This is a genomic window from Shewanella sp. VB17 (genome assembly GCF_013248905.1).
GTDB lineage: Bacteria > Pseudomonadota > Gammaproteobacteria > Enterobacterales > Shewanellaceae > Shewanella.
The window spans coordinates 4,841,866-4,899,536 of sequence record NZ_JABRVS010000001.1; the positions used below are offsets into that span (position 1 = coordinate 4,841,866).

Annotated in this window: 55 protein-coding genes, 1 other RNA gene and 2 pseudogenes (1 of these 58 running past the window's edge); 20 read left to right on the top strand and 38 right to left on the bottom strand. The window is 40.2% G+C overall.

The genetic code is table 11. From position 1 onward, the window contains the following. Positions 1–55 precede the first annotated feature (55 nt). On the top strand, positions 56–259 hold the full coding sequence (locus HQQ94_RS20870) for a cell division protein ZapB (protein ID WP_173296225.1): 204 nt from the start codon (positions 56–58) through the stop codon (positions 257–259). A gap of 27 nt (positions 260–286) precedes the next feature. Here HQQ94_RS20870 and HQQ94_RS20875 read toward each other — a convergent pair whose 3' ends face one another. From HQQ94_RS20875 to HQQ94_RS20895, 5 genes are all read right to left on the bottom strand, one after another. After that, positions 287–499, bottom strand: coding sequence for a DUF1107 domain-containing protein (locus HQQ94_RS20875; protein ID WP_173296226.1), 213 nt, complete (start codon positions 497–499; stop codon positions 287–289). Between the two features lie 237 nt (positions 500–736). Then, the gene (locus HQQ94_RS20880) at positions 737–1,348 is read right to left on the bottom strand and encodes a thiol:disulfide interchange protein DsbA/DsbL (RefSeq protein WP_173296227.1); all 612 of its coding nucleotides are present in this window, start codon (positions 1,346–1,348) and stop codon (positions 737–739) included. Between the two features lie 131 nt (positions 1,349–1,479). Next, positions 1,480–2,475: a serine/threonine protein kinase gene (locus HQQ94_RS20885; RefSeq protein WP_173296228.1), complete on the bottom strand. Its 996-nt coding sequence runs from the start codon at positions 2,473–2,475 to the stop codon at positions 1,480–1,482. Then, positions 2,472–2,765 carry a DUF3630 family protein gene (locus HQQ94_RS20890; protein ID WP_173296229.1) on the bottom strand — a complete coding sequence of 98 codons (294 nt, stop codon included), beginning with the start codon at positions 2,763–2,765 and terminating at the stop codon, positions 2,472–2,474. Before HQQ94_RS20890 ends, HQQ94_RS20885 begins: the two co-directional genes overlap by 4 nt. A 457-nt stretch (positions 2,766–3,222) precedes the next feature. Beyond that, on the bottom strand, positions 3,223–4,023 hold the full coding sequence (locus HQQ94_RS20895) for a hypothetical protein (protein ID WP_173296230.1): 801 nt from the start codon (positions 4,021–4,023) through the stop codon (positions 3,223–3,225). A gap of 505 nt (positions 4,024–4,528) precedes the next feature. Between HQQ94_RS20895 and HQQ94_RS20900 the strand changes: the two genes are divergently transcribed. Continuing rightward, positions 4,529–6,598: a S9 family peptidase gene (locus tag HQQ94_RS20900; protein WP_173296231.1), complete on the top strand. Its 2,070-nt coding sequence runs from the start codon at positions 4,529–4,531 to the stop codon at positions 6,596–6,598. Between the two features lie 107 nt (positions 6,599–6,705). Further along, the gene (locus HQQ94_RS20905) at positions 6,706–7,260 is read left to right on the top strand and encodes a YSC84-related protein (RefSeq protein WP_173296232.1); all 555 of its coding nucleotides are present in this window, start codon (positions 6,706–6,708) and stop codon (positions 7,258–7,260) included. A gap of 93 nt (positions 7,261–7,353) precedes the next feature. Here the strand turns inward: HQQ94_RS20905 and HQQ94_RS20910 are convergent, their stop codons facing one another. After that, a complete protein-coding gene (locus HQQ94_RS20910; RefSeq protein WP_254304117.1) occupies positions 7,354–8,280 on the bottom strand; it encodes a LysR family transcriptional regulator in 927 nt (308 codons plus the stop codon). A 90-nt stretch (positions 8,281–8,370) separates the two neighbouring features. Between HQQ94_RS20910 and HQQ94_RS20915 the strand changes: the two genes are divergently transcribed. Then, positions 8,371–9,312, top strand: coding sequence for an isochorismatase family protein (locus tag HQQ94_RS20915; RefSeq protein ID WP_173296233.1), 942 nt, complete (start codon positions 8,371–8,373; stop codon positions 9,310–9,312). 108 nt (positions 9,313–9,420) lie between these two features. Here HQQ94_RS20915 and HQQ94_RS20920 read toward each other — a convergent pair whose 3' ends face one another. Continuing rightward, positions 9,421–11,733: a YgiQ family radical SAM protein gene (locus HQQ94_RS20920; protein WP_173296234.1), complete on the bottom strand. Its 2,313-nt coding sequence runs from the start codon at positions 11,731–11,733 to the stop codon at positions 9,421–9,423. Positions 11,734–11,978: 245 nt separating this feature from the next. On the opposite strand from HQQ94_RS20920, the gene HQQ94_RS20925 reads away from it, so the two are divergent. Further along, entirely contained in the window at positions 11,979–13,199 is a 1,221-nt protein-coding gene (locus tag HQQ94_RS20925) for a threonine/serine exporter ThrE family protein (protein WP_173296235.1), read from the top strand. 329 nt (positions 13,200–13,528) lie between these two features. On the opposite strand, the gene HQQ94_RS23165 is transcribed toward HQQ94_RS20925, so the two are convergent. Beyond that, the gene (locus HQQ94_RS23165) at positions 13,529–13,621 is read right to left on the bottom strand and encodes a hypothetical protein (RefSeq protein ID WP_173296236.1); all 93 of its coding nucleotides are present in this window, start codon (positions 13,619–13,621) and stop codon (positions 13,529–13,531) included. Between HQQ94_RS23165 and HQQ94_RS20935 the strand changes: the two genes are divergently transcribed. Both HQQ94_RS20935 and HQQ94_RS20940 read left to right on the top strand, forming a co-directional pair. Continuing rightward, positions 13,620–15,110, top strand: a complete 1,491-nt coding sequence (locus HQQ94_RS20935) for a hypothetical protein (protein ID WP_375335726.1) — start codon at positions 13,620–13,622, stop codon at positions 15,108–15,110. The two genes, HQQ94_RS23165 and HQQ94_RS20935, sit on opposite strands and share 2 nt — an antisense overlap. 80 nt (positions 15,111–15,190) lie before the next feature. Further along, positions 15,191–15,904: an SDR family NAD(P)-dependent oxidoreductase gene (locus tag HQQ94_RS20940; protein ID WP_173296238.1), complete on the top strand. Its 714-nt coding sequence runs from the start codon at positions 15,191–15,193 to the stop codon at positions 15,902–15,904. 118 nt (positions 15,905–16,022) lie between these two features. Here HQQ94_RS20940 and fghA read toward each other — a convergent pair whose 3' ends face one another. Together fghA and HQQ94_RS20950 are read right to left on the bottom strand one after the other, a co-directional pair. After that, the gene (gene fghA, locus HQQ94_RS20945) at positions 16,023–16,859 is read right to left on the bottom strand and encodes an S-formylglutathione hydrolase (protein WP_309247263.1); all 837 of its coding nucleotides are present in this window, start codon (positions 16,857–16,859) and stop codon (positions 16,023–16,025) included. Between the two features lie 87 nt (positions 16,860–16,946). After that, entirely contained in the window at positions 16,947–18,077 is a 1,131-nt protein-coding gene (locus HQQ94_RS20950; RefSeq protein ID WP_173296239.1) for an S-(hydroxymethyl)glutathione dehydrogenase/class III alcohol dehydrogenase, read from the bottom strand. Between the two features lie 316 nt (positions 18,078–18,393). Here HQQ94_RS20950 and HQQ94_RS20955 point away from each other — a divergent pair, with 316 nt between their 5' ends. Continuing rightward, on the top strand, positions 18,394–19,263 hold the full coding sequence (locus HQQ94_RS20955; RefSeq protein WP_173296240.1) for a LysR substrate-binding domain-containing protein: 870 nt from the start codon (positions 18,394–18,396) through the stop codon (positions 19,261–19,263). A gap of 167 nt (positions 19,264–19,430) precedes the next feature. On the opposite strand, the gene HQQ94_RS20960 is transcribed toward HQQ94_RS20955, so the two are convergent. Then, the gene (locus HQQ94_RS20960) at positions 19,431–19,829 is read right to left on the bottom strand and encodes a type II toxin-antitoxin system VapC family toxin (RefSeq protein WP_173296241.1); all 399 of its coding nucleotides are present in this window, start codon (positions 19,827–19,829) and stop codon (positions 19,431–19,433) included. Then, complete coding sequence (gene vapB, locus HQQ94_RS20965) at positions 19,830–20,066, bottom strand: type II toxin-antitoxin system VapB family antitoxin (RefSeq protein ID WP_302051860.1); 237 nt, start codon at positions 20,064–20,066, stop codon at positions 19,830–19,832. Between the two features lie 712 nt (positions 20,067–20,778). On the opposite strand from vapB, the gene HQQ94_RS20970 reads away from it, so the two are divergent. Further along, positions 20,779–21,477 carry a hypothetical protein gene (locus HQQ94_RS20970; protein WP_173296242.1) on the top strand — a complete coding sequence of 233 codons (699 nt, stop codon included), beginning with the start codon at positions 20,779–20,781 and terminating at the stop codon, positions 21,475–21,477. Between the two features lie 48 nt (positions 21,478–21,525). Next, positions 21,526–22,518 carry a hypothetical protein gene (locus HQQ94_RS20975; RefSeq protein WP_173296243.1) on the top strand — a complete coding sequence of 331 codons (993 nt, stop codon included), beginning with the start codon at positions 21,526–21,528 and terminating at the stop codon, positions 22,516–22,518. A gap of 768 nt (positions 22,519–23,286) precedes the next feature. Here the strand turns inward: HQQ94_RS20975 and HQQ94_RS20980 are convergent. Further along, positions 23,287–24,319 (bottom strand): annotated as a pseudogene (locus tag HQQ94_RS20980) (IS110 family transposase). A 556-nt stretch (positions 24,320–24,875) separates the two neighbouring features. On the opposite strand from HQQ94_RS20980, the gene HQQ94_RS20985 reads away from it, so the two are divergent. Beyond that, positions 24,876–26,168, top strand: coding sequence for an MFS transporter (locus tag HQQ94_RS20985; RefSeq protein WP_173296244.1), 1,293 nt, complete (start codon positions 24,876–24,878; stop codon positions 26,166–26,168). Positions 26,169–26,362: 194 nt separating this feature from the next. Here the strand turns inward: HQQ94_RS20985 and HQQ94_RS22775 are convergent. The 6 genes and pseudogenes from HQQ94_RS22775 to HQQ94_RS21010 form a co-directional block, all read right to left on the bottom strand. Next, positions 26,363–26,473 (bottom strand): annotated as a pseudogene (locus HQQ94_RS22775) (alpha-amylase family glycosyl hydrolase); the annotation flags it as partial. A 78-nt stretch (positions 26,474–26,551) separates the two neighbouring features. Beyond that, positions 26,552–27,112 carry a hypothetical protein gene (locus HQQ94_RS20990; RefSeq protein ID WP_173296245.1) on the bottom strand — a complete coding sequence of 187 codons (561 nt, stop codon included), beginning with the start codon at positions 27,110–27,112 and terminating at the stop codon, positions 26,552–26,554. Then, on the bottom strand, positions 27,112–27,750 hold the full coding sequence (locus tag HQQ94_RS20995) for an AHH domain-containing protein (protein ID WP_173296246.1): 639 nt from the start codon (positions 27,748–27,750) through the stop codon (positions 27,112–27,114). The genes HQQ94_RS20990 and HQQ94_RS20995 overlap by 1 nt, the downstream gene beginning before the upstream one ends. A gap of 445 nt (positions 27,751–28,195) precedes the next feature. Then, complete coding sequence (locus HQQ94_RS21000) at positions 28,196–28,483, bottom strand: transposase (RefSeq protein WP_173296247.1); 288 nt, start codon at positions 28,481–28,483, stop codon at positions 28,196–28,198. A 55-nt stretch (positions 28,484–28,538) separates the two neighbouring features. Continuing rightward, positions 28,539–28,775 (bottom strand): hypothetical protein, encoded by a 237-nt coding sequence (locus HQQ94_RS21005; protein ID WP_173296248.1) that lies wholly within the window; start codon positions 28,773–28,775, stop codon positions 28,539–28,541. Between the two features lie 107 nt (positions 28,776–28,882). Beyond that, entirely contained in the window at positions 28,883–29,689 is an 807-nt protein-coding gene (locus HQQ94_RS21010) for a tetratricopeptide repeat protein (protein ID WP_173296249.1), read from the bottom strand. A gap of 1,024 nt (positions 29,690–30,713) precedes the next feature. On the opposite strand from HQQ94_RS21010, the gene lepB reads away from it, so the two are divergent. Beyond that, positions 30,714–31,370 (top strand): signal peptidase I, encoded by a 657-nt coding sequence (lepB, locus tag HQQ94_RS21015; RefSeq protein ID WP_173296250.1) that lies wholly within the window; start codon positions 30,714–30,716, stop codon positions 31,368–31,370. 112 nt (positions 31,371–31,482) lie between these two features. Here the strand turns inward: lepB and HQQ94_RS21020 are convergent, their stop codons facing one another. The 3 genes from HQQ94_RS21020 to HQQ94_RS21030 all read right to left on the bottom strand — a co-directional run bounded on the left by HQQ94_RS21020 (position 31,483) and on the right by HQQ94_RS21030 (position 33,851). Then, entirely contained in the window at positions 31,483–32,115 is a 633-nt protein-coding gene (locus tag HQQ94_RS21020) for an SDR family NAD(P)-dependent oxidoreductase (RefSeq protein WP_173296251.1), read from the bottom strand. Between the two features lie 154 nt (positions 32,116–32,269). Beyond that, entirely contained in the window at positions 32,270–32,899 is a 630-nt protein-coding gene (locus tag HQQ94_RS21025) for a DUF6058 family natural product biosynthesis protein (RefSeq protein WP_173296252.1), read from the bottom strand. Between the two features lie 34 nt (positions 32,900–32,933). After that, the gene (locus HQQ94_RS21030; RefSeq protein ID WP_173296253.1) at positions 32,934–33,851 is read right to left on the bottom strand and encodes a DMT family transporter; all 918 of its coding nucleotides are present in this window, start codon (positions 33,849–33,851) and stop codon (positions 32,934–32,936) included. A gap of 90 nt (positions 33,852–33,941) precedes the next feature. Between HQQ94_RS21030 and HQQ94_RS21035 the strand changes: the two genes are divergently transcribed. After that, positions 33,942–34,865 carry a LysR family transcriptional regulator gene (locus HQQ94_RS21035; protein ID WP_173296254.1) on the top strand — a complete coding sequence of 308 codons (924 nt, stop codon included), beginning with the start codon at positions 33,942–33,944 and terminating at the stop codon, positions 34,863–34,865. A gap of 175 nt (positions 34,866–35,040) precedes the next feature. Here HQQ94_RS21035 and HQQ94_RS21040 read toward each other — a convergent pair whose 3' ends face one another. The 3 genes from HQQ94_RS21040 to rsmI all read right to left on the bottom strand — a co-directional run bounded on the left by HQQ94_RS21040 (position 35,041) and on the right by rsmI (position 38,827). Beyond that, positions 35,041–37,086, bottom strand: a complete 2,046-nt coding sequence (locus HQQ94_RS21040; RefSeq protein WP_173296255.1) for a M4 family metallopeptidase — start codon at positions 37,084–37,086, stop codon at positions 35,041–35,043. A gap of 440 nt (positions 37,087–37,526) precedes the next feature. After that, an RNA gene (gene rnpB / locus HQQ94_RS21045) (RNase P RNA component class A) lies at positions 37,527–37,892 on the bottom strand. 92 nt (positions 37,893–37,984) lie between these two features. Beyond that, a complete protein-coding gene (rsmI, locus tag HQQ94_RS21050; protein ID WP_173296256.1) occupies positions 37,985–38,827 on the bottom strand; it encodes a 16S rRNA (cytidine(1402)-2'-O)-methyltransferase in 843 nt (280 codons plus the stop codon). Between the two features lie 87 nt (positions 38,828–38,914). On the opposite strand from rsmI, the gene HQQ94_RS21055 reads away from it, so the two are divergent. From HQQ94_RS21055 to HQQ94_RS21070, 4 genes are all read left to right on the top strand, one after another. Then, positions 38,915–40,822 (top strand): penicillin-binding protein activator, encoded by a 1,908-nt coding sequence (locus tag HQQ94_RS21055; protein WP_173296257.1) that lies wholly within the window; start codon positions 38,915–38,917, stop codon positions 40,820–40,822. A 9-nt stretch (positions 40,823–40,831) separates the two neighbouring features. Next, a complete protein-coding gene (locus HQQ94_RS21060) occupies positions 40,832–41,182 on the top strand; it encodes a YraN family protein (protein ID WP_173296258.1) in 351 nt (116 codons plus the stop codon). A gap of 78 nt (positions 41,183–41,260) precedes the next feature. Continuing rightward, positions 41,261–41,851 carry a phosphoheptose isomerase gene (locus tag HQQ94_RS21065; protein WP_173296259.1) on the top strand — a complete coding sequence of 197 codons (591 nt, stop codon included), beginning with the start codon at positions 41,261–41,263 and terminating at the stop codon, positions 41,849–41,851. 97 nt (positions 41,852–41,948) lie between these two features. Beyond that, on the top strand, positions 41,949–42,521 hold the full coding sequence (locus HQQ94_RS21070) for a BON domain-containing protein (RefSeq protein ID WP_173296260.1): 573 nt from the start codon (positions 41,949–41,951) through the stop codon (positions 42,519–42,521). A gap of 65 nt (positions 42,522–42,586) precedes the next feature. Here the strand turns inward: HQQ94_RS21070 and trpS are convergent, their stop codons facing one another. Genes trpS through rpe form a run of 3 tightly spaced genes read right to left on the bottom strand, consistent with a single transcriptional unit; the run spans position 42,587 to position 44,984 of the window. Further along, positions 42,587–43,594, bottom strand: a complete 1,008-nt coding sequence (trpS, locus tag HQQ94_RS21075) for a tryptophan--tRNA ligase (protein WP_173296261.1) — start codon at positions 43,592–43,594, stop codon at positions 42,587–42,589. Positions 43,595–43,615: 21 nt separating this feature from the next. Next, on the bottom strand, positions 43,616–44,299 hold the full coding sequence (locus tag HQQ94_RS21080) for a phosphoglycolate phosphatase (RefSeq protein WP_173296754.1): 684 nt from the start codon (positions 44,297–44,299) through the stop codon (positions 43,616–43,618). 10 nt (positions 44,300–44,309) lie between these two features. Beyond that, positions 44,310–44,984 carry a ribulose-phosphate 3-epimerase gene (gene rpe / locus HQQ94_RS21085; protein ID WP_173296262.1) on the bottom strand — a complete coding sequence of 225 codons (675 nt, stop codon included), beginning with the start codon at positions 44,982–44,984 and terminating at the stop codon, positions 44,310–44,312. 211 nt (positions 44,985–45,195) lie between these two features. Here rpe and HQQ94_RS21090 point away from each other — a divergent pair, with 211 nt between their 5' ends. Beyond that, complete coding sequence (locus HQQ94_RS21090; RefSeq protein WP_173296263.1) at positions 45,196–45,543, top strand: hypothetical protein; 348 nt, start codon at positions 45,196–45,198, stop codon at positions 45,541–45,543. Between the two features lies 1 nt (position 45,544). Further along, positions 45,545–45,730, top strand: a complete 186-nt coding sequence (locus tag HQQ94_RS21095; RefSeq protein ID WP_173296264.1) for a DUF2970 domain-containing protein — start codon at positions 45,545–45,547, stop codon at positions 45,728–45,730. 39 nt (positions 45,731–45,769) lie between these two features. On the opposite strand, the gene HQQ94_RS21100 is transcribed toward HQQ94_RS21095, so the two are convergent. The 9 genes from HQQ94_RS21100 to HQQ94_RS21140 form a co-directional block, all read right to left on the bottom strand. After that, the gene (locus HQQ94_RS21100; protein WP_173296265.1) at positions 45,770–46,609 is read right to left on the bottom strand and encodes a Dam family site-specific DNA-(adenine-N6)-methyltransferase; all 840 of its coding nucleotides are present in this window, start codon (positions 46,607–46,609) and stop codon (positions 45,770–45,772) included. A 53-nt stretch (positions 46,610–46,662) separates the two neighbouring features. Next, positions 46,663–48,066: an AAA family ATPase gene (locus tag HQQ94_RS21105; RefSeq protein ID WP_173296266.1), complete on the bottom strand. Its 1,404-nt coding sequence runs from the start codon at positions 48,064–48,066 to the stop codon at positions 46,663–46,665. Between the two features lie 18 nt (positions 48,067–48,084). Next, positions 48,085–49,161: a 3-dehydroquinate synthase gene (aroB, locus tag HQQ94_RS21110; RefSeq protein ID WP_173296267.1), complete on the bottom strand. Its 1,077-nt coding sequence runs from the start codon at positions 49,159–49,161 to the stop codon at positions 48,085–48,087. A gap of 7 nt (positions 49,162–49,168) precedes the next feature. Beyond that, positions 49,169–49,684, bottom strand: a complete 516-nt coding sequence (gene aroK / locus HQQ94_RS21115; RefSeq protein WP_173296268.1) for a shikimate kinase AroK — start codon at positions 49,682–49,684, stop codon at positions 49,169–49,171. A gap of 218 nt (positions 49,685–49,902) precedes the next feature. Next, on the bottom strand, positions 49,903–51,951 hold the full coding sequence (locus tag HQQ94_RS21120; protein ID WP_173296269.1) for a type IV pilus secretin PilQ: 2,049 nt from the start codon (positions 51,949–51,951) through the stop codon (positions 49,903–49,905). A gap of 21 nt (positions 51,952–51,972) precedes the next feature. After that, a complete protein-coding gene (locus HQQ94_RS21125; RefSeq protein ID WP_173296270.1) occupies positions 51,973–52,488 on the bottom strand; it encodes a pilus assembly protein PilP in 516 nt (171 codons plus the stop codon). Then, positions 52,488–53,102 (bottom strand): type 4a pilus biogenesis protein PilO, encoded by a 615-nt coding sequence (locus HQQ94_RS21130; RefSeq protein ID WP_173296271.1) that lies wholly within the window; start codon positions 53,100–53,102, stop codon positions 52,488–52,490. Before HQQ94_RS21130 ends, HQQ94_RS21125 begins: the two co-directional genes overlap by 1 nt. Further along, positions 53,099–53,680, bottom strand: a complete 582-nt coding sequence (locus tag HQQ94_RS21135) for a PilN domain-containing protein (protein WP_173296272.1) — start codon at positions 53,678–53,680, stop codon at positions 53,099–53,101. Before HQQ94_RS21135 ends, HQQ94_RS21130 begins: the two co-directional genes overlap by 4 nt. Continuing rightward, positions 53,668–54,747: a pilus assembly protein PilM gene (locus HQQ94_RS21140; RefSeq protein WP_173296273.1), complete on the bottom strand. Its 1,080-nt coding sequence runs from the start codon at positions 54,745–54,747 to the stop codon at positions 53,668–53,670. The genes HQQ94_RS21135 and HQQ94_RS21140 overlap by 13 nt, the downstream gene beginning before the upstream one ends. 192 nt (positions 54,748–54,939) lie before the next feature. Between HQQ94_RS21140 and HQQ94_RS21145 the strand changes: the two genes are divergently transcribed. Then, entirely contained in the window at positions 54,940–57,456 is a 2,517-nt protein-coding gene (locus tag HQQ94_RS21145; RefSeq protein ID WP_173296274.1) for a penicillin-binding protein 1A, read from the top strand. A gap of 112 nt (positions 57,457–57,568) precedes the next feature. Here the strand turns inward: HQQ94_RS21145 and argH are convergent, their stop codons facing one another. Further along, positions 57,569–57,671: the 3' end of an argininosuccinate lyase gene (gene argH, locus HQQ94_RS21150; protein WP_173296275.1), read on the bottom strand. It continues 1,268 nt past the right edge of the window; 103 of the gene's 1,371 nt are visible here — the last part of the coding sequence; its start codon lies beyond the right edge, outside the window — the gene reads right to left on this strand; the stop codon is at positions 57,569–57,571.

Here is a 57,671-nt window from a genome sequence, read left to right on the forward strand (position 1 = left end):
TACTGTCATTGCACTGATAGAATCAAACTTCAATTGAAAAACTACTGGGACTCCCATGAGCCTTGAACTACTGTCAAAACTGGAGACAAAAATCCAGACAGCACTTGAAACTATCGAGCTATTAAAAATGGAGCTTGAAGAAGAAAAACAAAGAGGAATTGGCCTAACTGAGCAAAACCAACAACTCAGTCAAGATCTCAATTCTTGGAATGAAAAAGTAACTGGACTCGTTGGCTTGTTAAATGAAGAAGTGAACTAATCGTTCAAAATGATACGAATGCGAAGATTAAGCTATCTTCGCTTCGCTACTTTGCGACTCAATTAAATCATTGAGCTCAATAACAGCTTCCTTGACCTCAGGTAAACTTTTTCTAGGAAGTAGAAACCTGCCATTATTAAATTCTAATCTACCTAAGTCTTTTACCCAAATCACTCCAGATAAAAATATACGTGCATGCTTAACAATAAGCTTTGGTGAATAGAGAGGGAAAAATCTCACATAGGCCTCCTAATTATTGCTTTCATAGTTAATTATGAATTATTCTCAAATATTTGACCGAGATTAACCACGAAAGTTGCATTAAATAATATTCATAATTGTAACAAATTAAAGATAAGATCATGATTAGTTAATATTTAGCGACTTTAAGATTACTAGTTTACGCAATAAAAAAGGAGCCTAAAGGCTCCTGTCGTAAACATGCGATAAAACAGTCATTATGACTGTCGTTTAATATTACTTCATCGATGTTAAATAATAGGCAATATCAAGCAGTTCGTCATAAGATTTAATTGCGCCGGTTTCAACACGATACTTGCCGTTAACAATAAGCGCAGGCACACCTGATATTTTAGAATCCTTCGTGGCATGTTCCATTTGTGACACCTTCGCACTGACCATAAATGATTCAACGGCAGCATCAAACCGCTTACCTTCTACACCATTGGCAATGAATAACTGACGTATATCGTTACGGTTTGTAAAATGTTGCTTTTTCTCATGAATAGCAGAAAAAAGTGCATGTTCGATTTTTTCATCCACTTTTAGTTGACGCGCAACGGCAAAGGCATAAGACATCTCTTTACCCATTTCCCCACCAATAAAATCCACGTGATTCTGTTTAAATACAACACCTTCTGGAAGCCCAGCCTTAATTTTTGGCACTTCATTCTTGGCAAAATTAAAACAGTGAGGGCAATAAAATGAAAAATACTCGGTAATTTCAGGCTTAGTCGTTGCTGGACCATCATTGATCACGGTGTAATGTACTCCCTCTTTGTAATCAGCAGCAAGTGCCACCATAGGAGACATCAATAGAGCAGCGACCATCAATAATGTTTTTTTCATGATAATAATATTCCTTGTTGACGCGATCATCTGCGTCGATTTTAATAATTTTCAACTAAGATAATAGTCATTGGAGACTATCTCAAGTGTAAAGTTCAATCTTGTGTGACAAGACACATATTTAACCTATTTTAATAACTCGGTGTTAGTGTTAATGGTGGCTCATTTAGTACCGCAAGTTGTTCCTTAAACGACAAGATCTGCCCTTCCCAATACTTCTCTTCGCCATACCATGGAAAATTCATCGGAAAAGCAGGATCATCCCAACGACGACTAAGCCAAGCATTATAATGCAGCATACGCATGGCTCTTAATGGCTCAATGAGTTGAAGTTCTTTGGCATCAAAATCACAAAATTCTTCGTAAGCCTCAAGCAAAATCTCCAACTGGAGTAATTTTTGTGGTCTATCTCCGGTGATCATCATCCATAAGTCTTGAATCGCAGGACCTGTACGTGCATCATCAAGATCTACAAATCCTGGGCCATCAGGCGTCCACAGAATATTGCCAGGATGAAGATCGCCATGCAAACGAATATGTTTAGGGTTTTGTTTACTCCAAATCTCTTTCGACTTATCCAACACCTGTTCAACAATTGTAAAATATGGCAAAGCAAGAGAAGGAGGAACATGTCCAGATCCCTTTAGCCATAATAAAGATTCATCTCCTAATACTTGCGGATTAACCAAGTCACGGTGAGTAAACTTTTTCTGTTGCGAAAATTGATGTATACGTCCAATAAAGCGTCCTGTCGCTTCAAGGTGCTCTAAGTTATCAACCTCAAATGAACGCCCTCCTAAAGAAGGGAAAAGAGCAAATCGAAAGCCTTTATATTCATGTAAAGAATGACCATTAATGATCACAGGCGTTGCTACGGGGATCTCTTCATCAAATAAAGCTTGAGAGAAATCGTGTTCCTCCTGGATCTGTACATTACTCCAGCGTTCTGGGCGGTAAAACTTGACGACATAACGGATACTACGATCGCAACGAAATTGGTATACCCTATTCTCATAGCTATTGAGTGGCAACAAACCTGTTTCAGGGTAAATACCCAGACTTTCTATAGCATCTAAAATTAAATCAGGCGTTAATGACTGATAATGAAAACCCGAACCTTGGCTCATGTGTGTCGCCCCAACAAATTAGCCAGAAACTCTAGCACTTCAAAATCATCATTTTGCTCAACGGATAACCAGCAAACATCACCATAAAATTCATAATTGAGCTGTATATATGTACCTTCGAATTCAAGCAACCATTGGTATCTATCCGCGCCCCATTGACGCTCTATGACCTTTGCGTCTATCGCCACAGCTAATGGCTCTGCAAATAACTCAAATGCCTCAAAGTCTATTTTTGCTTGAATAGATAAACTATTCGACTCTGGGATGAGTAGTATTGAATCTAACTTCATTAATGACATCTCTTTAAAACGATAACTTAGCTACATTGCTTACTATTTCACCATTGCAAACCTATTACAACTCACCCATTATGCTATTAGGCAGGTACGAAGTGACTAAGTAAAATGTGTAAGCTAAGTTAACTGTTATCAGTACAATTTGCCAATGACGGCACTGAAGCGTTGGCTATTTTACTCGCTCAAACTTGATCACCACAGCTCATTTCATCGACCATTGTTTTGCAGTGTACCACAAACGAATAAGTCACCACTTGACTCGACTAAGCTCGCCTCATTATGTTAACCAAACCTAATAAAAAAGCTCAACAGCCCTGCACTGGATGCCAATATCATTCTAAAAAAAAGCGAACCTCTGTTCGCCTTACGTTATCTCCACGCCATTTATCGGCATGCAGAAAATACACTATGAGATGGCTTTGACATATATTATGCCACTTAAAATGCCCCTCTAGTTTGTTTGACTCGCTTTGCCCTTCGCTTTATCGATACGATTAATGCGTCCTTCAAATCCGGTGACGGTTCCGTCAGTCAATCCATAACTTATGGCTTTGTGGCAAAGTGCTATCGCATCATCAAACATACCAATATCGCTGAGCAGTGTTGAAAGGTGCATAAAACCAACACCTTTGGTATTTGCTGGTGCTCCCAAAGATGAGAACAGGCTGAGATACTCAGAAGTTAATCCTGCGCCATAAGTCGAATATTTTATTTGTTTACGCTGCTTATAGCATTCAGCAACTGCCGCCAATATCGCTTGATGTTTAATTCTACCATCAGATGTCGCTCGATACTCTACCAAAGCCTGAGCTAATTGAGTGCTCATCCATGCTTCATCTGGCTCTGGCTCTGGCTCTGGCTCTGGCTCTGGCTCTGGCTCTGGCTCTGGCTCTGGCTCTGGCTCTGGCTCTGGCTCTGGCTCTGGCTCTGGCTCTGGCTCTGGCTCTGGCTCTGGCTCTGGCTCTGGCTCTGGCTCTGGCTCTGGCTCTGGCTCTGGCTCTGGCTCTGGCTCTGCAAGAATATCAGCTTTAATCGTGACATCTGCAATCACTATTTCTGCCGAAACGACATCAACATTTTGTTCTTCAACTGCGGCGACTTCACTGTTAATCCCACTCTTAATCGGAGGAGTATCACACGTCTCTTTCTCAACCGGAGTTGTTACTTCCTGCTCGTCTTCGGCTAGTCGTTTAGCTCGTCTATAAAGATAAACGCCTAACACAACCAATAAAAAAATGGCTATATATTTCATTATCATCCACCTGTGATTAACTGCTAACACTCATATTCAAGTTCTATTTCACTTACTCTCGTATGTACAACTAGTAACAGATTATTATTAATTCATTCTCTTGCTATAGATCAAGTCATTACCTATTTTTTATTCCAACTTATCACGTTCATACACTTTAATTACTCTTACCTTTCGCTTGGTTTAATCAATTAACCAACAAGGTGGTTAAATAACACCAGATAACTAAACATACGCTGATGAATATCACCGTACAAGCAGCAAGCTATATTCAAAGTCAAAATATAGATAAACATACACATTATTATACCTAACAATTTGACTAGATGGGCATAAATTCAGTAATAATTAACGACCGACACCCAGATCAATTGGCACGCCAGAGTTCACTGACCTCAATGATAGAAAAGAAAAACAAATATATTGATATTTTTTAACACTCCTCATTTAAGCTCATATCATTTTACGCTATGGTGTCGGTAAATAATAAAAAGAAGGAAGTGGCATGAGAAAACTAACTCGCCTCAGTATGTTGGCTGCTATCACCACCAGCATATTCGCATCAAGCTCATCAATTGCAACGACCGCAAGAACTCACACCATCACCATCGATGATTTTTTCAATATTGGTGGAATGAGCCATGTCCAACTCAGCCCCAATGGTGAACATGCTATGTGGCTAGAATCTCGCTGGGATAAAGATCTCGATAAAAGCCAACAAGATCTTTGGCTACTCGATACCAAAAGCCAGCTACCAAAACGAATGACATTCACTAATGAAAGTGAATCCAGCCCTCAATGGAGCCCAGATGGTCAATATATTTACTACCTACGCAAAGTAAAACAAGACCAGACTAAGGTTCCTCATAAAGAGAAACCTCAAATATTTAGACTATCTGTCAATGGTGGTGATAATCAACCAATGACAACAGAAATTGACGGCATTACGCACTTTCAGTTAAGTAATGACGGTAAAAACCTCTACTTCTTAACCACAAAAACAATCCAAGATAAAGATGAATGGGCATCAATGCGGACTGCACATTCTACGCCTAAATATGGCCACGGTGAACGTAAAACCAATCCACTTTACCAACTTGATCTACAGCATTTCAAACAACAGCTATTACTCGATGATGATAAAGTGGTATGGGATTTTAAGGTCAGTCCTGACGGCAGTAAAATTGCTAGGATCACGACCAATGATAACGAACTCGTTCACCTCGAGGGTTGGTCTGACATCGAAATCTTTAACACTAAAACACAAGCCAGCAGCACATTGATAGATACTCAATGGCGAGACAAGGCCCCATCTCCTTATGGCTGGCTACTTGGGCTAGCTTGGCAAGATAACAGTACCGACTTAGCCTTCAGAATCGATTTTGATGGTCATCCTGGTCAACTCTATATCGCCAACACCACCGCACTTGACAAACCTGCTCTTGAAATCAAACCAAGCGGCGATGTTACATTACATTCTAGCGACATAAAATGGCGACCGAATAGCCACGAAATTTGTTATCGCGGCGCCGACCATGGCCGCATAAAACTCTTTTGTACTGAAATAGACGATAACAAGCAAAAAGAGACACGTAACGTCATCCAAGGTGATAGGGTTATCGGTAGCTATAGCTTTACCCACGATGGAAAAAAGGTGGCCTTTAGTCACAACGGTCTCGATCACTTCGCTGACATGTTTATTGCCGATGCCAATAGTCAACACACTAGCCCGAAACGTCTGAGTCATATCAATCCACAAGTCGACAGTTGGAAATTACCTCAAATTTCAATCGTTAAATGGACTGCACCTGATGGCACTCAAATCGAAGGTATCTTAGATCTGCCTGCTGACTACACAAAAGAAGAGGGTCCGCTGCCGTTAATTGTTCAACTACACGGCGGGCCAACTGCGGCGACCCCATATGCACTGCAGCATCGCTCATACGGACGTTCAACTTTCACAGCCAATGGTTGGGCACTGTTATCGCCTAATTACCGTGGCTCTACTGGTTATGGCAATAAATTTATCACTGATCTTATTGGTCAAGAGCACGTTATTGAAGTTAATGACATAATGTCTGGTGTCGATCACCTGATAGCAAAAGGCATAGTCGACGGCGATAAAATGGCTGTGATGGGTTGGAGTAATGGTGGCTACTTAACCAATGCGATTATTAGTACCAACCAACGTTTTAAAGCAGCCAGTTCAGGTGCAGGTGTCTTTGATCAAAATCTACAATGGATGCTAGAAGACACACCAGGTCATGTGGTCAACTTTATGCAAGGTTTACCTTGGGAAAAACCCGATGCTTATCGCCATGGCTCATCTCTGAGCCACGCAGATAAAATAAAAACCCCCACTTTAATTCATATTGGTGAGAAGGATCAACGTGTCCCATTAGGCCATGCACAAGGACTATATCGTGCACTTAAACATTACCTTAATGTTCCCGTTGAACTTGTCGTCTACCCTGAAGAGGCTCATGGCTTAAGTCAATACCAACATAAAAAAGCTAAAATGGAATGGGATCAAAAATGGTTCAATCACTATACCTTAGGCAAAGAGATTAATTAACGATTGACTGAACCTAAGCTGACATAGCCATAAAAAAGCGCGTTAAATGGCGCTTTTTTTATTTCAGGTAGGTATGCTAACTCCACAAGCTTAAAACAGAGTCTATTATGACAAAACGCATTTTAGCAATATGCCTAATTATCGGTTTTACGTTCACCCAAACAGTGCTCGCTGACGACATATATCCAGATACAATCGCCAAGTTTAAACAAGCCAACGATACACATAAGTTTTTCGACAATGCTTACGGTTATGCTATTTTCCCAACCGTCGGAAAAGGGGGATTTGGAATCGGTGCTGCTTACGGTAAAGGCAAAGTTTTTCGTGATCAAGATCACACAGGAAATACAAGTCTAACGCAGTTATCTTTGGGGTTTCAGATCGGAGGTCAAGCCTATAGTGAGATCATTTTCTTTAAAAATGCCGCAGCCTATGAAGCGTTCACCAGCGGCAGTTTCGAATTTAATGCCCAAGCTTCAGCTGTTGCTATTAACATAGGGGCTAATGCACAAGCAGGTACTACAGGTAACTCTAGCGGTGCTGGTGACAAGATGGCTAAAGCTTCGTACATCAATGGAATGGCTGTCTATACCATGGCTAAAGGTGGATTAATGTTCGAAGCAGCATTAGCTGGCCAGTCATTCACCTTCGAAGAAAACTAATAGGACTATGCTGTTAGGTTAATTTATCGGTATGTAATACTACTGATAAATTAACCTAAATAATGATATTGCAAGGATCGAGCAAACAAGATGTTAACGAATTATTTCCCCATGGCTGACAGCACTAATTCGGTTAAATTCCATCTTTAAGCGCTCTACAAATCGCCTTAATACTATCGGTAATTGGTGCTGGTAAGAATGAAGTGCATATACATCTTTCATCTCTCCTTGATAATCACATAACACCCTCTGTAAACGCCCTGAAGCAAGTAAGTCCCGTACAAAAATGGAAGAGACAAGTCCAATGCCAGCACCACACTCAACGCTATTAATCACACTGATAGACGTATTGACCTTCAACTGTTTTTCACCACTAAATAAGATTATTTCACCATGAGAGTTTTTCAATCTGACTTGTCGCTGCCAAGGCGGAACAACTAAATTCTGTAAATGCAGCGTGTTGTCAGTCACACTGTGTTTTGCCAAATAAGCTGGCGAGGCCACTAAAATACTGTCGAGCTTACCAATCAATATTGCATGATAGGTGCTATCTTTTTGTGGCCCAACAGAGATTGCAATGTCTAAATTTTGTTGCAGTAAATCTAACCGCTCATCACTAAAGACTAATTCAGGTAGTAAGTTAGGATATTCATCACAGAGTTGAGCGACTATTGGTGTCACCAGATTCGACTCGAAAGCATGAGGAGCCGTAATAGCAATACGTCCCGTGGGAGCCTGATCATGAGACTCAATCTCTGTCACTGTTGTCGTGAGTAAATCAAGCAATTGCTCACTTCGCTCAGCAAGCTGCAACCCAACCACAGTCAAATTTAACTGCCGAGTACTGCGATTCAAAAGTCGTACACCTAAATGCCTTTCTAACTGACTCACATATTGGCTCACTGCCGATTTAGTGTGCCCTAAAGACTCTGCAGCAGCTGTAAAAGAACCTTTTTTAATGATCTCATCAAATACTAGCATTTGATAAGCTAAGCGCTTTTGTTCATTTTTTATGAACATTGATTTCACCATTAGGCTAATTATTAAAGAATTAAATAACAATAAACTGCTCAACATAGAAAAACAACTTAATGAATCAGGAGATACACCATGAGCCAGTCAATACGCCAAGCAGTGATGCAAGCAAGCCGTGAATGGATAGCCAATTTTAACCAAGGTGACGTTCAAGCTTGTATCGAGTGCTACTTACCAGAAGCAAGCATGCAGGTATCGCCATTCGGCCATTTTGATGGTATCGATGCCATAGGTGCATTTTGGAATGAATTCGCTAAAAGTGGACCCACTCAGCTCGTATATCGCCATGTCGAGATTAAAGTCCTGAACGACAAGCAAGCCATATTATCAGCTAACTGGTCCATGAATATTGCCAGCGGCTTTATCAGTAAGGAGCTCTGGACACTCAACAATGATGGTCAATGGTACCTCGAAGAAGATGATTTTAGCGTACTGACTCAATTAAGCGCCCCACTCGAACCACAAAAGCGTACAGCTCTCGTGTTGGTCGACCTGCAAAATGACTATTTTACCGGTGGACGTTTCGAATTAGACAATACCGATAAAGCAACAAAACAAGCTAAAACATTACTGACTTACTTTAGAGAACGAGCATTACCCGTGATCCATATTCAACATATTTTCAAAGATGACAATGCCCCATTCTTTGCCAGCAACACATCAGGAATAGCAATCGAGACGAGCGTCGCACCTCTGGAAAATGAACCTGTTATCGTTAAGCACCAGATAGATAGTTTTATCAACACTGCTTTAGAGCAAACGTTAATAGAACTAGGCATTGAGAAACTGGTGATCGTGGGCGCAATGGCTCAAGCTTGTGTACAAACTCTTTGCCGCAGTGCTACCAACAAGGGCTATCGTTGCGAAGTGGTTAGTGATGCTATTGCCGCGCCAACATTGAGTTATGGTGAACATCGTTTTACTGGATCACAGCTTGTTGCTGCCAATCTACTATCCCTCTCATTCGGAGGAGCTGAAGCGATCACCAGCGCGCAATGGCTAAGTGATAATCGTTAATTGTTAATTGCTATGAACTTGTGCTAAACCCAAAAGCGCATATCAGTGATATGCGCTTTTGGGTTTTATGTTACTGGTTCGAACTTAACTCATTTACATTCAGATGAACTACCTCTGATGCTTAGGCGTCGTTCCCCACACATTTTTCTTAGCCGGACGTTGCTTAGCTATAACAGAGGTATTGACTTGTCCATCACTGGTTGCCCCAGCCCCTTTTTTAACTGCTGAGCCAGACTTAGCACCTTTGTTCTTTGGCTTACGATCAGCAAATTGGTCCTCAGAAAAACGGGTAAAGGCTTGCTTGCCACCTTGCTCTTGATCACCTGTATTTAGGCGCTTGTTGCCCCCCTTACTCTTACTGCGATTAATTTCACGTTCTTGGCGAGACTCTGCTGGTACTAAACAATTAAGCCCACCACCTATCAACTTCTCTTTGCCCATCTCGATAAGCGCCTCACGAATGATAGGCCAACCAGCAGGATCGTGGTAACGCAATAGGGCTTTATGCAACTTACGTTGACGCCCCCCTTTAGGCACAGTGACAATTTCACTGGTGTGCTTCACATTCTTCAACGAATTAAGTTCAGTGTGATAAATAGTCGTGGCATTGGCCATTGGTGAAGGATAAAAATTTTGCACCTGATCCAGTTTAAACTTCTCACCTTTAAGCCATAACGCCAAATTGACCATATCTTCGTTAGTCGTACCGGGATGGGCCGAGATAAAATAAGGGATCAAATACTGTTTTTTACCGGCTTCTTTTGAATACTTATCAAACAGTTCTTTAAACTTTTCATAAGTGCCCATACCCGGTTTCATCATTTTGTTCAGCGGGCCCTCTTCGGTGTGCTCCGGTGCAATTTTCAAGTAGCCCCCAACATGATGCGTTGCTAGCTCTTTGACATAACGTGGGTCTTCCGATGCCAAATCATAACGCACACCCGATGCAATTAAGACTTTCTTAATACCTGGCACATTACGCGCTGCTCGATATAAATCAATGGTAGGTTGATGATCGGTATCCATATGGCCACAAATATCGGGGAAGACACAAGAAATACGACGACAGGTTTTCTCCGCCTTCTCGCTCTTACAACCTAAACGGTACATGTTAGCTGTTGGGCCACCCAAATCTGAAATAACCCCGGTAAAGCCAGGCACCTTGTCTTGAATATCTTTAATCTCATTCACAATCGATTCTTTTGAACGACTTTGAATAATACGGCCTTCATGTTCAGTGATAGAGCAAAAAGAACAGCCGCCAAAACAACCACGCATAATATTAATGGAGGTTTTTATCATGTCATAGGCAGGAATTTTATCATCGCCATATGAAGGATGTGGCACCCTCGCATACGCTAAGCCAAAGACACCATCCATTTCTTCGGTAGATAAAGGCCATGCGGGTGGATTGACCCAAATCGCACGATCAGCATGGCGCTGAAATAATGCGCGTGCACAACCTGGATTCTGCTCTTGATGCAAAATACGTGATGCATGGGCATAAAGATATTTATCAGTCGATACCTTCTCAAAGCTGGGTAGCAATACATAGGTATTCTCCCATGGTTTAGGTCTAGCAGGCTGTACGCTTATCGCTTTGGGGGCATTGTTATCAAATACTTTTACATCTGATGGCCCTGATAAATTCTTACAGCCCACATCATCAGCACCATAGGGATGTGGAATGGGATCAATTTTATGTAATTGATCTATTTTTCGTGAATCCATGCCTTTCCAACCCGGCGTAGGTTCTTTGCGAATAACCGTGGTACCACGAATATTATGCAGTTCCGCAATGGGCTCACCTGCAGCAAGACGATGAGATATTTCAACTAAAGGACGCTCAGCATTACCGTAAACTAAAATATCTGCTTTGGCATCTAAGATAACGCTACGGCGAATTTTATCAGACCAATAATCATAATGTGCGATACGGCGTAAACTCGCTTCGATGCCACCGATAATAACAGGCACTTGCTTGAAGGCTTCTTTGCATCTCTGGGTATAAACTGTCACAGCACGATCGGGACGTTTCCCGCCGATGTCACCCGCCGTATAAGCATCATCATGGCGCATACGACGCTCTGCAGTGTAACGGTTAATCATTGAATCCATGTTGCCCGATGTCACACCAAAATAGAGATTGGGTTTGCCAAGTGCCATAAAATCATGCTTATTTGACCACTCAGGCTGAGAAATAATGCCGACTCTAAAGCCCTGAGCTTCAAGCATTCGACCAATAACAGCCATGCCGAAACTGGGATGATCCACATAAGAATCACCGGTAATGATAATAATGTCACAACTCTCCCAACCTAACTTATTCATTTCTTTACGAGACATAGGGAGAAATGGCGCTGGACTAGCGAGTTCAGAGCGGTATTTGGGATACGTAAATAACGTGGATTCAACTTGCATGAGTGATACAGCCTAACGTTAACTTAAAGGAAACTCTGATGTTCGCCCACATAATGGGATGCGAAGTATAACAGGTGGAAGAGACAAAAGGCGAACAAAAAACAATCAGTCAAGATGACAAGATAGTTAACCTACGTAAATACTTTTTATCTGAGTCACCTTTTTACGACCAACTGAGGTACTATGCGCTCGTTTGGCATTCTCTGCGTTTTATACGCATTTAACAAATTAAGTGGACCTTGTAAGTGAACAATCAAGAGTTTCTTGAGAAACGCAGTTTTATTATTAGCTTAGGGAAGTATCTTCATAAATTTGGGACACCAGCCTATCGACTTGAAGCACACCTTCAATCAGTCTCGCATTTTTTAGGATTAGAAGGCTATTTCTTAATCTCTCCCACATCGATGACATTTGTGCTGCAACGCAATGATGAACAAGAATATAACCATGTCGCCAGAGTCAAACCCGGCGAACTGGATCTCGGCTCATTAGCCCGAACTGATGAACTGGTAGAAGAATTAATATCAGGTAAACGAAGCCTCAACGAAGCATTAGGTCGACTCGATGAGATAGCCAACAAACCTAATCCCTATGGCCCACGACTCACCTTACTGGCATTCGGTAGCTCTGCAGGAGCTTTTGCTATGCTGATGGGAACGAGTTGGAACGATGTATTGTGGTCTTCATTACTCGGATTTATGGTCTATGGCCTAGTCTATCGTGCTGAGCATTCTAAGCGTATGGCCGAAATGCTTGAACCCCTAGCAGCCATTTTATGTGCTATTGCTGCCAGTGGCATTTCACAATTGGATCCTAATATTAATATTCCTGTAGTTGTCTTATCTGGCATTATTATTTTTATTCCAGGTCTAGCACTGACGCTGGGGCTTGCTGAACTCGCTGCCAGAGATCTTATTTCTGGCACGGCCAGAATAATGGATGCCGGTATGCTGCTGTTTAAACTCTATTTTGGCGCCATTTTTGGCATGGTTATCGGTACATCCATATTTGGTAAAGCGATTCATTTCGAACCTGACTCCCTCCCAAAATTGGCCGTTTGGTCTGCAGTGCCCATATTATCAATGGCACTTGTCATCATCTTTAAGGCACGCATGAAAGATGCTCCTTGGGGAATTTTGGCTGGTATCATCGCCTTCTTTTCCTCTATGTTAGGTGGGATCTATCTAGGCGAATCCATCGGTATATTTTTTGGTGCTTTCACCGTTGGGGTATATTCCAATCTGTTTGCTCGCTGGATGAAGGCACCCGCCTCTATCGCTCTTCTGCAGGGAATTGTCATACTGGTACCTGGGAGTAAGACTTATATCGGGCTCAACACTCTGATTTTAGGTGAAAGCATGCTTAATCAGACACATATCGGTAGCCAAATATTTTTGATCTTTATGTCTCTGATCGCAGGCCTAATTTTTGCCAATGTCGCAGTCCCCCCTAGAAAGACGTTATAACACCAATGTCGCCAAACCATTAATTGATAAAAGACATCACATTTGCAGTTCAAGACGCCTTGATGAGCTAATGAAAGTCGCAGTAACAAACCTGAAAAACTCAGCTATATCCATCCACTTTTTACCACGGTAAAACATCGCTATTAGCATCATTGAGTCATAAAAGTTATTTTTATTTATTTCTTGACTAACTCGCCAGTCAGGTGTGTTATTAACTTGTAGCCAAGTCGTTTGTTCCCGCAAAAAATACAAGTTTAAGCAAATAAAGGTGTATCTAACGTGGTATATAAAACGTATCTCATGTTCATCAGCCTAAATCTATTAGCCACTCAGATGAGTACGGCCGAAGAAAGCATGCAAACAAAAGATGCGTTAACAGAAAAAAAACCACTCGCCAGTATCATTATCACTAGCCATCCCATTTTCGATGAATCTGCACCTAACAGTTTCTTTATCCACGATTGGGCAAACTACCTGCATATTAACACTCAAGAATCGACAATATTACACAAACTCACCTTTACCGAAAACAGCAAAGTCAGTCAAAAAGATATCGATGAAGCACTACGAAATTTAAGGTACGAGCCTTATATTCGTGATGCAAAAATCAGTTTTGCAGAGCGAGCACCCGATGCCGATACCCCTGATGAGGGGGAAATAATCTTAGTTGAGACATGGGATAACTGGTCATTGCTGCCCACCATCAGTCTAAGCCGTAGTGGTGGTGACAGTAAGTTTTCTGTCGGTTTAAAAGAAGACAATTTACTCGGACTCGGTATACGAACACGTATAAAATATAGCTCTGACAACGACAGAACAGGTTACAAATTTTCGGTTCAATCACCACTGGATAGATTAATAAAACACTCCACAATAGCAATCAGCTTTCAAGATAACAGCGATGGTCAAGCGACTCAGCTGCAATTTGATAAGCCTTTCTACACATTAGATTCTAGCAATATGTACTCTGTGAGCTATCTTGATGAGCTCAAGACTGACACCATGAGACAAAATGGCATGGACATCAACGAATTTTCGCATCAACAGGACTTTGTTAATCTGCAATACGGTTGGCGTACCAATAAAACCAGCAACTCCCGCACTCGCATCATCACTGGCATCACTCAGGACAAAAGTGAGTTTGCTCGTTTAGCTTCTTATCCAAACACTGAAATCCCTCAAAATAGAGATTTTCTCTACCCTTGGGTCGCTTATGAGTACCTACAGGACAACTATAAGGTCCTCAACAATATCTACTTAATTAACTATAATGAAGACTTCAATTTAGGTTGGCATCACTATTTAAAGTTAGGGTTGGAAACCGAAGATCTAAACAACACATCAATTGGTTACCATATTAACTGGCGAACAACGCGAGGCTATCAACATAATAAAGACTTATTGCTGCTTTCTTTCGACAGCTCTAGCATATTCGCCACCAGCCAAAAAGATTTTTATCAGGTTAATGCTATGGCTGAATACTTTTATCACATTTCACCTAAATGGACAGCCTACGCTAAAACGCGATTAAGCACATCGAAGAATAACTATCTCGATAAAACCTTCGCGCTGGGTGATGAAACTGGGATCCGCGGTTATCCTAACGACTATCAATATGGTGATAATCAATGGCTATTTACCGCTGAAATACGTAACTATCCTGATATCAACCTCTATCAACTCGCTGACTTAGGCTGGGCGGCGTTTATTGATGTCGGTCAAGCAACTGGCGGACCGGATGAAAATAATGAAGTGTCAGATCCCATCGGCAGTATCGGGATCGGTGCCCGTATTTACTCATCACGTTCAAGTTATGGCAATATCGCCCATATTGATATTAGCTTGCCCTTCACCACAGGCGCTGAAGTTAACGAATGGGAGTGGAGTTTTCAAGTCAGAAACCGTTTCTGACTCTATTTCTCTAATTAATCCTTAAGCTGTGATAAATTATCATCTGATAAGTTAATCATTTACTGGCTAAGCGAGAGAAGATGAAAACGATAGTGATAACAGGAACAAGTCGCCGATTAGGGCGTTTTTTGGTTGAACAATTTATTGAGCAAGGCGATAGAGTATTTGCTATTTCTCGAGGTGACCAACAAGACGTTCCTGCAATAGAGGCGGCACATTTCCATTCAGTTCAAATTGATGGTTACAACAAAACAGGTGTCGACCAAGCGGTTGCTACTATTAAGTCTCAAGTTGACCGTATCGATCTGCTGATAAACAATGCTTCTGTCTTCAAGCCAGATCCCCAAGATGGCCAGGAGATAGAAACCCTATTTACCGAATTTTTTCAGATCCATATGCTCTTCCCTAACCTATTAATTAATGACCTAATTCCACTCATGTATGATGATATTACCCCTGGATTGGTGATTAATATGACCGATATTTACGCCGAAAATCCCAGTCATGAACATTCACTTTATTGCTCAACCAAGGCAGGCCTTGAGAACCTAACTCGCTCATTCGCCAAAAAATATGCCCCCGGAATTCGCTGTAATTCTATTATGCCTGGACCGCTCAAATTTCTCCCCGAACATAGCCAAGCTCAAAAAGAACAGGTACTTAAAGGAACTCTTTTACCGTTCGAAGCAGGCTTTCTTCCTATCTATCAAACCATTGAATTTATGATGACCAATTCTTTTGTCACCGGTACTGCCATAAAGGTCGATGGGGGCAGATCGCTCTGCCGCGGCTAAAATCCAGTGGGCTGATCCATCTTGCCAGAGCTCATGAATGGGTAAAGGTTGCATAATGCAAGAACCATTAACAACCTTAAAATCGACCACTGCTCGATATTAACCTTATCTCGGCTTATTAACGTAAATGATCAGCATGAAAGCGTAAATGATCTTCAATGAAACTCGCAATAAAATAGTAACTGTGATCATAGCCTTCACGGAAGTTTAGCACTAACGGATAACCACTCACACTCGCGGCAGCTTGAAGCATTTCAGGCTTTAACTGCTCAACAAGAAAGTTATCCGCCTCACCTTGATCCACCAAAGCAGGCACAAAATTACTCGCCTGACGCATCAAGACGCTGGCATCATATTCTGACCATGTGGCAGTATCTCGGCCTAAATATGCCGTCAACGCCTTCTTACCCCAAGGGCAGTTTATCGGGTTACTAATAGGGCTAAATGCAGAAACAGACTGATAACGTCCTGTATTTCTCAGAGCAATCACCAGCGCACCATGTCCACCCATAGAATGCCCAGCAATCGAACGTTTATCACTAACAGGAAACATCGACTCCACCAGCTTTGGCAGCTCATCGACAACGTAATCATACATGTGATAATGACGATTCCAAGGCGCCTGAGTCGCGTTAACATAAAACCCCGCGCCTTTACCCAGATCGTAAGCTTCATCGTCGGCAACATCATCGCCTCTTGGACTAGTATCCGGCGCAACGATAGCAATACCAAGTGAGGCAGCCAGTGCTTGTACACCCGCTTTTTGCATAAAATTCTCATCGCTACAGGTCAAACCTGACAGCCAGTATAAGACGGGGACCTTTTCACCGTTTGAGGCTTGTGGTGGCAAATAGATAGCAAATCTCATGTCGCAATTTAACACTCTCGAACGGTGGCTATATTGTTTATGCCAACCGCCAAAACTCTTATTAACACTCAAATTTTCAATTGTCACAGGTAAATCTCCTAAATCGCTCCAACCCAGCAGGTGCTGCCACCAGCTAAACTGGAGTGAGAGGATGAATTGTATTTAGTTATTTAACTACTTATCGAAATGAATAACGCTGCGTATACTCTTACCTTCATGCATAAGATCAAAGGCTTCATTCACTTGTTCAAGGCCCATTGTATGGGTGATAAAATCACTCAACTTAAACTCACCAGCCAAGTAACGCTCAACATATTCAGGTAATTCAGAACGACCTTTCACGCCGCCAAATGCAGATCCTCTCCAGACTCGGCCGGTGACCAGTTGAAATGGGCGAGTTGAGATCTCTTGGCCTGCACCGGCAACACCAATAACGACAGATTCCCCCCAACCTTTATGACAACATTCTAATGCAGAACGCATCACGTTCACGTTGCCAATACATTCAAACGAATAATCCACGCCACCATCGGTCAACTCAACAATCACGTCTTGAATTGGCTTATCGTGATCTTTAGGGTTGATGCAATCAGTCGCACCCAGTTTTCGGGCGAGTTCGAACTTACTTTCATTAATATCGATAACGATGATCCGCGCCGCTTTTGCCATGGTTGCACCAATAACGGCTGATAGGCCAATACCACCCATGCCAAAAATAGCCACCGTTGCGCCCTCTTCGACTTTGGCCGTATTCATCACCGCTCCCATCCCAGTGGTGACACCACAACCGAGTAGACAAACCTCTTCAAGCGGCGCCTCAGGATTGACCTTAGCTAATGATATTTCAGGCAACACGGTATACTCAGAAAAAGTCGATGTCCCCATGTAATGGTAAATTATCTGACCATCTTTCGAAAAACGGCTAGTACCATCTGGCATTAGCCCTTTACCTTGCGTGGCGCGAATTTTCTGACACAGGTTAGTCTTACCTGATAGACAGAATTTACACTCACCACATTCAGGTGTATAAAGTGGAATAACATGGTCGCCCACTTGAACGCTAGTCACACCGACACCGATAGATTCAACGATCCCACCACCTTCGTGACCTAAAATACAAGGGAATATCCCTTCTGGATCATCACCAGAAAGCGTAAAAGCATCGGTATGGCATACACCTGAGGCAATCACCTTGATACGGACTTCACCTGCTTGCGGTGGCATGACATCCACGATTTCCATAGAAAGTGGCTCACCTACAGCCCAAGCAACTGCCGCTTTCGATTTAATAATTTGCCCTGTCATCGATATATCCTCACTGTATAAAATCAACAAGTCGTCATTCACTCACGACCACTGTCACGATGACAAAGATTATATCCAAGCTACAAAAAATAATAATCCCATCCCAGTACAAATAACTTTTACCATATGGTAATAATCAGCAATGAAGATTGGCTTAATTCAGCAACACCTTTTACTATACCCAAACCATCTCAGCCATCCTATGAGAACGATGAAGCATGTATCTTGAAGTGGCTTGCACATAGAAATAATCATTAGCGCTAAATTTCAATTCACCCATTTTAGCGTAATCACTCAAGCGGTTAAGGAGACAAATATGTTGCATTGGGAAGGCGTAAGCGAATTTGTCGCCGTTGCAGAAACCGAGAGTTTTACTCAAGCAGCGCAGCGCCTAGGAATATCGACGGCGCAGGTCAGTAGGCAAGTTAGCGCACTCGAAATCCGCTTGGCCACCAAACTATTTCACCGCACAACACGTAAAGTATCGACCACAGAAGTCGGCCGGATATATTACCAACATTGCCGGCAAGTATTAGATGGTTTAGAGGAAGCAGAACGCGTCATCACTAACTTACAGAGCTCACCCAGAGGAACACTCAAAATTACCGCCCCCGTCACTTATGGCGAGAAAACACTTGCCCCTTTAATCAACGATTTTATTGCTCAATACCCAGAGCTCGAAGTCAAAATCAATTTAACCAACCAAAAAATTGATCTCATCGATGAAGGCTATGACCTTGCTATTCGCTTAGGTCAACTTGAAGACTCGACCATGATGGCTAAAAAGCTCAGCACCCGTACGCTCTATGTCTGCGCATCACCTCGCTACATCGACACGTTCGGCATTCCCCATTCACTGTCAGAGCTCAATCAGCATAATTGTCTATTAGGTACCATTGATTACTGGCGATTTCAAGAAAACGGTAAAACCAGAAACATCCGAGTTAAAGGCAGCCTGAATTGTAACAGCGGCCATGCATTGGTTGATGCTGCATTAAAGGGGATCGGGATCATTCAACTCCCCGACTACTATATCATCCCCTATTTAGCAGATGGTCGACTGGTGCCTTTACTTGAAAATAACAGCCAGCCCGATGCTGGGATCTGGGCCCTCTATCCTCATAACAGACACCTATCACCAAAAGTGCGCATGCTCCTCGATTATTTAAGCGAGGCGTTAACTTAAGTTCATTCCTTTCAGCTTGTTTATGCCTACAATCCAGCTTTGATGATGTGAATAATCAGTGGCAAGTCTCTTTTTAGGTTGGGGTCATTGGGCAGGTTTGATGTTTATTGCTTGCAGCAGGTGCCGTACAAGGTCTTGCATGTTCCAGAATACAGATTTCTATGACATTAAATCCAATTTTCGACCCGCAAACCATCTACGCGAACAAACTCTTTTTCATTGTTTGTCACTATGATTAAAGCTTCACTTCTAGCGTGAGCAGCAATATGAGAATCATTAACCCCGATAGGTGTCCCCTTCCGTTCTAAATCTGCTCGAATATCACCATAATGAAATGCGGCCTTCTCTCCATAATCCAACACATCAAGGCGCGAAATAAAATCTTCAACGATCCGTAAATTATGCTCTGAATTTGTGCTTTTCGATGCTCCGTGTAATAGCTCTGCTAACGTGATAGAACTTATGCATAATTGTCCTACATGAAGATTAAACGCCTTTAATACTTCCAAAGGTTTTCTCTTGATGACATAAATACAGATGTTGGTATCAAGCATGTATTTATGCATTTAGAACGATTCCCTATCCGCTTGCTCCTGACTTGCGCGTTCAGTCATGAAATCCTCTGTAACGGAAGTTTGAGACAAGAAAAAACTGTCCCATGTATGTTCAACAGGTGAAAGTATTCGCTCTTTACCTACCACTCTGACATTGACCTTCTTAATCCCCTCAGGAAAACGACTATCAACTGGTAAACGTACTGCTTGTGTTCGATTATTAATAAATACTGATGCTACGCTCATCATTTAAACCTCTTTTAAAAAGCTATATACACACAGTATATACAACGGGAGTATAAAGCAAGTGTATATAGTATTATGCGACTATGGAGGACTCATAGGCGTAGGTTCGTCATACGTGTAAAAATAGATTCTTCACTAGCCTATATAATTAGGTCGTCATTTTAAATGGCAGCTGGCTAGCTTGTCAGATAACCCGTTTCAAATCTCTTTTAAGCTTGGGTTCATAGGGCTGGTTTGGTGTTGGGTTAGTCTACCAATAATCATATATTAAATTTATCACCTGCTGTGGGTGCCGTGCAAGCGATAGATAACCCTGAAGGTGCGACCTTAAATCACTGACTAAATACCATATAACCTCGACTCAACAGCAATAAATGTAATCACCCCCCTTTCCCACTTCATTGGTGGCCCGTATTCGCTGTTGGTATTATCGCCGCCTTGATAATCCAAATCATAATAATTTAAGTTTCGCTCACTAGGAAGATTGATATGATACATGCTTGCATTACTGAATAAAATGTAGTCATTACTTTCAGACCTTCAAACCCTTCCAAAATAAAAATGACCTAGAAATCCCAATATAAACAACTAAAAATAAACGTTTTCAACCAAAAAAAACAACTATAGAAACAGACGTATCAAAATAAGCCATTTACACATCCTTACATTTGAAATACCATTCGTCAAAAATAACACACCAATCAAAAGTATTAACATGAACAACAATTCAACATTTCTTAGCATTGCCATTGTTTTCACAACAATGTTACTAACAGGCTGTGCTAATCGCATTCAAACAGCTATTCCTCTGGACCCGACGTTATTAAAGCATGAAGATGTTAAAATTGGTGTCATTATGTCCAACATCCCAGAACCTGAAACATACATTGTTGGCGCAGATTGCCTTCTTTGTTACGCTGTCGCTGCTGCGGCAAATTCGTCTTTAGATGAACATTTAAAAACAATTTCAGTCGACGAGATCAAAACATTAAAACCTGATATTACTCAGTTACTTATAGATAAAGGGATATCAGCTGTCGCACTAGAAGAAAATATTCAAGTCAATAAATTAAAAAAGTTTAAATCGAAAGAATTGAACGTAGCTCTTAAAGATTATTCAATCTATAAAACTAAAAATATTAATCATCTATTGGTTATCGATGTAACTCAAGTTGGCGCATTTAGAACTTATTCTTCATATATCCCCACGATGGATCCAGTAGCTACATTCTCTGGATTTGCATACATCATTGATTTATCGACTAATAAGTATATTTTATATCGACCTTTCACTAACAGAAAAGCCTCAGATCTCGAATGGGACGAACCGCCAACATTCCCTGGTCTAACAAATTCGCTTTATGAAATCATTGCGACAGGAAAAGACGCAATTAAAGCTAATTTAACACTCTAACCTATCAAGGGAGGCCTAACCTCCCTATTTTCAAACAGAAGCCATATCATGATCAGAATCATTTTAATTCTATGCCTATCGTTAATGCTAAGCGCTTGCAGTACACATCAATCAAAAGGTTATGTAAAACGTATAGATAATAGAGTTCAAATCAAAGATAACAGTCAGCTGTTTGTCAAAGTACCTACAGGTACTGCAATTTTTATCGGTAAAGCAGCTCCAAATTCAGGTGATATTGGACACCCAAGCATGCTCTATCCTGCTATCACTCCAATAGATTTCTTTGCTGCTGTGATCACTCATGCTGCCATTGCTGAGTCAATAAAAAATGACAAAAAAAATAGAGCACAAGATGTCGCTGATAAAGTCGTAATCCCCTACCGTACATTTATAAAAGATTTAGTCAATCAAGCCCTAATCACTCAACTATCCGATATTGCATTCTCTAAGGGATTTCAGTTAAAACACTATAAAGACAGCCAATCTGACAAGGATATCGTCCTCGACATAACCCCGATATACCTCCTCAGTCAAAATCAAGACACCCTTACATTAAGAACGCAATTTATCGCGTATTATAAGAAAAATGAAAATATTACGCTCAAAAAACGCCCTGTTTTATATCAAAATCAAATTGAAATTTTATCTCCCAAAATACACACTGAAGACCCGACAGAATATTGGTTAAGTAATAATGGTGAGAAACTTCTTGAAACAATGCGCAGCCTGCTTTCCAATACGCTTAAATTGGGAGCGATTGAAATTGGCTCAAACAAAATCATCAAAAAAGGTAACGATCAAAATTTTCGCTACGATGATGGAGATATTGTAGCGTTTGAACGTGCTCGTATTATTCAAGAAGATTGCGAGCAAGTCATCATTCGCACTCTAAGGGGATGGCTGAAATCTATTCCAAGGGAGCGCCTTAAAGGCCAACACCCATGCAATATTAACCAAAAGCCAAAAATTGATTTGTCTGTCACTGACAAACCTTTCCCTGATCCAATCACAAGCGTTTCAACAACAGATCGAACAATTTAAAAATACATATTTAGTAACATTCCAGCTGTGAACTTTTTACTATTTCGATGGCCTACCAATACAAGCCCATTAATGGAATAACAAAAAGAGAAGGCACAGGCATAATTTCATATACGAAATCATTTTACATTAGCTGTTCTAAAGCAAAAACCTTATTCAGCTTACTTGACTTTTAATCTGCGAAAATGATTTTGGGGCGTGCGACATGAAGTCGTATGTAGCACTGTCCACCGCTTAAAGAGTGGACCATCTGTATCACCAGATGAACCTAGGAGCCTGAATAAAGTAGCGGCTCTGGCAATGTAACAAAGACAGGTTTAAAACCTGTCGGGGGCTAATTCGTGAAGCGGTTAACCAAGCCATATATGGACGCTCCCGGTTAGTCAAGCTAATACCTGCCTAACCAAGGTATTTTTAACCTCAGTTATCTACTTTCCTGCTACTAATCTCGTTGTCATTTGATGTGACTCTTTTCCGCTAAAAGCGGTTGTACTGCCATATATACGGGCTTAACAAGTCTTTTTTAAAAGGAAATGCGCCCCAAATGAAATCCGTACCCTTGCGCCTGTTAAAATTTAAACACCCATACGGATTATGTTTACTGCATATCCTTGGCCTGTTCTGGCTGACATTGGTTGGACTGAGCCATTACTTCATCGTTTACCACAACCTTGATTAGTTTTTAATGTGCTACCTTGCCGCTCTTATCACCCAGACGGGCTAAAAACCCTTGGCCTGACCGAGCTTGGCAAGATAGCTACAACACTTTTAACATGTGCCATGATAGCCACCATATTGAGGCTCATATGGGCTCTGTTTTTGAAGTAAAATCCATATCAGTCTTGCCAAACGATGTGCTGTTGCCACAACGGTACAGCATATGCTTTTTCGACCCCTCAGCTGATTTATCCACATGTTTAAATCATCTTGTTTTTTACTCGCATGACTGACGACTGTCCTTGCTCCATGGATCAATTGTTTACGTAAATAGCAATTACCTCTCTTGCTGATCTTACCGTTGACACTCTTATTACCTGAAGCAAATTGTTTCGGGGTTAACCCTAGCCACACTGCGAGCTCTTTTGGGCTGTTAAAGGCTTGGCCACCACCAATTGAGGCTGCAAATGCCGAAGCGATGATTGGCCCAACACCAGGGATTGTTAATAAAATTCTCCCATTAGGATCTCGCTTAACAATTTGCTTTATCAATGAGTTAATTCGATCAAGGCGCTGGTTGAGCGTTTGATATTCATCCCAAAAAGTCATTGGCCATTAATTTTATCATTGGTCGCTGATGCTCATCACTCATAATTTCCCACATGGCTCTTTCAAATGCGCTGTAGCCTTGAGGAAAACTGAGGCCAAAATCAACAAATACACCTCGAACTTGGTTAGTACAGGCCGTTTTTTGTTTAACAAGGCGCTCTCTGATCCGGTGAAGCATTAATACTTCTTGCTGTTCCTCCGTTTTCACAGGTACAAAACGGATGTGAGGTCTGAAACTCGCTTCAAAAATAGCTAATACATCGTTTTTATCGTTCTTATTACCTCGAACAAATGGGGTCACATGTTGTGCTGGTATTAATTTAACGTTGTGCCCCATGGCAAGGAATTTCCGCCCCCAATAATGAGCTGAATAGCACGCTTCAAATATGACATCGCAAGCGGGTTGCTGCAGCATGAACTCAGCCAGTTGGGCTCGATTAAGCCGTTTATTGAAGACTGACTTTGCATGCTCATCCATACCAAGTACTTGGAAGACATTCTTTGCAAGATCGATAGCAATAGTGGTAACTTTCATAGTGGACGCTCCTAAATGTAACTGAATGGTGAAACATCAGTTTGGCGCATTGACGCCGAATTAGGGAGCGTCCATCTCATCACCCATAGTTAACATAAGATGGATTTACCTTTTAGCACCTACAACACCCATGAACAAAATAACAGCTAATAATTTGATATTGAAACTATTTAGTGAATGTGTCACATAACCACTGCAATTGCACTAAGTGGACACCCATAATATTTTTAACATATTCTCATGGTTAGAATATGTCCGTAAGACTTATGGGCTGTCTTGAGTATTCTGCTAGATAATAAAAGCAACAAGCTTTTCGCTATAGGTCCATGGAGGTAGTCAGCAATATACATGATATTTTGATGCAACAGGGGTGGGTAATACATTATGTAATTAAAAGCACAACTATATTAAATAGGTTTTCTGACGAAGTTGTATTGCTTTTCTACCGATAAAAGCAATACAATTGATTATGTAAAGCATTTTGCTTACATAATTGCTTTTTCTAAGTTCACTCATGTAGTTCAGAACCAGAAATTAATATAGTAGAGTTGGTATTATGTCCGGTGTTGTCTCAATCGATCGTTTCAAACAGTTTCCTCGGTTAATGTGGATCTTGTTATTTGGTTCATTTATTACCCGTGGTAGTTATTACATGGTTTGGCCATTTTTAGCCGTTATTCTCTATGAAAAATTTGATTTATCTGCCACACATGTAGGGCTCATTCTTTCTAGTGCTGCTGTTATTTCAGTGTTAGTCAGTTTCGTAGGAAGTGCCTTATCAGATAGTATAGGCCGTCATCAGCTCATATATGCCAGTGGTATTTTATATATCATTTCCTTTTCGTTATTAGCACAAGTGGACTCTATTGCCGGTTATTCGCTGGTAATTACTTTATGTTCAGTTGCAACGGCGCTATGGCGTCCCCTTACTTCGGCATTAATTGGCGATATCATCGGAGATAAAGGCACTCGTGAACTTGCGATGCAGTCACTGTATTTCGCCGTCAATGCTGGTTGTGCTGTAGGCCCTATGATAGGGATATGGCTTGGCTTAACCGGAGAGCAATCGAGCTTTTATATTACTGCTGGTGCCTTTGCATTTTTATTAGTGCTTTTATGGTGGGGATTTCATCAACATATCAAGCTTAATAGTGTTAATCAAAAAAATCAGCAACTGGCTGGGAGCAATAAAACCAATGACTCAACAGGCATACAAGGTGAAACTAACCAAATAATCAAAGTACTACTCAGCGATAAACTACTGCAATGCCTTATTTTTGCCAATATTTTATGTATGTTCATTTATGCACAAATGGACAGCTCGCTTATTCAATACTTAACTCGTGCTAAGGTACCTGATCTACTCCAACTTATTTCGGCGATGATTTTTACCAATGCGCTTGTCATTATCTCAACACAATTTTTATTACTAAAGTTGATGGCAAGTTTATCATTAGTGAGCCGAATACAAGTGGGATTAATATTGTTAATGTGTTCACAACTTTGGTTAGCCGTTAATCCACTGACGCTTTTTTGGGGCTGGATTGGCGCTATTATAGTGATGAGTTTAGCAGAGACTATTTTATTTCCCACCATGAATGTGCATATTGATCGCTTGGCCCCGAAGAACTTACGAGGAGCATACTTTGGTGCCGCTTCACTCTATGAGTTTGGCTATGCAATAGCACCATTAGGAGGCGGCATTATTCTTGATAAACTTGGCGGATCTTGGTTATTTTTCATTGCTGCTGGACTAACTCTGATAGTTATTTATCTTTATAGTGTTTTGGATAGCTTACCTAGACCTGACTTTATTGAACTTCAAAGCTCTATGAACGAGAGCCATTGATATTAACAATGAAGGCATCCATCATTATTTCGTCGAAATAGTCTTGACCCCTCTCAGCTCTGCCAACACTGAGGGTGGTCAGTAAGAGATGGGAAAGAGAAGAGAAGAGAAGAGATGCGACAGGAATAACTTTTTAATCACCTGCCGTGGGCCCTATGTGTAGACACTTCTGCGAGACCTGGCATCTGATGTGAGGCGCATATATCAATACAAAATATGTTCGAAAGCGCTTTGATTTTATCGACAATCCAGCCTCGACGATGCTCATAACTTTTACCAGTGAGCTTATCTTCCCCACATAGGTAGGTGGATATTGCCGAAGTCAGTTAGCGGAATGAATTACAGAAAAAAACGTAAGTCTCACATGAAAGTGAGACTAGTTTTTATTTTTTACTGAATAAAACCCCCGTTAAACCAGAAGTTTCAACAAGAGTTTGGTAGTCGTTTTCAGGAACATTATGACCAAGTATTAATCCCATTCGTTGTTTCGTTTTAAACATACAAGTACCTGACAGCTTGCTTTCATCTAGAGCAGCTTTACCTATCAAAAAACGACCGGATTCCATTAGCTCCATTGTTGTAGACTCGGGATCTAACGCATCGACTACATTAGTAATATGATGAATCCACCATTTTTTTCCATCACATTCAAAAGGCAGTAGTTCACCCGACTCTTCAAGTATTTCTCTTAAAACTTTAACCGCTTTTTCAGAGTATGCTAACGCCTGAACATTAAATTTTGTAACATCTGCTATAGGTAATTCATGTTTAGTGTTATCATATGTAGCATCTAAGTAAACTCTTGCTCCTTTCCACTCACCAATTTTAGGTACCCCTTTAAAATCGAAGTAGCCCTCTACTTGTAAATTGATATTTTCATCATCATCTATTAAATAAAACGCTTGATATTTTTTAATATCAGCTTTAACTCTATAAATACTCATTACCAATCCTCAACATCAATTTCATTACCATCTTTGTACGGGAACCTGCCTTCTACCAGCCGAGATCGTATTTTGCTTAAGATATCAACCAAGCCTTCTTTAGAATTAACATCAACTAATACTTCATCTAAGTTAAGATAATACTGAATTGTATGCACTGTCCGATGAGCAGGAGCTTTAGGCATTTTATCATGAGGAACATTACGAACAAAATTAGGCAACCAAACTCCATTTACAGGGTCATCAATGCGGATTTTATATCTAGCTAAAATGGCTCTTGCTGCAATGGCATATTGGCTTGCTCCACTTATAATCGCATGAGCTTCAAAGTCTAAAGATGGCTTAGGCATACCTGAAACCGACATATGTTTACCTAATCTCGGCGGAACATGTCTCTCTTTTACCAATTGCGAATTACTCATCGTTTTAGCTTTTATACGGTATTCATTAACAGCCCTTTTAGCCTCTATTATTGAACGAAATTTCACTTCATTAAAAACACGATCTGTTCTTTGATTAATAGCACATTGTTTAGCTTCAGGATTAACTTCCTTCACTAATTCACTGATAGATTTACGTAATTCACGATATTCCAGCTCATATATTTGAGTACCATTTACAAGTGTAATTTTTTTCATTTACATTCTTATAAGATCCCATAAAAATCAATAAAAACAAGCGAATTGCCAAAAATCAATCTGTTTTTAGATAATTGGTAGATTGTGATAATATTTATAACACTAGAGTTACGATAACGATTAATTAAATCTCATTATGTTAATATCCTATACAATATGAATTTCATTTTATCATACGATATGAAGATGTTATAACCTCTACCACCTAACTTATAAAAGTGGGCTACAGCGAAATAATCAAGACTTAAAACTCTAATTTAATTAAGAAGACAAACATCAGCACCATTATCTTCTTGCAGCCTTGCCCTAGTAACCTCTTTGTATTTGGACAACACAGCAACAGAGACATCGTTATTTTTCATTAAAACTTGTTAGGTAAAACCAACCATTTCAAACTGGCTACCGCCCTGAGTTTTTACTATCACGCAAGGATCTTGAATCGAGGTCAACATATCCTTGTGGTTATAATATGTTCTATCTCTTTCTCCAATTCTATCCGCTTAATTCGTTTCTCTAATTCTTTGATTTTTATCTTATCTGGCGATAAGGCATTGGCGTGTTCATTAGAGACATTACGCTCTTGCTTTAGCTGTCTAACCCATTTATCCATTGCCGATTTACTCACACTCATTAGCTCTGCGGCTTCTGTAACGGTGTGCTCACCATCAACAACTAATTGTGCTGCCTCAAGCTTAAATTCAGCGGAGTATGTTGGTCTTTTTTGTTTTGTCATTTTGTCACCTAAGGTTTATGAGGTGCATGATAACACCTCTATTTAGGTGGCCAAATTAACTATGCCACTTCACTCTAGATATTGACACCAGCTTACCAATAGAGAAGTTATCGAAGCTTTCGGATAACACCAACACAAGTAAAAGCGACAACAGTGTAATAACACCTGCATTAATTTCGCCTTTAGGCTCTATATAAAAGTAACTAAAGGCAATCATCGCAACGATCAGAGCACAAAATGCAACAATCATGCATCGGACGAACCAATTTGATTTTTTCTCAGTATTCTCCATAAACATCCTTGATTGCTAACGTCTGGTTAATGGGCAAAAAATTGTTGGCTAAAATAAGCGACGAAGGAGCAATAACAAACTGTTTTTTGTCCTTATTTAACAGCTTTTTAGCCGTTACTACGCATATATTTAATCTTTTGAAGCTTTAAATATACTTCTTCGAAAGCGGATTTTTTCTCTGGAAAACGGGACATACCTTCTTTAAAGATAGTATAAGCCGAATCGACGTCTCCTAAATTAATATAGCTTTGACCTTTGTAATAGAGAGCGGTATAGCCATCTGGCTCTATTCGTAATGATTCGTCAAAATACTTAATAGCATTTTCATTATCTCCCATATCCATATATGTAAAAGCAATATTATCGATAGCTTCGATAAACATAGGAAATATGTCTGTGGCTTCTGAATAAAGAGCAATAGCTTCATTAAATTTAGATTGCTTACCTAAGGCATAGGCTTCTTTATATTTAGAGTTTGCTAATGAGATTAATTCATCTATATTCTGTTTTGTAACTTCAGCATAACGTTGAAAGTTAGTATGCTTAAGATATTCAATAAAACCAACTAGCTCACTATTTTCTATGTTCCTGTTGCCAAGTAATTCCCATGACTGTGCAAAATTCTCAGCGGCAATAGGTGCGTGATATATTTTCACAGGTCTTTTCTCTAAACTTTTTATTGATGGTTTGCTTTTACTGTCTTCAAATACCATTACATGAAGCGTAACTTGCTTATCTTCGATTTTATCTACATCCAGTACTTTCAGAGCCTTCCACAAACTTTCTTTTTGGACTAACACATCTCCTGCAACAAACTGATAATTTTTAGTTATAGGTTCAGCTTGAGGAGTAGTTGAAAACCCCAGAACACTAATAAAAGTAAGGATTGAAGACATTGGTTTAGATTTACGCATGAGTTTCCTTGACGGCTAACAGCTTATTGATTAGCAGTAGGATAACCTCCTGCTTTCTTGTAAGTTTCTTCGCCAAAATATCACTTGTAAGTGTTTGTTGTAAATATATTATTTAACAAAAAATACAGGTTAAATATGACAATTTAGCAGATAAAAAAGATGCATAGGTGTTTACGAGGTCTGCATAGCACTTTTATATATATTACAAACTATTGATAATAATAAGTTAATGTTTAACAGTTAGTATTATCGATGCGCCAATCCAACGATTTATGCATCTTTTTCATAGCAATTATTTTTTGGAGGCTATACGGACAGAGATCAGGGGACGCCAAAGAGATGGGACAGGCATAACTTTATCTTGCTTGAAATAACGGGTGTAGATACAGCTGTAATACCTAATTCAGCCAGAAATCACATCACAAAATGTAATGACTCTTCATTTGAAGACTATCAAACTTTGGGGCATAAACGAGTTAGTTAACTCACCCTGTAATGGTCAATCGAAGAAACACACTTGCTTGAAATAACGGGTGTAGATGCGGCTGTGAGCTTCGATTTCAGGGATGAAATCGCAGAGCGTATAGGGATATATTCACAGCGTCTCGCAGAAGTATCTACACATTAGCACGCTGCAAGCGATAGATAGCTATGAAGCTGTGACCTTCAAAAAACAACCCAATACCGAATATAACCTAGACCCAACAACACTAAATGTACTATTGTGAAAATATGGTCTTCATTCGAAGGTAAACCAATTTTGGGGTAATAATAAATTAGCAAACTCAAATCGAAGGACACCTTGGCTTAAACCAAAATAAGCAGAGATCTCAAATAAAATCGGCGACTAATTTATCTGCTACCGATAAAAGCTTAACTCGACTCGACCACAAGAAGGTGAGTAACACACCTAACGATTAAGGCAATGACTGGATTATTAACATCTAAACAATGAACTTTTTACGCTTCCCACGCTCTACCAATACAAGCCGTATAGAGAAGTAACAAACAAGGACACCATTTAATGCATAAGATAAAAATATTTTGGAAAAATAACAAACAGTTGTTTATTTTTATCATTTTAATGTCTGTTTTTAGAAGTACGGTAGCAGACTGGTACACCGTTCCCACAGGCTCAATGCAGCCGACCATTAAAGAAGGTGACCGTATTGTCGTCAATAAGATGGCTTACGATTTAAAAGTCCCTTTTACTCAAACATCATTAATTAAAACAGGGGAGCCTGAACGTGGTGACATTATTGTTTTTGAATCAAAAGCAGCAACTAACCGTTTGATTAAACGTGTTATCGGATTGCCTGGTGACAACGTCAGTTTACACAATGAAGTATTGTTGATTAATGATGAAAAATTGAATTACACAATGGTCACTGAAAATAATCACGCATTAGTTGCAGATGAAACAATCAGTGGCTTAACTCATAGGATCCGTATTGAAAAAAATGCTAGCGACCGTTTAAGTACCTTTTCAACAATGACAGTGCCCAAAAATCACTATTTAGTCATGGGAGATAATCGTCGTAATAGCGCTGATTCACGGGTTTATGGATTTGTACCCAGAACAGAAGTAAAAGGTAAAGCCACAGCTATCGCTTTTTCACTTGATTACGATGACTATTACCTCCCACGTAAAAATAGATTTTTCACAAGCCTATATAATTAGGCCGCCTTCTAAATGGCAGCTGGCTAGTTTGTCAGATAACAAGTTTTAACTATCTTTTTGATTGGGTTCATTGAGCTGATTTGGTGTTAGATGAATCAGCCAAAAATCAAATTTAAACACTTAAGCTCGGGTCAACACATTGGTAAATATTACCGATACTGTCTTTATCATCAAGCAGCTGGTGAGCTAAGCGTGCCACTTCACTTCGATGAATTAAGCCATGGGTTTCTGTATATTGTGACAGACTTCCCTTTCCAGTAACCGGACCATCTTGCAACCCTCCAGGACGTAAAATGGTAAAATCTAAACCACTACTTTGCAGCCAAGATTCGGCTAATGATTTTTCTCTGACTGCGAAACCAAATACTGTCCTTGCACGTTCTGGCAAATATTTCCATGAATCGCCACAACCTAACGATGTGATCAACAGAAAACGGTTAATATTGTTATTCTCTAGTGCATCAATTAAGTGCCTATGACCAATATAGTCGACGGGAACATCGCTGCGAAAACTCCCCATTGTAGACAGAACCCATGCATTTATTGGGATGGCATCCACACTCCTTTGAACCTGCTCTTGATCTGTGGCATCACACACAATGGTGTGAATTCCAAGCTCAAGTAGACGTGGATTCTTTGCTGGGTTTCGCACAATAGCAATGACTGTGAAATCTTTTTTATAAAAATATTCAACCATCGCAGCCCCTAAACCGCCTCCAGCACCCCATATTACGATTGTTTTCATCTATGTTCATCCAATTAATAATGATAAAAATATAGCTATAGATAGTCATTTTATGCTAACTAAATTAAACGCTTACGTATTAACAGTACATCTTAAGATTAACCATTTCACTGTAAGAGTGCCTAATATTAAGCTATCAGTCTAGTTTTAGGGCTTAGAACTTATAGTTACGGCGAACTTCACTGACTAAGCGGTGACGTGAACTTTGTAACCTTTCGTGTGGGGCGAACAGTGAACTCACAGAATCCAACAGATTAACTGCAACTGTCAGCCTATTTATTTGTTCGTCAGTTAATAAATTAATCTCTAACAGTACATTAATTTCAAGGATTGATAATTCTTTAGCAGCAATATCTTCTGGTAAACCAGATTTGGTACACAAACCATATATTCCATCTAAAAAATGAGTCCACTCCTGCTTTATGTGATCATTAAGTGCTGAAGTTATGTCTAGGTGATGCGGACAATGACCTTGCTCTTTAAGGCACTCAATAGACCGTTTGTAGCGCTCTGCAAAAACAGAGTAGACTGCTTCAGTTGAACTCACCGATTGAATAACAGCTAACCAAGAAGCGTAACCTTTTGCATAATATTCTACTTCTTGTTCATTATTATATAATCCAAAAAATGAATCACTTTTTAAATTTAGGCTTAATTTATAAGAGCACTTAGGCATGACTCTCTGCTGTTGGTATTTTAAAAAATCTTGCTCGGTCACTTTTGACATATCAAGCAGTTCTTGCTTAGTAAAAAAATATTCATTTAGGTACATTATTAATTCCATTCACTTTTAACCTCCATAACAATCGAACACTAGGCTAACATATACTCTGCTTATTTGAAGAGTTGAGAGGTTTTTCTAGGGGGTTTTTGTTACCAACAAATACACCAAAACAAACAAATGCAATACCAATAATTTGTACCCAATGCACCTCGACGCCTAACACCATATTGATCAGCAAAGTGAATACTGGTATCAAATTAAACAATGACGTGACTCGACTTGGTCCAAGTATTAGTGAACCTTTCATCCAAAAATAATACGCGATTAACGTTCCAGCAATCCCCATATAAATAATGAGTAATACATCTTGTGTCTTTAAAGCTGCTAATGCATGAAATGGGCTATCCACTAGACTTGCCACAATCAGCATTTGTATGCTGCCTATTCCTATCATCCAACGTAATTGCTGGCTTAATGGTACATGAGAAAGCCAGCGTTTTGACAAAATAGTGTATAAGCAACCACTAATGAGAGCAATCATCATCAACATCTCGCCTAAATTGAACCTTAACGAAGTGATATTGCCCTGAGTGATCACTAACAGAACACCAAATAAACTAATCAACACACCCATAATATTAAAACGAGAAATATGGGTGTTAAGTAATAATGCCGATAATAAAATACCTGCAAGGGGCATGTTAGCCGTCACAATCGAGGCATTCATCGAAGATGTGTATTGTAACGCTGAAAAAATTGAAAAATTTTGGATAGTAATACCAAGAGTTGCAATAACCAATAGCACTATAAAGTCATGCCATTTAAGTGTAGATTCAGAGGTAGCCTTCCAAGTTCTATGTATCATCAATACCACAGCTGCAACTACAAAACGAAATGTTGCAGCCATAATGGGTGAAACAGTAGAGCTTATTGCTTTAATGGCAATGAAATTACTGGCCCAGAAAAAAATGGCTATAATCACCCCAAACCAGACATACCGAATGTTAGACATATTTGTCTCATGTTTTGAAAAATAAGAAGAAACAATATACATTACACTTTCGATTGTTAAGAGCCAGAAATAAGAGGTTACATCTCAAATATGAAAGCTAATTCGTTAGATGATCTCCAACTATTTGTACAAGCAACAAAATATCAAAGCTTAACTCAAGCTTCTCATCGTTTGGAAATACCTTTGGCAACATTAAGTAGGCGTATAAAACGATTAGAACTTCAGTTGAATTGTCGATTGCTGAATCGCAGTCCACACCATTTTTCATTAACACGCGATGGTACGCGTTATAGACAATTGTGTGAACCTTTTATTCATGGCCTTCAGAATGTACAACAACAGATAGAAGAAGACAGGACTGCACTAACGGGAAAAATCAAAATTTCTGCTCCGATCAACATGACACAAATCTGGTTAAAGCACTGCATTTTTGAATTTGCAACAATGCACCCTGATATTTATATAGAACTGGATGTACAAAATGAAAAAATAGACTTGCACGCCAAACATGTCGATATCACTTTTAGAGTCGGTGACTGTATTGAGTCCGATTGGATTGCAAGAAAACTGTGGCGATTACCTTTTGGCTTGTGTGCATCGACGCTTTACCTTAAGCAGCACTTACCAATTTTGCACCCATCAGATCTGGTTCAACATCGCTTAATTACTATCTCAGCAGACTCTCATTGGAAGTTGGCTCATCAAATCACTGGTGAGATATTTTCATTACATAGTGGTTTTAATTTCAGTACCAATGATGTGTTATTAGCAAGAGACGCGGCCAACCAAGGACTGGGAATTACCTGGATGCCACCGTACTATTTTAATGATCCCAAAAATACTGAACATCATCTTGTACCTGTACTTCCTGATTGGTCTGGATATGAACGCGAGATATATCTAATGTACCGAGACCGAGATAAAAGACCTGCAAGAATAGATGCTTTTATTACCCATGTCTTCAAATGGAAAGCAAAATACAGTATAAACTCAACCTTCAACGGGTTACTTTAATTCAGCAAGGGCTTCGACACACAGGAAGTGTGAGTACAACGAATATTGAAATCACCTAAAGTGCTGAAATAGGCATCACTAAGCGACTATAAACTAACAATGACTGACTTGATTTTAGTCAGTAAAGAACCCGAGATGTGGGTCCTTTACTCCTAATGACTGTGATTAAAGAATGTTAGTGACAGAAACCTTCATAGTGCCAAACAAAGTTAGAATTGTAGGGGTCCTCTTCCCAGTTATCATAAAGTGCAGTAAAGCGATTGCCATAATACTGAACTTGGGAGCCCACTGGGTAATAATACATAGGCGACCATAATGGTAAATTGAAACAGGTATCTTCTGGCTCAGGTTTAGGTTCTGGCTTAGGTTCTGGCTCATTTCTGGATAAGTCTTCACCTATTTTGATATAAACATCAGCAGCACTGTTTGCTCCTTTGACCATAACATGAACATCAGCCCCTTGGATGCCATCAAAACCACAATATTCATCGTTATCATAATTTGCTGAACTACAATCATAATCATTGGCAGACGCTGGACGATCAATAGCCACATATAAATCTACATTACCCGTACCATAATAAGTCTGCACCCAAGCTTGCTGTGTCGGTAAGCCTTTTAGCAAGTAGTGTTGCTCATCAGCAGCACCTGTTTTGATTGCAACAGCGATATCCATTTCAAGTACTGATGTATCAGGATCGGGTTTAGGATTCGGATTGGGATCGGGTTTAGGGTTTGGCGGTTGGCCCGATGAACAGTCCTGAATATTAATCCCCACTTGAGCAAACGCTCGACCCACAGCACTTGAATCATAACCTAGGGTTTGCGCTGCTTTACAGACACCGTCAGCGCCTTGCTGAAAACTAGAGTATGGCGACCAATATAATTGATTGGCTGTAGCGTAGGCCATAAAAGCTTGCTTGATGTCCCATTTGTCACTTGTGGCTAAATGATAAAAGGCTTTATTAAAAACCCCCGAGCTATTGTGCACATCAATACCATTGTAATATTGATTAATATGATCAATCGAGCTGCCATCACGACTAGGATCGATAAAGTAACGCATAGCTTCATCGTATTTCATCACGTGCTCACCCATCTTCCAATTAAAGCTACCGTGAATATACTGGCTAAATGCCGCCGCTGAGACGTCCGAAAAAGATTCGTTAATACCACCTGACATACCGCGATACTCAAGATTTGAGTTCTGCTCAGTAAAGCCATGGCTGACTTCATGTGAAATCACATCCCAAGTGGCTAGCGGGTACATAGATTGGTTACCGTCACCAAACGTCATTTGCTGACCATCCCAAAAAGCATTGCCTACATTTGAGCCGTAATGTACCCGCATGGTTAATTTTTGGCGAATAGGAGAGGTGTTTAACCATTCGGTATACATGTCAAACACGCGCTGGCCAAAGTAGTGAGCGTCATTCATCGGCGCATAAGCGCCATTAACCGCTCGATAATTATTAACCTTACAATCAAACTGATGAACTTGTCCCCCGTATTCTTGATTGTTCATATTCACAGTAACCACATTTTTACTGTCCATCTGACAGTTATTATTTATTTCAAATCCTCCATATTTAGTATTTTCACCAAAATAATAGCGCCCACTTTTTTGGTTCCCTCCTGGACCTTCAGCTTGTATAAATGCCATCCCATTCCATTGTTCTATAATCTCACCAGATTTTGCATCCACTAAAGAAATAGGCCTAGAAGGTGATTTACCTTTTATTTGAACGTAATCGACTTTATAAATCAGACGCGCTGTTTGTTGCGCATCTAGCCAAATCAGTAACTCTGCGTTCGCTGCACGGATCGGTGTTGATGCTACCCCTCGAGACTTTCCTTTAACAATATCGATTGCCTGTCTGGCATTGAACATCGGCAAGAGTGAGCCAATATCATTTTCAATACCAGTCACGACTTGTCCGTGTACCGCTTGAACAAATCCTTTCGCTGATACATTCGTGACAATAGAATGGCCATAAATAGGGATACCATAATGGAGTTGTTGTTTGCGGATCAATACTTGCTGCCCAGCATTAACATGACTGACGTCACTATAGGCAAGGGCATGTTGATAATTGGCAGTGCTTTGCTTTTTATTCGTGTTGATTGCTTGTGAAATATCAATTTGACTGTGGTCAATGAAGCTGGCACCTTGCGAGGCAAAAGCGATAGGAAACAGCATTAGTAGCATTGATTTATACATACTTCTCCTTGGTATTTATTATTTATATTTATATTTATATTTATATTTATTATTATTAAAAATGAACTAGCTTAAAATTAAAGGCAGGTCCCCAAGCTCAATAAATTATATTGAGTTTATTTAAATCGTGATAAAACATAATGAATGAATCATTACACTGATGTATAGCAGTCAAAAAAACGACCTATACTATTGTGAAATACAATATTTAACACACTTTATAAAACCTAAATAATGATTATCCCTTGTCTATAATCTAGAAGTGAACACCTTTACATATATAAATAAAACGACGGTTAATGGAAGAAACTTTAATTTTTTATAAAAAAATTAACATTGTGTACGAAATGTTCATTTGCAGAATGGTCATCGATTGAAACTCAAATGGTTAAGCAACAAAAAGCCCGCTTATCTCTCGATAAGCGGGCTTGGTGTTTTATGAGGTGAGTTGGCCGATAAGCCGGGTCTTGTCGTGGACAGTTATTCATCTAGGCCTGCAATCACTCACAGGCTCAAGCGACCTACCCGGTTCCTACGCGAGCCACGCATTAACTATTAAAAGTACTGGAACCCTATTTGGTCTTGCTTCGGGTAGAGTTTACCTTGCTACGAACTATTACTAGCCGCACGGTGCGCTCTTACCGCACCCTTTCACCCTTACCTACTTGATAAATCAAGCAGGCGGTCTCCTCTCTGCTGCACTTGTCGTCGGTTCACACCGCCCAGGCATTACCTGGTACCCTGCTCTATGAAGCCCGGACTTTCCTCCCCGTTCTTACGAACGCGGCAACTGTCTAGCCAACTCGGCGCGGATTATAGCCTAAGCCAAGTCAACACTCCATTAAAAATAAGGGTTTCTCTCTCAATCGCTTAAAAATACATCGTGTAACGACAATGATTACAAACCGTTTTCAAGACCATACTTATAGAGTGCATTTTTTTTCAAGCCATGAATTTGACCCGCTAATGCGGCTGCCTTTTTCAACGGTAACTCTTCACACAACAGAGTTAAGGTATTAATCACCACCGTTGGGATGGCTTCATCTTCTGCAAGACGATGTCCGTGGCACATCACTACGATTTCGCCTTTTTGCTGATTAGGATCCGCTTTCACTTGCTCTAATACTTGTTTCACCGTCCCGCATAAAAAAGTTTCAAAGGTCTTGGTCACTTCTCGAGCCATCACAATGGCACGATCTTCACCAAGTACGGTCAACATAGAGGTTAAACTTTGCACTATACGATGTGGCGACTCGTAAAAAATCAAGGTTCTTGGATCTTCTTTTAATTCCGTTAACTTATCAATTCGCCCTTTCTCTTTTGCTGGTAAAAAACCTTCAAAAGTAAATCTATCTGACGGTAAGCCTGATGCACTGAGTGCCGTAATAGCGGCACATGCACCCGGCAGAGGGATCACTTTATACCCTGCTGCTCTGACTTGAGAGACTAGATGATACCCAGGATCTGAAATCAGTGGCGTACCCGCATCAGAGATCAAGGCAACAGGCTCTCCATTACTGAGCTTCTGGATTATCCAGCTGGCTCTATCCCTCTCATTGTGATCATGAAGGGCTGTTTTTTTTGTTTCTATCCCAAAATGGCTCAAAAGAATACCACTGTGACGCGTATCCTCACAGGCTATTAATTTAACATTATTAAGCACATCAATGGCACGGGAACTGATATCCCCTAAGTGGCCAATGGGCGTTGGAACAATGTAAAGTGCGACCGCCAGATCCATATCTACCTCGGTTTGACTACCACAAGACTTTCGTCCAGCGTGAGAGAAGGTTAAACTAGTGACAGCATCTTACCAGAGTGAAGGCCTGTGTTGAAAAGACTGAATACAACTAAATTAATTTCTATTGGGATTTTAGCCACAATATTATTCGGTTGTGGGACAACTCCTGCACCTGTAAAACCCACTCAAAGCCAACTATCATTGGTGAGTGCCCCTCTTCAACCCATTGAATACCTAAACAATGCAGCAAATACAAGCAATCCTGAGCAGCAAGCACGCTACCTACTGCTTGCCGCACACGCCTTTATTAATAACGCGAATACCAGTGCAGCAACGAAAGCACTTAATTCAGCTAAGACTCTGTTAGGCCAAAATACTGAACTGCTAGCAGAGTATAAATATCTCACAGCTCGAGTACTAGAGCTAACCTCCACTTACGATGATGCCCTTAGAGAACTCAACTATCCGTCTCAATGGCAATTAGCCGATTGGCAAATGGTGGCTTATTACCAATTTAAAGCCCACTTATACCAAGAGATCAAACAACCTATTGAGCAAGCCAGACAGCTGAGCTTATTAAGTGTTTATTTGCCAAGAGCACAAGCAAATGAAGTGAACGATAAAATCTGGCACGTGTTACAACCCATGCATGAGCAAACATTGCTCGACTTTAGCCATGACTCGGCGACCCCTATTTTTGCTGGTTGGTTACAACTAGCTTACATTGCTAAACACTATGCGATTAATCCTAATGAACTCGTCCAACACTTAGGAAAGTGGCAGTATACTCATCCGGATCATCCAGGAGCCATAAAGCTACCAACAGATCTTGAAAAAGCGTTAAATGCTAAACCTTACCGTCCTCAAAATATTGCTGTACTACTTCCATTAAGCGGTAACAAAGCATCAATAGCCAGCAGTGTTAGACAAGGGATCATGTCACGTTATGTGGCTAATCCTAGCAATAAGGTTACCATCAACTTTTTTGACACAGCAGAGGGAGCACACATTGCATACCAAAAAGCGGTATCATCTGGTGCAGAATTTATTATTGGGCCACTATTTCAATCAGAAGTCGAACAACTACAGCAACCAACCTCAATCAAGGTAAACAAAGCACAAACTGATGCAAGTGCTAACCTACAATCCGATACTCAAACATCGGCAATGGTTGAACCCACAGCTATCACGCATCAGATCCCTCAGCTTTATCTCAATAATATCGACACATTTACACCTAATGACGATATTTTCTATTTTGCGCTTTCTCCTGCTAATGAAGCCAATGATACCGCAGAAAAGTTATTTGCTGATGGTATTACAACACCGCTTATTTTAGCCAGCAATAATGCTATTGGTCATAGAATGGCCGAAAGCTTTAATGAACAATGGACCGCATTAACCAAAAAGACAGCAGAGGTTCACTTCTATGATGAAGGTGACCAAATGAAAACAACCGTACAGAAGTCACTTGGTGTTACTGATAGTAAAGAGCGCATCGCTCGCATTAAAGCCCTCCTTGGCAACAAAATTGAAGCTGACTTTAGATCCAGACGCGACATAGATGCCATTTATATGATCTCCGACAATCGAGAACTCCCATTATTAAAACCTTTTATCGACGTTAATTTTAGCGTTTTTGCTGATCCAGTTCCTCTTTATGCCAGCAGTCGAAGTCGCGTAAAGGACAGTTCAAGAACAACAGCACTTGAACTAAACAACTTGAATATTAGCGATATTCCTTGGTTATTAACGAACAGTCCTGAAGCAGACTTAGTGACATCGCTGTGGCCAACTTGGAGTTACAGTCAAAAACGTCTTTATATCATGGGATATGACGCACTAGAATTGATTGGGAAGTTGGCACAGATGCGCGCATTACCTGGTTATCAGTTCTCAGGAAGAAGTGGTATGTTATCGGTATCTCCTGACGGTATAATTAACCGTCAGCTAAGCTGGGGACGCTACCAAAGAGGTAGTTTACGTCCTCAATAATGCGTTAACATGGACACTAAAAAACACACAGCACAAGCACATGGTCGAGCAGGTGAAAGCCTAGCAATGAACTTTTTACTCGCACAAGGTCTTAGTTTTATAGAAGCCAATGTGAGGTATAAATTTGGCGAAATAGATCTGGTGATGAAGGAGGGTAAAAAGTGGGTATTTATTGAGGTAAAATATCGCTCAAAAAAACACTATGGCGGCGCAATAAATGCGCTAACAACAGCCCAGACAAAACGGCTTAGACGCGCTGCTGAGCACTATATACAGCTCAATAAAATTGATGCTATTTGTCGCTTTGATCTTATTGCCATTGATGCAGATGAAGTACAATGGCTAACAAACATTTTTTAACCCATATTAATCAATTTTGCCATCTACATTTAGAAACTTATGGCATGATAGTACTCAATTTAACATTAAGGATTTACCATGCTAGAACGCATTAAAGACAGCTTTACTGAATCAATCCAAACGAAAATTGATGCTTCTGAAGCGTTACCGGAGTCGCTTGCAAAAGCGGCAGAGATGATGGTGCATTGCCTATTAGGTGGCAATAAAATTCTAGCTTGTGGCAATGGTGGCAGTGCTGGCGATGCGCAACATTTCTCAGCCGAGTTATTAAATCGTTATGAAGTCGAGCGTCCTCCTCTACCTGCAATAGCACTCACCACTGATACTTCAACGATTACTGCTATTGCGAACGATTATAGCTATGATGAAATATTTTCTAAGCAAATCTTGGCATTAGGTCAACCTGGTGATATTTTACTAGCCATTTCTACTAGTGGTCACTCAGGAAATATCATTAAAGCCATCGAAGCTGCATTAAGTCGTGATATGACCATAGTGGCATTAACGGGTAAAGATGGTGGTCCAATGGCTGGACTCTTAAGCGTGAATGATGTTGAAGTGCGAGTGCCTTCCAATGTCACCGCGCGTATTCAAGAAGTGCACCTGCTTGCTATCCATTGCCTTTGCGACAACATAGATCGTACATTATTCCCCCAAGATGAGCAGTGATTGACCGCATTAAGTCAGATCTCGTGTTAGGCTAGTGCAGCTTACTCAGCCTAACCCTGTTTGACATAATAATAACGCTACATTAATTAGGACATTTATGATATCCAAAACCCTCTCGCTAATCGCTGTCATATGGATGCTACAAGGTTGTGCTGGTGCGGTTATGGTTGGCGCAGTCGGCGGCGCTATGATGGTTAACGACGAGCGCAGTTTTTCAACTCAACTCGATGATACCAATTCAGACTTTCAAATAGCCAGTGAGCTGGGATCATTAGCAGATATAAAAAATCAAGCGAACATTACTGGTATTGTCATGAATGGTAATGTGCTGATGATAGGTCAATCACCTAATTCGATGTTGAGGGACAAGGCGATTAGAGCAGTACAAGCGCTTAAACTTGGTGGCAAAATACATAATCAAATCCGCATCGGTAACCCGACATCATTCACAACACGTAGCAACGACTCTTGGATCACTACCAAGGTAAAAAGTCGCATGCTTAACACTGATAACTTAGATATCACCCGTATTAAGGTCATCACTGAAAATGGAGAAGTATTTCTTCTGGGGGTAGTCATTCGAGAACAGGCCGATCTCGCCGTCGATGTCGCTCGTAACACCGCTGGAGTCAGAAAAGTGATTAAGGTGTTCGAATCTCCAAGTTCATAGATATTGATACTTAAGACACAAAAAAACCGACCAAAGTCGGATTTTTTGTGAACAAACTGTTTAGCTTAAACTAATAAACCAATTTTTTCATATACCTTCTTCACCGTCACTTCTGCACGTGCTTGAGCTTTTTCAGCCCCTTCTCTCATCACCTGATTAAGGAAAGTTTGATCTTGTCTGAACTCAAGATATCTCGCTTGTAGTGGCTCAATCATCTCGACTACAGCTTCACCTGTCGCCGTCTTAAGATGACCATACATCTTACCTTCAAATTCGGCTTCAAGACCAGCCATACTCTTACCTGTTACGCCCGATATTAAGCTCAATAAATTAGACACTCCAGGCTTGTTCTCAACATCAAAACGGACCACTGGCGGCTCATCGCAATCGGTAACCGCTTTTTTAATTTTCTTTAAAATCTTGTTAGGATCTTCGAGCAATCCGATAACATTGTTACGATTATCATCCGATTTTGACATTTTCTTCAACGGCTCTTGCAGTGACATCACCTTTGCCCCATTTTTTGGAATAAAAGGCTCTGGTATCGTGAATGTATCACCATAGGCATTATTAAAACGGGTCGCGATATCACGCGTTAACTCAAGATGTTGCTTCTGATCTTGCCCTACTGGTACTTCATTAGCTTGATACAGCAAAATATCTGCCGCCATCAATACAGGATAAGCAAATAGACCTACATTGATATTATTCGTGTTCTTCTGTGACTTGTCTTTAAACTGAGTCATGCGGTTGAGTTCACCCATCTGGGCATAACAATTTAATGCCCAAGCCAATTGAGCGTGCTGAGGGACTTGCGATTGAATAAATACCGTACTTTTCTGTGGATCGACACCACAAGCCAAATATAAGGCTAATGTATCTAAGCAAGCTTTTGTGAGAAGCTGAGGATCTTGCCTAACCGTAATCGCATGGAGATCGACAACACAGTAAAGACAGTCATGGCTATCTTGCATGGCTACCCATTGTTTTAATGCGCCCATGTAGTTACCTATGGTTAGCTCGCCTGACGGTTGTGCACCGCTAAATACTATGGGTTTTACTGGGTTAGTCATACGTTGTTATACTCCATCACTTTATATACTATTATTCACGAATGTTAAAATATTTTTAAACTGCTCACACACGGCATCTGGGCCGCTTAGTTTGATATCTTCACCGTAGTTATACCCATAGGTCAAGCCTATTGAGCGAATACCTGCCGCTTTTGCTGCTAAAATATCATTTTTAGAGTCGCCCACCATTAAAAGAGCATCGGGAGCTAGTTGCCATTTATCAAGCAGATAAATTAAAGGGAAAGGATCGGGCTTCATTTTCTCAAATGAATCACCACTCAACACCTCTATGAAATAATGATCTATGTTGAAAGATTTCAACAAGGGGATGGTAAACCTATAAGGCTTATTCGTCACCACTGCCATCGAATATCCACACTGTTCTAGCCTTGTTAATACATCTAAGACCCCGGGATAAAGTTGACTATGTTGATGTAAATTATCTTGGTAATACCCCATAAAGACTGGCATGGCCTTATCGAGTATATTTATAGGTACTGGGGCATCTAAAGCAAACGTTAATGCCCTTTGTATTAGCATCTTAGCTCCATTCCCAACCCAAGATCTCACTTGAGCTTCGCTGCAACTTGGCAATGACAGTGAGTTAAGCGTTGCTTGAGTAGCGACCGCCAGATCGGGCACGCTATCGATAAGCGTGCCATCGAGATCAAAGGCTACCGCTGTTAACTTATCCCAAGACGGCATCATTTAACACTTAACACTTAACACTCGCAAGTTCTGTGCGCATTTCATCAATAACAGCTTGGTAATCAGGTTGATTAAAGATAGCTGAACCCGCAACAAACATATCCGCCCCTGCGGCAGCTATTTCAGCAATATTATTCACCTTTACTCCGCCATCGACTTCGAGACGAATATCATAACCGCTATCGTCAATCAACTGGCGCACTTGACGTAGTTTATCTAAAGTCGAAGGAATAAAAGACTGACCACCAAAGCCTGGATTAACTGACATTAGCAAAATAACATCTAATTTATCCATGACATGATCTAAGTAATGTAGCGGTGTTGCAGGGTTAAAAACCAAGCCAGCTTTACAGCCAGATTCTTTAATTAATTGTAAACTTCTATCAACATGCTCACTCGCTTCAGGGTGAAAAGTAATAATAGAAGCACCCGCTTTAGCAAAATCAGGGATAATACGGTCTACAGGCTTCACCATAAGATGGACATCAATATCGGCCTTAATACCATAATCACGTAATGCTTGGCATACCATAGGTCCCATAGTCAGATTGGGAACATAATGATTATCCATTACATCAAAATGAACAACATCGGCGCCCGCTTTTAGCACGGCATCAACATCTTCACCTAAACGAGCAAAATCTGCAGATAAAATAGAGGGAGCAATAAGAAATGGACGCATAGTATACTCATAACAATGTCTAGAAGTACGCTATTCTACCTTTTGCACACGTAAGCCTCTAGGACTTATCCACCATTTAGTCATAATCTGATAAAAAAATGAGTAGAACCGTTAAATATTAACACTTAGTTAAAAACCCTGTTTAAAATGTAATTAACTTTGCTATAGTTGAGGTCTTAATCGGGTATATTATTATTTAAGAGAAAGTAACATGAGCAATAGTAACAAGCTAGCTGTAGGCAGTAAGCCTGCTGTTTTTCTAGTAAGTTCGGCTATCTTTGTCGCGTGTATCGCTGTAAGTGCTCGACACTTGTCGACGCCTGATACATCATTAGTTTGTTCAACTGAATCAGCAGCAAGTTATAATACATCTTTACCTGCAAGCCACCCTAACAACCGCTGTGTTCAGCAATCAAAAGAATTAAATTGGGCTAATTGGTTTACTGGTAACAGCCGATCGAATCAATTACATTTCGTCGATTTATTGGAACTATTGTATGGACACAAAGAGAGTCCACTCGATAATGTTCCCATTAATGACAGTAAAATAATGAGCTAATATGCTAAGTAAAACATGGCGGTTGTTTTCAAGTACACTCGCGGCTTTTTTCGGTGTACAAAGTGATAAAAATAGACAGCGTGACTTTCAAACCAATTCACCACTGCCATTTATCATAATGGGACTCATTTTAGCGGTTATCTTAGTTACCACACTTTTACTTATCACTAAGCTGGTGCTTGTTTAAGCGTGTAATGCGACGATATCTTTTCTTAGATGCGTTTTATTAACCATTTTCACTGTGATAACAGTCATCATAAAGTGCCATTAATTCATCAACTTTCTTACGTCCACTCCCCTTTTGGCTAATGTTACGTTGAACCTTGATAGTGGCAAATTTAGCACCATGATATAACTCTCTTGTCAGCGGAATATCATGATTGCTTATCAACACAGGAAAGTTTCTTTCGAGCGCTGTATGGCGCGATTTACGAGCCAACAAAGCTTGATCATCTAAACTAAAACCAGTACCTACATAAGTCGTAAAACTCGCCGTTGTTGACAGTGGAGCATAAGGAGGGTCGCAATAAACAACATCACCTTTTTTAGTGAGATCAAATGCTTCTTCATATCCAATACATCTGAATTCAGCTTTTTGCGATTTTTCGGAAAATGCACGGAGCTCATTCTCCGGAAAATAAGGCTTCTTGTAGGAGCCAAAAGGAACATTAAACCCTCCTTTACGATTATATCTACATAGACCATTAAAACCATGACGATTCATGTAAAGGAAATATACAGAACGAACAAAAGGATCGGTAATTAAATTAAATTCTGTGCGAATTTTATAGTACGCCTCTTTTTGGTTCATCTCAGGAACAAATAGGGCTTTAGCCGCAAGGATATACTTTTCAGGATCTTGCTTTACAATGTTATAAAGATTAATGAGATCTTTATTGATATCACACAATAAATAACTTGGATAATCAGTATTTAGAAAGACGGATCCCGCCCCAACAAAAGGTTCAACCAGACGCTGTCCTTCAGGTAAGAGCTCGGTGAGAGTGTCGATCAGTTTAAATTTACCACCAGCCCACTTAAGGAAGGCTCTCTGTTTTTTGATCATCTAAATTGATTCAACACCAAGAAAAAAATGAGTTGTCGATTGTACTATCTTTATCAAGGAATATCACGAGCAGAAAAGCCATCTTGTCGCTGATAAGCCGCTAAATCTTTCCATTGTCGGATCCACGGGCGTGTAAATTGATATTTATCTACTATTTGCTGGGATTTTGTGCGAGCTAAATTGACATCACTGTACTCACCGAGAAAGACAATCCACAATTTTCCATTACGAGTAACGATAATATCCGGCTCAGCTTTTAAGCGTTCCAAAATGACATTTAACGATTCCCTTTCCCTAACACTGGCAAGCTGTAAAGTAAAACCTGTGGGCGCTGATTGAATCACTTCAGGTTTAACCTTTACCGCCGGCTGCAATGTTATAGGCTTTATGGTATCTAAAATTTCAACAACCTCTATTTTTTCTGCTTTGTTCGACAATAAATCATCAGTAATAGCTGGTTTACTCGTCTTTAAATGATGCTCAAGTTGTACAATTTTAGTTTTGGTGACATTGAGTGGCACAGTTTTGACATGCATGAATTCATCTGCATTATTTTTGACTACAACAGATAAAGCTGGTTTTTCTTTAGAAAGATTAGCCAAAAGTGTGTCACCATAATCTGCAATCCAAGAACTCTTAGTCGTTACAGCCATGACTAAAGGTTCTGGTTTAGCTTGGTAGTGCTTTACCACTTCATGAGGTAAAAGTGCATAACCTGCTGATAGGATAAAAAGGGCTAACATTACGGTAAAAACCAATCTGTATTTTAGACGCTGATTAGGTTTCTCCACTTTACCGTGAAGAGATAACTCTATTAAGTTTACAACTTCTTGAGGCGTTCCAGGCAGTTGCTCTAACTGATTTTTGACAATTTCCTTGGGGGTAAAAGGTATTTGATCACTTCTGCTCAGTAAAGTGTAATAGAGGGTTTCTTTTTCTTGATTAGTCAGAGCATCAACATGAATAGGAAGCAGTTTTTCTTTTTGAAGATGCGTTAATTGATCAAAAATATAATGAAAATAATCTGCTGTTGTCGTGAGTGTAACAGAGATCAACTTTCCAGGAATAGAGAGCTGGCTCATCACAATGCATTCAGCAATGAGCTCAATAGAAAGGTGATGCACATCATCAAGTACAATAAAACAAGACTGAGGAAGAGAGTCAGCAAATTTTAACAGCGTTTCAGCTAACGAAATTTCATCATCAAAAACAGGTTCTGTTAATAATTGAACTAATATCTTTCGACGAATTTCACTGTTATTACAATGCTTTGGGCACAAAACCAGCGCAGAACTGAATGCCTCAAGTTCATTGATTAGAAAAGTAATTAATGTTGTTTTACCTGACCCATTCTGACCGGTGAGAAATAGCAGTTGTTCACCATAAAAACTGGCATGTTGCAGTCTTTGCAGTAGATTATTTTGGCTTGGTAATAAAGTTAAGTCGTTAAAAGTCACTCATACACCACACAAAAACTATGCGCAGCGAATAATATTTTCCAGTAGCTCATCACTCACTTCAGAATACACACCAGCCTGACCAATCGCTTCAGGAAGAACCAATCTGACTTGACCTTTAAGCACCTTCTTATCTCGCCGCATATGTTTAATGAATTGTTCAAAATTCATCGAATCGGGAGGAGAAACAGGTAAATCAAATGCGTCGAACAAGTCTCTGATCCGACAAACAATTGACTCATCGATTAATCCCATCTTGTTTGCGGTAGATGCAGCAAGTATCGTGCCAGCAGCAACAGCTTCGCCATGCAACCAAACACCGTAGCCCATTTCAGCTTCAATTGCATGCCCAAAAGTATGACCCAAATTCAAAAGAGCACGTACCCCTTGTTCTGTTTCATCTTGAGCAACAACATCTGCTTTAATTTCACAACAACGCCCAATAGCATATACCAAGGCTTCATTATTTAATGATTTTAAGCGGTCAACATTATTTTCTAACCAGCAAAAAAACTCACCATCCCAAACAATACCGTACTTAATCACTTCAGCCATGCCTGCTGAAAATTCTTTCGCTGGTAATGTAGACAGACAATCGGTATCAACAACCACAAGTTTAGGCTGATAGAATGCACCTATCATATTTTTACCTAATGGGTGATTTACCGCGGTTTTACCACCAACAGACGAATCGACTTGCGCCAATAATGTCGTCGGTATTTGGATAAAATCAATACCTCTTTGGTAACTTGCAGCCGCAAAGCCAGTCATGTCACCAATTACACCACCACCTAAAGCAATAAGAACAGTGTCTCTGCCTAGGTTTTGCTGCAATAATGAGGTAAAGATACTATCCATCTGAACCAAGGTCTTGTATTGCTCACCATCAGGTAAAATGACAGGCTCAACACAATTGAACGTTGATAATAATAACGCTAACTTCTCTAAATACAGAGGAGCAACGGTTTCATTTGTCACAATTAGGATTTTTTTATCTTGGAGGAAGCGAGCAAAATGCTCGCGACAACTCATCAAATTCTGACCAATAACAATTGGATAACTACGTGTATCGAGATTAACCTGAATTTGTTTCATTTTCCGCCTAGAAGCCTAACCGTTCAACAATTTGATTTGCGACCACTTTGGCACTCTGCTCATCAGTTTTTACGATGACATCCGCAATCTCTTCGTAGAGAGGATTACGGATAGCAGCGAGATCAACCAAAACTTCTCTTGGATCATCTACTTGTAACAATGGACGCCGTTTATCTCGCTGTGTACGAGCAACTTGCTTATCTATTGTTGTCTCTAGGTAAACGACGATTCCACGAGCAGAAAGATTGTTACGTATCTCTTTACTCTGAATTGAACCGCCGCCAGTCGCCAAGACAATACCTTGCTTTTCAGTTAAATCAGCGACTACCTGTGTTTCACGAACGCGGAAACCTTCTTCGCCTTCGACATCAAAAACCCACGCTATGTCCGCACCTGTACGGCTTTCAATTTCTTGATCGGAATCGTGGAACTCTAAGTGCAGCATCTGTGCCAGATGACGGCCTATAGTGCTTTTGCCAGCCCCCATAGGACCTACTAGAAATATATTACGTTTCTCAGCCATTGCTTTACGTCTGAATCTTATATTAAGTTTGCCTACATCGATTTGAAAAATAAAACCGACCTTATATCTTACCTTGCTCTAATGAGACTTGACCCAAGATTATCTCAGCTAAACACCATTAAAGGCAAGCGATGTATTCCACATAATGTAAATATTGTATGATTTAAAAATAAAAAGCAGTAAATAATTGATTGAACGCATCACAAAGTGAAGCCTATTCATATCTCTTCTGCAATAATTTTAGGCGTGACGAATATCAATAACTCTTGTCTTTCATTTTGGTCACTTGTACTCCTAAACAAAAAACCAACAAATGGAATATCACCTAATACAGGAACCTTACTGACACGACTGATCAACTGTTGCTGATAAATGCCGCCAAGTACTATCGTCTCACCATGATCAACCAGAACTTGTGTGCCTATGCGCTGTGTGTCAATCGACACTGCTTCACCTAACGCCGTAGGCACTACTTTACCTTGAGAGTCTTGTGTTATTTCTAAATCGAGTACAACTCGATTATCTGGTGTAATTTGAGGTGTCACGCGAAGGGATAACACGGCCTTTTTAAAACTGACTGTCGATGCCCCACTGGAACTGGATTCTACATATGGGATCTCAACACCTTGTTCAATGTAGGCTGCTTTTTGATTCGATGTAGTGATCCTTGGGCTGGCAATAATTTCACCTTTATTTTCCTCTTCAAGTGCACTTAACTCCATATCAAGTATCGTACCATCAGCTAACTTAGCGACATGAAACGCCACACTCGCAGCTGCACTTGGGGCTGGGAAACTCACATTCAATCTATCGGCAATGCTTGGCACTAAACCATTGGCAATATCTGCTGCCCCCTCAAGACTACCTGAAGTCCCTTTATAACCCTGCTGATCGGTAACCCCCCATCTAATCCCAAGATCTTCTGACACATCATCTTTCACTGTTACCATACGCGCTTCAATCAGAACCTGACGTATAGGGATATCCAACACTTTAATTAATCGGTGAACATTATCTATGCTCTCTTCGGTATCTTTAACTAGCAACGTATTCGTTCTCTTATCGACAGCGACACTACCACGCTCTGATAACAAACTCGTTTCATCACCTTGCAAAAGTTCTACAATATCAGATGCTTTTGCATAATTAACTTGAATATATTCAGAATACAGTGGAGAAAGCTTCTTCACTTCTTGCCTATCTTTTAATATCTGACTTTCTCGAATAGTAAGCTCTTCTCTAGGTGCAACCATCAAGATGTTACCTTCGATTCTTTTGTCCAATCCTTTAGTTTGTAAAATCAAATCCAATGCCTGATCCCATGGAACATCATCCAGCCTAAGCGTGATGTCTCCTTCCACGGTATCACTGGTCACTAGATTAAAATTATTATAATCAGCGATGATCTGCAGCACTGTTCTGACAGAGATGCTCTGAAAATTGAGAGACAAGGACTTTCCATCGTACTTATCCTCCTTTTTAACGGCCACTGCTCGCTCTGCTTTATTGATACTGAGCTTAAACAAGCTTCCCTCTTGTAAATAGCTGTATTCATACTCGCCATCAATATCAATCAATACACGTGAAGTCAGTTCTTCTTTAAATGTTTCAAAACTACTCACTGGTGTAGCGAAATCCTGCACATCCATAACAAAAAGCAGGTCTGATGCAATATCAGTATTAAAAAGTTTAAGTTCAAGCTTAGCGCCAACTTGTTCGACATTCGCTGCAACGGTAGTGTTACTTAATCTCACTAACAACTCGCCTCCTCCCTTTGCTGTTCGTCTGAAATCAATATCTTGAATGCCATTAACAAAGGGATTTTCAGCTTGATTAGTGTGCTCACCAATTTCATCATTTATTGTAATACTGTAAGTGTTTCCTACACGCTTGCTTTTATAGGCTTTGATTTTATCGAGTGCCACCACAAATTTCATTACACCATCATTCTGACTCACGCTCACAGACTCAACGCCCACCGTTTTAATAGGAAGTACATTCTTTTCTAATCCAGACATACTCTCTTTAAAGAACAATATAATTTGAGCTGGTGATGTATTAAGCTTTATTTCTGGCTTTGACGCCTCCCCATCAAACACCAACTGAAGCGCTAATTGCTGATCAACAATGGTGTGGTACTTCACATCAATTAGGCGATTTGATGCCATTGCATTAGATGAACAAACAATGAAAACACCTAAACAGTGCACCAACCTGAATAGTGAGGATAAACTCAATACTGTTTTTTTCGAGGCAGAAGATCTCATGATTCCCTCATCCTTCGCTTGTTATTCTCCGGTCAACTCCATGCTGCTGACTCTTTCAGTCCAGCAACCAGAACCATCTGAAATTAATTCAATTATTTCGATTTTTTGTGGTGTAACTTTGGCAATTCTTCCATTGTACAGACCGAGATAATCACCTAAGCCTAAGCGGTATACACTGCCATCATTACTCTCAACTAGCGCCCATATGTTTTCAATTTCACTTAGGGTTCCACGCATTTTTAAATTATCTAACGCATAAGTTTCCAACCTTCCCTTACGTCTTTTTAAATTTGGTTGTAAGCAATTTTTAGTCGTATCGATCACCTCTTCAGTCAATTCCCTAGATGGGGGAACAAACGGACTGCGCATTGCATCAGCTCTATATGCAAAATGTTCAAACTTAGGCGTCTGTCTTAAAGGAGGAATATCAGCAACACGCTGTGCCTTAGTGTTAATCACAAATAACTCTAAATCACTACTATCACCAACACACCCAACCAAAGAGATCACACACATAATGAAAGTAAGTGCTTTCATTAACCGCCTCCATTCTTTTTATCTGGTAAATCAACGCCCTCTTTAAATCGATACGTTTGTGCCATAATCTCCATGCTTAAACCACCGATGTCTGTTTCAGTAATGGTAAAATCATGCAAACTAACAATGCGCGGTAATTTAGCCACTCCACTAACCAACTGGCCTAAATCATGGTATTCACCACTGACCGTCATACGTATAGGAAACTCGATATAAAAATCACGTTGAATAACATCACGCCACTCCAAACTCTCTATCTTTAACCCTGATTCTGTTGCGACAAAGGTCAGATCATCAAGTAAACCAGGCATCTCATTTTTAGAAGGTAGCATCTTCAGTAGTTCTGCAAACTGACGCTCCATAGTATCCAATTGTTCACGATACAATATTAAATTGGCTGCCAGCTGATATTTAGATGCAAAATCTTTTCTCAGGTTTAACTCGTCCTGTTGTTCTTTATCTAAAAGCAGCATTGCATCAGAAATTAATAGAAAATAACTTGCCACAAAAATACAGACAGATAAAATTGCCGCAAATACAATCTTAATTAATGGAGGCCAACCGCCAATATTCTCAAAATCAATCTCACTAAATTGGTTCAAATCAAGATTCATTGACTCGCTCCTTGAGCGACCGAATTTAGCACTTTATCGACCTTTTTAATGGTCACTTTTAAACTAAAACTCTGTAACTGCCTTAACGCTTCATTCCTAGCAATAATAGACTGCATATTAGGATCTTGTAGCCATTTAGATACTTTTACTTTTCTCATCATATTGGCGACATTGTTATTGGATTCACTTCGGCCTTGGATCCACAATAAGTTGCCTTTCTTCTCAATACTGGAAAGATAAATTCCAGGAGGCACTATTCGCACCAATTCATCTAAAACATGTGTCGGTAAATTACGAGCCTGCTGTAAATTTAATATAATTTCTGTTCGACGTTCGATGTCTTTTTTTCGCGTTTTTATGACTTTAATTTCTTCAATTTGCTTTTCTAATTGATGAGTTTCAGAGATAAGATATGCATTTCTCTCTTTCTGATTATCAGTCATCATCTCTATCACATTCACTGAAAGATAAACAACAAAGGAGGAAACGAGAAAAACTAAAGCCAAAATAACAATATAATCTCTTTTATGCTTCTCTCTTGCTTCTTCTCGCCAAGGTAATAAGTTTATGTGCGCCATTGGGAGTAACTCCTTAGCGCCAACCCACAAGCAACCATATATTTACTTATATTGGGTTTAAGTAATTTTTTTACATTTTCATCGGCATGTAAACAACCTTGAAATGGATCGGCAATGATCGTGTGTATATCTAATTCATGCGTTAATAAGCTTGCCATTCCTTCCAGTTTAGATGTCCCACCAGATAAAAGGATATGGTCAACTTTATCTTTACCACTTGAGGTACAATATATCTGTAATGTTCGCTTTATTTGCTGCAATAGCTGAGTCTGAAAAGGTGATAACACCTCAAACATATAGTTTCGAGGTAAATCACCTTCTAATTTTGCTTTTTCAGCTTGATCGTATGACATTCCATAAAAAGAAAGAATAGATTGAGTAAATTGTTCGCCACCGAATGTCTGCTCACGAACAAAACTTGTTTCACCATTTTCAACAACGGCAAAAGTCGTCACATTAGCCCCAATATCAACTAACGCGACAATTTTATTTTCAACACCTTCCGGTAACTGTGAAGACACAATTTCATAAGAACGTCCTAAAGCATAGCCTTCAACATCAACAACCTTCGCCTCTAAATTAACATCATGAAGTAACTCTACACGGGCATCAATATTCTCAGTTCGACATGCACTAAGCAGCACATCGACCTTAGTAGGATCAATACTGTTAACATTTAATGTTTCAAAATCGATGCTCACTTCATCCAGTGAATAAGGAATTAGATTGTCAGCTTCTATTTCAATTTGCTCTTCCATATCCTCTTCACTAAGCAACGAATCCATATATATGACCTTAGTCATTACAGACGATCCTGATACAGCAACAGCGGCAAGTTTAGCCCCACTAGGAAGCGCACGTTTGACAAGCTTTAATGACTCTACAACAGCATCAGCATCTCTAATTTCATGATCATTAATGGCGCCTTTTTTTAAAGGCACCGCTGCATGACTTATGATTTTATAACCATCAGCAGTTTTACTCAGCAGTATTGCCTTAATCTCGTGAGAACCGATATCAATTCCAACCATCTGCGGAGCCTGACGTTGCCATAATTTAGAAAGCATAGTCTTCTTGTCGCTTATTGTTATTGTTACAAGAATTAGATTAGCACAAACTCAACTAGTTACTGATATTTGTATAAAATGTTGCCTTATTTTACAATCGACATTTCTTTGGCTGCCATTTTTGCTTCACCAATTGCTTGGCGCCTTATATACTGTTGTTCTTATGCTCAGCTTAAATTTTGGAATACCTTGGTGAAGTGGTTTAAACGTACGATAATTGCTCTGTTCAGCCTGGCTCTTCTAGGTGTTGTAGCCATTGCAGCTGCCTATTTTTATGTGCTGCCTGACTTACCCGATGTGAACACATTAAAGACGGTCAAGCTGCAAACACCATTGCGCATTTACAGCCGTGATGGTGAGCTGATCTCTCAATTTGGTGAGAAAAGACGGATCCCAGTTAAATTTGAACATGTTCCCCCACTGCTCATTGATGCGGTTCTCGACACCGAAGACGCAAGATTTTTTGAACACCATGGTATAGATCCAATCGGTATCACCAGAGCGGCATTTATTCTCTTAACAACAGGTAAGAAAAGCCAAGGTGCAAGTACCATCACCCAACAAGTAGCAAGAGGCTTTTTTCTCTCTAGAGAGAAAACCTATGTAAGAAAAATCAAAGAAATATTCCTCGCCATTCAAATTGAAAAAGCACTTTCAAAAGAAGAAATATTGGAACTTTATCTGAATCGTTCTTTTTTAGGGAATCGTGCCTATGGTGTAGGCGCAGCAGCACAAGTATATTATGGTAAAGATCTTAGCCAACTCACTCTCCCTGAAATGGCCATGATTGCAGGACTTCCTCAAGCTCCCTCTGCCGCGAATCCTATACGCAATCCAACCAGAGCGATAAATCGCCGAAATTGGGTGTTAAGTCGAATGCTTGAAAAGCAAAACATCACTAAAGCGCAATATGCTGAAGCCAGTAACACGCCAATATCAGCCAAATATCATGGTGCAGAAATCAGCCTATACGCACCCTATATTTCCGAAATGGCACGTGATTATATCGTTGAGGAATTAGGTGAAGAAGAAGCTTATACTGGTGGATATAACGTTTACACCAGTATTGATTCTAACCTTCAAATCTACGCCCAAAAAGCACTCAGGGATAATGTGTTTGCTTATGATGAGCGACACGGCTACCGTGGAGCAACTAAAGTACTCTGGACCGACACTCCCTTAGACACAGATTCCATCATCGCTAAACTCAAGCAAACCAGCGATGTTCAAGGCATGATACCTGCTGCAGTAATGAGTATCGATGAGCTAAGCGCAGAGGTAATAACCTCTAAAGGCGAGAAATTAAACATTGACTGGCAAGGGTTAAGCTGGGCTAGAAAATTTATTAGTAATAAGCGGCAAAGTCAATCTCCCAAAAAAGTGGCACAAATCTTACACCTCGGTGAACAAGTTTGGATCCGTAATAATGGAGATTTTTGGCAGCTATCACAAATACCTAAAGTATCCAGTGCTATTGTGTCATTGGACCCTCACGATGGTGCAATACGCACTTTAGTCGGAGGTTTTAGCTTCCATCAAAGCCAATACAATAGAGTGACACAGGCTAAACGTCAGCTTGGTTCAAACATTAAACCTTTTATTTACACTGCAGCACTAGAAAAAGGCTATACACTCGCCACATTAATCAATAATGCCCCCATCAATAAACCCGATACACGCCAAGGTACAGCATGGAGACCTAAAAACTCACCAGATAAATATACAGGTCCAACTCGACTAAAAGTCGGGCTAGCACAATCAATTAATGTGATGGCTGTACGAACACTTCGCTACACAACAATAGACACTGCCATTGAGACATTGATTAAGTTTGGTTTCGATCCCACCGATCTTCCTCATAATGAATCCATCGCTTTAGGCTCACCGTCTGTGACCCCTCTTCAAGTCGTTACCGCATTTTCCGTATTTGCTAATGGGGGTTATAAAGTTGACCCTTATTTTATCGATCGGATAGATAACGCTTATGATGAAACCATTGAGAAGTCGAATCCAACACTCGCTTGTCCTCCTATAGTAGCAGCGCCGGCAGAAATGGACCCTTTTGCCTCAATGGCAACAGAACTATCATCACCAGAAGTACTACCAGTCTGTGGAGATACTAACAGTCACTTTGCACCTCAAATCATCTCAGCACAAACAGCCTTCCTTATTACTGACACTCTTAAAAGTGTCATTTGGGGAGGAGGTGATTGGAGTAAAGGTACAGGCTGGAACGGCACAGGATGGCGCGCATCTAGAGTCATTAAAAGACACGATATTGCAGGAAAAACGGGAACAACAAACGAATCTCGTGACACCTGGTTTAGCGGCTTTTCTCCTAATCTCACCACGACTGTATGGGTAGGCTTTGATGATCACAGCCAAGAACTTGGCAGAACTCACTGGGATGTCAATGGGCCTAAAAATCAAATATCAGCAGCAGAAGCTGGCGCAAAAACCGCTGGGCCTGCGTGGAATGAATTTATGAAAAATGCCCTTGCTGATCAACCTGAAATACCTAGCTCTCCGCCAGATGGGATCACATCGGCAAGAATAGATTTAGCAACAGGGAAACTCAGTCGAAAAACAGACCACACCAGTAAATTTGAATACTTTATCTCGGGCACTGAACCCAAAGAGTTCGTAATAGGAACTGAAGAGTCTGGTGATATTTTTATCGATAATTCGACTGAAGAGCTATTTCAATAGATTATAGGTATATTCATCGATAAAAAAACGCGTAGAGAATCGATCATTCTCTACGCGTTTTTTTAACATTAATGTCATTTATAAACTAAGTCATAAAACTTAACTCATCTAATTACTTTTTAGCTTGTTTAACAACTAACATAGCTCTAACTTGCGGCAATGCAGTACCACCTAATGCTTCACGTTTAGCTAGACACGACTCGATGGTTAAGCAA

What these genes read in the sequence shown, in the direction of transcription:
- HQQ94_RS20960 (WP_173296241.1), bottom strand. Translation starts at nt 19,829, where the DNA reads ATGCATAAATACATGCTTGATACCAACATCTGTATTTATGTCATCAAG.
- HQQ94_RS21070 (WP_173296260.1), top strand. Translation starts at nt 41,949, where the DNA reads ATGATATCCAAAACCCTCTCGCTAATCGCTGTCATATGGATGCTACAA.
- HQQ94_RS20885 (WP_173296228.1), bottom strand. Translation starts at nt 2,475, where the DNA reads ATGAGCCAAGGTTCGGGTTTTCATTATCAGTCATTAACGCCTGATTTA.
- HQQ94_RS21030 (WP_173296253.1), bottom strand. Translation starts at nt 33,851, where the DNA reads ATGTCTAACATTCGGTATGTCTGGTTTGGGGTGATTATAGCCATTTTT.
- HQQ94_RS21095 (WP_173296264.1), top strand. Translation starts at nt 45,545, where the DNA reads ATGCTAAGTAAAACATGGCGGTTGTTTTCAAGTACACTCGCGGCTTTT.
- HQQ94_RS20890 (WP_173296229.1), bottom strand. Translation starts at nt 2,765, where the DNA reads ATGAAGTTAGATTCAATACTACTCATCCCAGAGTCGAATAGTTTATCT.
- HQQ94_RS21035 (WP_173296254.1), top strand. Translation starts at nt 33,942, where the DNA reads ATGAAAGCTAATTCGTTAGATGATCTCCAACTATTTGTACAAGCAACA.
- HQQ94_RS21140 (WP_173296273.1), bottom strand. Translation starts at nt 54,747, where the DNA reads ATGCTTTCTAAATTATGGCAACGTCAGGCTCCGCAGATGGTTGGAATT.
- rpe (WP_173296262.1), bottom strand. Translation starts at nt 44,984, where the DNA reads ATGCGTCCATTTCTTATTGCTCCCTCTATTTTATCTGCAGATTTTGCT.
- HQQ94_RS20900 (WP_173296231.1), top strand. Translation starts at nt 4,529, where the DNA reads ATGAGAAAACTAACTCGCCTCAGTATGTTGGCTGCTATCACCACCAGC.
- aroB (WP_173296267.1), bottom strand. Translation starts at nt 49,161, where the DNA reads ATGAAACAAATTCAGGTTAATCTCGATACACGTAGTTATCCAATTGTT.
- lepB (WP_173296250.1), top strand. Translation starts at nt 30,714, where the DNA reads ATGCATAAGATAAAAATATTTTGGAAAAATAACAAACAGTTGTTTATT.
- HQQ94_RS20940 (WP_173296238.1), top strand. Translation starts at nt 15,191, where the DNA reads ATGAAAACGATAGTGATAACAGGAACAAGTCGCCGATTAGGGCGTTTT.
- HQQ94_RS21125 (WP_173296270.1), bottom strand. Translation starts at nt 52,488, where the DNA reads ATGAAAGCACTTACTTTCATTATGTGTGTGATCTCTTTGGTTGGGTGT.
- HQQ94_RS21090 (WP_173296263.1), top strand. Translation starts at nt 45,196, where the DNA reads ATGAGCAATAGTAACAAGCTAGCTGTAGGCAGTAAGCCTGCTGTTTTT.
- HQQ94_RS21060 (WP_173296258.1), top strand. Translation starts at nt 40,832, where the DNA reads ATGGACACTAAAAAACACACAGCACAAGCACATGGTCGAGCAGGTGAA.
- HQQ94_RS20950 (WP_173296239.1), bottom strand. Translation starts at nt 18,077, where the DNA reads ATGACAGGGCAAATTATTAAATCGAAAGCGGCAGTTGCTTGGGCTGTA.
- HQQ94_RS20895 (WP_173296230.1), bottom strand. Translation starts at nt 4,023, where the DNA reads ATGAAATATATAGCCATTTTTTTATTGGTTGTGTTAGGCGTTTATCTT.
- HQQ94_RS20985 (WP_173296244.1), top strand. Translation starts at nt 24,876, where the DNA reads ATGTCCGGTGTTGTCTCAATCGATCGTTTCAAACAGTTTCCTCGGTTA.
- HQQ94_RS21130 (WP_173296271.1), bottom strand. Translation starts at nt 53,102, where the DNA reads ATGAATCTTGATTTGAACCAATTTAGTGAGATTGATTTTGAGAATATT.
- HQQ94_RS21000 (WP_173296247.1), bottom strand. Translation starts at nt 28,483, where the DNA reads ATGACAAAACAAAAAAGACCAACATACTCCGCTGAATTTAAGCTTGAG.
- HQQ94_RS20970 (WP_173296242.1), top strand. Translation starts at nt 20,779, where the DNA reads ATGAACAACAATTCAACATTTCTTAGCATTGCCATTGTTTTCACAACA.
- trpS (WP_173296261.1), bottom strand. Translation starts at nt 43,594, where the DNA reads ATGACTAACCCAGTAAAACCCATAGTATTTAGCGGTGCACAACCGTCA.
- HQQ94_RS21025 (WP_173296252.1), bottom strand. Translation starts at nt 32,899, where the DNA reads ATGGAATTAATAATGTACCTAAATGAATATTTTTTTACTAAGCAAGAA.
- HQQ94_RS21005 (WP_173296248.1), bottom strand. Translation starts at nt 28,775, where the DNA reads ATGGAGAATACTGAGAAAAAATCAAATTGGTTCGTCCGATGCATGATT.
- HQQ94_RS20955 (WP_173296240.1), top strand. Translation starts at nt 18,394, where the DNA reads ATGTTGCATTGGGAAGGCGTAAGCGAATTTGTCGCCGTTGCAGAAACC.
- HQQ94_RS20995 (WP_173296246.1), bottom strand. Translation starts at nt 27,750, where the DNA reads ATGAAAAAAATTACACTTGTAAATGGTACTCAAATATATGAGCTGGAA.
- HQQ94_RS20870 (WP_173296225.1), top strand. Translation starts at nt 56, where the DNA reads ATGAGCCTTGAACTACTGTCAAAACTGGAGACAAAAATCCAGACAGCA.
- HQQ94_RS21020 (WP_173296251.1), bottom strand. Translation starts at nt 32,115, where the DNA reads ATGAAAACAATCGTAATATGGGGTGCTGGAGGCGGTTTAGGGGCTGCG.
- HQQ94_RS20910 (WP_254304117.1), bottom strand. Translation starts at nt 8,280, where the DNA reads ATGTTCATAAAAAATGAACAAAAGCGCTTAGCTTATCAAATGCTAGTA.
- HQQ94_RS20990 (WP_173296245.1), bottom strand. Translation starts at nt 27,112, where the DNA reads ATGAGTATTTATAGAGTTAAAGCTGATATTAAAAAATATCAAGCGTTT.
- HQQ94_RS23165 (WP_173296236.1), bottom strand. Translation starts at nt 13,621, where the DNA reads ATGGGATGGCTAGTGATAATGATACTGGCGAGTGGTTTTTTTTCTGTT.
- vapB (WP_302051860.1), bottom strand. Translation starts at nt 20,066, where the DNA reads ATGATGAGCGTAGCATCAGTATTTATTAATAATCGAACACAAGCAGTA.
- HQQ94_RS20915 (WP_173296233.1), top strand. Translation starts at nt 8,371, where the DNA reads ATGAGCCAGTCAATACGCCAAGCAGTGATGCAAGCAAGCCGTGAATGG.
- HQQ94_RS20975 (WP_173296243.1), top strand. Translation starts at nt 21,526, where the DNA reads ATGATCAGAATCATTTTAATTCTATGCCTATCGTTAATGCTAAGCGCT.
- HQQ94_RS21100 (WP_173296265.1), bottom strand. Translation starts at nt 46,609, where the DNA reads ATGATCAAAAAACAGAGAGCCTTCCTTAAGTGGGCTGGTGGTAAATTT.
- aroK (WP_173296268.1), bottom strand. Translation starts at nt 49,684, where the DNA reads ATGGCTGAGAAACGTAATATATTTCTAGTAGGTCCTATGGGGGCTGGC.
- HQQ94_RS21080 (WP_173296754.1), bottom strand. Translation starts at nt 44,299, where the DNA reads ATGCCGTCTTGGGATAAGTTAACAGCGGTAGCCTTTGATCTCGATGGC.
- HQQ94_RS21040 (WP_173296255.1), bottom strand. Translation starts at nt 37,086, where the DNA reads ATGTATAAATCAATGCTACTAATGCTGTTTCCTATCGCTTTTGCCTCG.
- HQQ94_RS21120 (WP_173296269.1), bottom strand. Translation starts at nt 51,951, where the DNA reads ATGAGATCTTCTGCCTCGAAAAAAACAGTATTGAGTTTATCCTCACTA.
- HQQ94_RS21065 (WP_173296259.1), top strand. Translation starts at nt 41,261, where the DNA reads ATGCTAGAACGCATTAAAGACAGCTTTACTGAATCAATCCAAACGAAA.
- rsmI (WP_173296256.1), bottom strand. Translation starts at nt 38,827, where the DNA reads ATGGATCTGGCGGTCGCACTTTACATTGTTCCAACGCCCATTGGCCAC.
- HQQ94_RS20905 (WP_173296232.1), top strand. Translation starts at nt 6,706, where the DNA reads ATGACAAAACGCATTTTAGCAATATGCCTAATTATCGGTTTTACGTTC.
- HQQ94_RS21010 (WP_173296249.1), bottom strand. Translation starts at nt 29,689, where the DNA reads ATGCGTAAATCTAAACCAATGTCTTCAATCCTTACTTTTATTAGTGTT.
- HQQ94_RS21135 (WP_173296272.1), bottom strand. Translation starts at nt 53,680, where the DNA reads ATGGCGCACATAAACTTATTACCTTGGCGAGAAGAAGCAAGAGAGAAG.
- HQQ94_RS20920 (WP_173296234.1), bottom strand. Translation starts at nt 11,733, where the DNA reads ATGCAAGTTGAATCCACGTTATTTACGTATCCCAAATACCGCTCTGAA.
- HQQ94_RS20880 (WP_173296227.1), bottom strand. Translation starts at nt 1,348, where the DNA reads ATGAAAAAAACATTATTGATGGTCGCTGCTCTATTGATGTCTCCTATG.